A 57671-nucleotide genomic window follows, 5' to 3' on the forward strand; every position below is an offset into this window, starting at 1 on the left:
GGCAAAGAACTGAAGTTTTGTTTATGATAAAGAGAGAAAACGAAGGCCAGCAGCGCAATTGAAATGATTAATGGAAGTGGGAATATATCCGCCACATGACTACTCAGAAACATCATTTTCATAATGATGTCAGCCAGTGGCCTGCCATCTCCTCCCCAATTAGTATACCCGAGCGTCGCTCTCCCGTTATCATCAATATAATAAATATTAGCGATAAGCAATGGCAGACAATAAAGAAAAGCAGCAACAAGATAACTATTATAATACTTTTTCATTTCCCTTCTCGTTTATATTTTTGTCCCAACCTGTGAACGGGATGACTCACCACACCAGACCAATCGCTTGTCTATCTCCCCGGTCTGAACTGTAAAAAAGGGCCATGTACGACATGACCCTTTTTAATAACTGTTAACCCTTCAGGTTACTCATCCTTTGGCAGATCCTCGCGCTGCAACCAGTCACCGCTCGGGATACGAGTAAGTCCTTTGATTGAGCGCTGATAAACGTAAAGCCAGGCGCTGCCATAAGGCGTCTGGATCAATTGGCGTTTATATTCGCCATTCCTGGTGCGCAAAGCATCCAGCTCGCCCAGGGTGCTGGCGTCGATGCGATAGACTTCGCAATAGACGCTTCCCTCCCCTTCAACCACGCCCGGGTAGTGACCCAGATTGTAGAGTTCAAACCCTTCAATCTGATGGTCACCAAGCCATTGCGCATTCGTCATCCAGTGACTGTTTCCTTGTTTGCGCCGTAAACTGCCGTAGACAATTATTCGCATTGCTAAAACTCAAACTGATAGAGCAAATCCAGTGCCTGATCAACGCCAGACACGGCTTCCAAATAGAGTTTGGGCATCAGGCGATAACGCAAGGTTAAGGTCGCCAGTGAATCAAATATGCCAACACCGTATTTTACTTGCAGACCCGGCAACACATAACCACTTACCTGCACCTGCTGGCTGTCGCCAACACCGGTGGTATCAAGCGCAAGGTTACTGACGCCAAATGTCTCCCCGATTTTACCCATAACCTGCCCACTTTGTGCAACCCCCAGGCCAATTAACGCAGAAGTTAGTGCATTGCTGTCGCCGTTGGCATCGAGTCCCTGACCACGCAACAGATAAGAAAGCGCCTCCTGCTGCGACATCGCCGGGTCGGAGAAGATTTCAACTTTAGGTTCATCGGCTAACCCGGTTACGCGAATCCCGGCGGTGACATCATCCTCAGTCGATTCCGGGTTGCGGATAGCTTCGAGGTTCAGATAGGGCTGATCAGGCGGTCCGGCGAATTGCAACTCGCCTTTGCGTACAATCAGATCCTGACCGTAAGCACGAAAACGACCGTCCGGGATATTAATCTGGCCGTTCAGTCCAAGACCGGTTTTATCCTGCACCAGCTTCAGGTCGCCATTCAGCTTCGCTTTCAGGCCGAAGGCTGACAAACGCACATCGTTTCCGACGTGGATAACCAGATTGCTGTTGATCGGGATGGCGTTGGTTTTCGGCTGAATCGGTTTCAGATTCTGGTCCAGCATCACTTCGTCCGACGACACGCCAGTTGCACTTTCCGGCACTTCCTGCACGGTGATGCGCGCCCAGGGAATATCCACCCGGCCATCAAGATTGAAAGCCGCTGGCGTCGCTTCAAACACCAGGTCTGGCGACACATCCATACGCACCATTGGCGGTACGGTGACGCGTACCCGGCTGCCCTGCGCGGCAATACGCGCACGCCAGTTATCGAGCTGGCTCCAGTCAGCATTGCCGTTAAGGTTGATATTGCCTTGGGCGGTCTGGATCAAGCCATTGAGGGTCGAACTCATCCCGTTAAATACCATGTTGAGGTTAGCTTCGGTGAGGTCAACCGGCATAAAGCTGGCTTCAACGTCCACGCCACTCAACGCCAACTGGCCGAACACCTGCGGCTGTTGCAGATTGCCGCCGAGCCGAAGGGCGCTGTTGAGATTGCCCTTGATCTTCTCGCCCTGCATCAATGCCGGGTTGAACATTGCCAGCGAAATATTGCTGATGTTGACGTTACCCGATAGCTGACGACGTTTCTCGGGGTCAGCGATTTGCACATCGCCACTTAACTGCCCGTTATTCACAATGCGAATTAGCCAGTCGAGCCGGGCACGACCGTTGTGCATGGCGGCATTGAGGTTCAGGGTGTCGAAAGCAATCGGCAACGTATTACCCTGCACATCCTGTTCGACTTTCACGCCATTGCCCTTCAGTGCAACGGTGCCGGTCGGCAGTGCGCCGTCGGCCGTCCAGTTCACGCGTGCATCACCGCTGAATACGCCGGTCAGCTTAGTTTCATCGGTCAGGAAAGGTTTGATCATCGCTAAATCAAAACGACTCAGCACCACATGGGCGTGACCACTGGCACCCGCTTCAATCGGCTCCGGCACGCATACCTGCGCATTCGGGTTTTGCCAGCAGTGTGGCCCGATAGTCGCGGTTTGTTTGCTGTTGAGATAATCAATCGCCATCGCCCGCGTCAGACGCCACTCGCCTACCGGGGTGTCGAAGCGGGTATTGTTCAACGTCCCCTGCCAGTGCTGCGTTTTGCGGTCAAAGCTGCCGTTGAGCGCCAGCTGACCGGAAACCGGCTCACCCTGCACGTTCAGTTTCAACTGATGCTGCTTTTCGTTGCCGTCAGCATTGAGCGTGAGCAGATTGATCGCCAGCGTATCCTGCTTCAGTTGCTCAACGCGCAGTTGCAGTTTACCCGCCACCTGGTCGCTGGATTTCACGTCCCCCTGCAACGCAACACGCGCAATGCTCAGCGCCTGCCAGCGCAAGCCGGTAGCGGTAAGGTCAGCCAGCACCTGCGGTGCCTGTAGCGTTCCTCGTGCCTTGATGTTGCCTTTCACCACACCGCCCAACCCAGGCAGCGCATTGTCGAGGTGCGGCGCATCAATGACGGCGTCCAGATTCAGTGCATCACCCAGCTCGCCTTTGACATCAACATGGTTACGCCCCAGCACCAGATTGATTCCGGGGATTTTCCACTGGTTGTAGCTGTTGCCGGTGAGAGAACCATCGGCGCTGACCGCATTATTTTTCACATTCCCTTTCAGCTGTAGCTGCGGCACGCTCAGCTGCCAACTGCCGCCGTACAGGCTACCGCGTGTGGCGATTTTGCCATCCAGCTTCGCTGGCCACTCCGGGTATTGTTTGGCGGTGTTGATGCCGGATAGCGTCAGTTCACTGTGCCAGCTGATCGCTTTGCTCCAGTCCACCAGCGCGGTCAGGTCGATATTGCCCTGCAACGCCGCCACCCGCAGCTTGTCGAGGTTGAACTGCTGCACATTGCCTTTGCCGTCGAGTGAGATGTCAGCAGGTGGGACACCTTCTCCTTTCACCGCCGTACGCAATGACATCACGTAATCGGTGGCTTTGCCTTTAAACTGATAATCCAGCTTATCCGCCTGATACTGCACCGGGCCGGTCAGCGGCCAACGCAGTTGCGGGCTGGTAAGTTTCAGTGACAACGGCAGCCCCACCACCGCAGGCTGGGCGGCAGCATCTAACTGCGCCTGCACCGGGCCAGAGAGATTAAGCGCCAGCTTTAACTCATCACGCAGCGCGCCGCTCAGGTTCAGTTTGATCTTCTCCCCTTTAATCGGGTCAAGATTCACCGCACCGCTGAGCGCAAAATTGACCGGCCAGTTATCGGCCAGAGTGGCCTCACCGCTGGCGTTGACCTGCCCCTGGGTGGAATCCACATCGAAGGTTTCCAGTTGCAGATGGCGATCGTTCGTCTGGGCTTTCAGCAGCAGGCTGTTGATGGTGACATCGGTATCGCCGGTCAGTCGCAGTTGTTTACCGCTCAGCTCCTGCACGGTGATATCCAGCGGCAGTGTAAAGTCCGGTAACGCAGGCAGTAGCGGTTGAGCAAACATCGCCTGTAGCGTCTCGCCCAGCGGTTTCTCTTCCGGCTGCGGTTGCTGAACTTTCGGCTGCACCACCTGCTCATCGACGACTTTGGCTACTTTAGGCAGCGCAATCAGCAGGCTTTCAATATGGGTTGGTGTCAGTGTCAGCGCACGCTCCTGCCAGTGCAGGCCGGTAGTGAAATCCAGCAGCGAAATCGCCGTGTCATCCACTTTGACATTGATGTTATGCAGGCCGACTTTGCTGAGGGTGATCGGATAGGGGGTGCTGAGATTGGTCGTCCCGCTCTCCGGCTCCGGCGCAGGCGCACTAGCCGGTGCCATTTTCTTACTATCCACCACCACGCTGACATCCTGCAATCCGATGTCATCGACACACACCGAGGAGTGCAGCAGACAATTCAGGTTGAGCGCCAGATGGAAGCGTCCGGCATCCACGCTGACGCCCGGCATTTCATACTTCACGCCACTGAGCGTCAGATCGCGCCAGCCACCTTCGACTTTGTTGATGGATAATCCCGGCACCCAGCGATCGGCCCCTTTCAACAACAGATGCAAACCCGGTGTGGTGCCAATCAGAAACGCCACGCTGCCGAGAATCAGCAGCAGAAAAATACCAAAACCTATCAGGACCTTTTTCCACAGCTTCATAGTTCAGGCCCCAGTCCGATATAAAATTGCAATCCATGCTCCTCATCATCACCAATCGGACGAGCGATATCGAGTTTGATTGGCCCGACCGGAGAAGCCCAGCGCACGCCAAAGCCCGCGCCAGTTTTAAAGTTGCTTTGTTTGATGTCGTTCACCGCTTCGCCGGAGTCGATGAACACCGCTCCCCACCATTTTCCGGTCACGTTGTATTGATATTCGAGAGAACCGGTCGCCAGTTTCGAGGCGCCGGTCAGCTTACCGTTGTCATCGCGCGGTGAAATTCCCTGATATTTGTAACCGCGAATGCTGCGGTCACCCCCGGCGAAGAAGCGTAAGTCGGGCGGGACTTTTTCAAAATCGTTGGTCTCAATCCAGCCAAGATTGCCGCGTAGCACAAAGCGATTCTTCTCACCCAGCGTGCGGATCCAGACGTTTTGCGCCTGTAAGATCAGGAAGTCGACATCTGAACCCCAGGTGGTATCCGACACATCTGCTGAATAGCGCTGGGAATCGCCCCAGTTTGGCATCAAGCCACCACGCGAACGGGTACGGCTAAGGCTGACGCCGGGATACAGCAGCATGGTGGTGTTGGTGACGCTACCCTGGGTAAAGTGGTCGAGACTCCAGCGCAGGTTGACGGCTCTTTGCCAGCCGCTGCTGCTGTCCCAGTTACGTGACACGCCAAGCGTGGTGGTGTCAGCTTTGGTATCGTTCAGGTCGGTGCGTTTTACCCCACCGGAGAAGGTATAATATTGTTCCAGCGGGCTTTTCAGCAGCGGGACTTTATAGCTGAGATCGAGCTGCTGTTCCGGCGCGGAAATATAGGCGCTGGTGGTCAGGCTATGACCGCTGTCATTAATCCACGGCTTTTTCCAGGTGCCTTTCAGACGCGGCCCGACATCGGTGGAGTAACCGATACCGGTTTCGATGGTGTTTTCCGTGCGCGGAGAAACAACGGCATTGAGCGGCAACACTTTGGTTTGTCGCCCTTTATCAAATTCGGGTGCCACCACGACCGAGTTGAACCACCCCGTGGCGGAGAGACGGCGGTTTAGTTCTGCCAAATCGCGCGAGCTGTAGGGATCGCCCTCTTTAAACGGCACCAGATTGCGCAGATAGGCTTCATTAATCTGCGATCCCTGAAAAGTTACATCACCAAAGCGATAACGTGGGCCGCTGTCATAGTCGATGTTCCAAAACGCCTCACGACGCTCCACTGACACGCCAAGCTGGCTCTGCTTAAAGTCACCGTCGAAATAACCATTACGCAGCGCCAGGCTGGAGAACCCGCTTTTAAATTTGTCGTAATCACCATGATTGAGCTGAGTACCCACCTTCGGGGTGCCCTGCTTAACCCAAGCTTTGTAGTCGGGATCGTTTTTCGCGGCGCCTTCCACCACGATGGTACTGCCGCCAATCTTGACAGGCTCTCCGGCCGTGACGCGCGCGATTAATACCGGGCGTCCCCCCTGCGGCGGTGCCGGACGCGATTCGAAATCAATCTGAGGCTCATAGTAACCCAGGGCGCGTAGCCCCTCTTTAACCGCTACGGCAACACGCGCGCGGAAACGACCGTCGTTGGAAACCTCGTCGCTACCAATGGTGGAGAGGCGCGCCCTGACGTTTTTCTCTAAATCCCCGGATAAGCCTTCCAGCTGCAATCGCACCTTGGCCGCATGAAGGGCAGGTGCGACCAGCAACAGGCTGGCCATGCAATAAATATGAAATCGTGGCACGCTTACTCCTGTTAATAATGCCTGCCCCTATTCCGCAGGGGCATTTTTTTGTTTCGCGGGTAAAACCCGTGCAGGCATACCCATCAGCATAGCCGCTCTTTTCCCCGAACAGCTGCGTAAAAACGGCAATTAAGCCAAATCGTGTCTATTGTCGGCAAATGACCGGAGCGATACAACAACGAAGCGGCGCTTCTGCGGGTTCTTGACAAGCACTCAGACTAATCTTAAGCGCTGTTACGTCTCCGCTGGCGGCATGATGAGCGCTGCTGCTATAATCACCGTCCGGCAGGCATCGCCTGCTTTCATTTCTGCCCCGACGTTTACTGACTTGTCGAATTGGCGCAGACATTTTTGGCACGGATAGCCCTGTTTGACTGGTAAGTACCGGATGTACGCCCTTTCTGAGCTGCCCAGGCCAAAAATGACAAGTGATTAACCCAACGGACCATTTATGCTCGATAGCTTACTTGTCATTCTTTTACTGATTATTATCAGTGCCTTTTTTTCTCTGTCGGAAATCTCGCTGGCGGCTGCCCGCAAGATCAAGCTTAAACTGCTGGCTGATGAAGGAAATATTAATGCTCAGCGTGTCCTGAAGATGCAGGAGACGCCGGGTATGTTCTTTACCGTGGTGCAGATTGGCCTGAACGCGGTGGCGATCCTCGGTGGTATCGTCGGCGATGCGGCCTTCTCCCCCGCTTTTAACTCGCTGTTCACCCGTTTTGTCTCGCCAGAGCTGGCCGATCAACTGAGCTTTATTTGCTCCTTCACCATCGTCACCAGCATGTTCATTCTGTTTGCCGATTTAACCCCGAAACGGGTTGGCATGATCGCGCCGGAAGCCATTGCGCTGCGTATCATCAATCCGATGCGCTTTTGCCTGCTGGTGTTCCGCCCGTTGGTATGGCTGTTTAACGGACTCGCGAACGTCTTCTTCCGTATTTTTAACCTGCCGATGGTGCGTAAGGACGACATCACCTCCGATGACATCTACGCCGTGGTGGAAGCCGGTGCACTGGCCGGGGTGTTGCGTAAGCAGGAACATGAGCTGATTGAGAACGTGTTCGAGCTGGAGTCCCGCACCGTGCCTTCTTCCATGACGTCGCGTGAAAATATCGTCTGGTTTGATCTGCACGAAGACGAAAGCAGCCTGAAAGCGAAAATCGCCGAGCACCCGCACTCCAAATTCCTCGTCTGCGATGGCGATATTGACCATATTGTCGGTTATGTCGATTCCAAAGAGTTACTGCTGCGCGTACTGGGTAATCAAAGCATGACGCTAAACAGCGGCGTGCAAATTCGCTCTGCGTTGATTGTGCCGGATACGCTGACGTTATCCGAAGCACTGGAAAGTTTTAAAACCGCCGGTGAAGATTTTGCGGTGATTATGAACGAATACGCGCTGGTGGTCGGTATTATCACGCTCAATGATGTGATGACCACCCTGATGGGCGATCTGGTCGGTCAGGGGCTCGAAGAACAGATTGTGGCGCGTGATGAGAATTCGTGGCTGGTGGAAGGCGGTACGCCGATTGATGACGTGATGCGCGTGCTGCATATCGATGAGTTCCCACAGTCGGGCAACTATGAAACCATCGGCGGCTTTATGATGTATATGCTGCGCAAGATCCCGAAACGTACTGATTTTGTGAAGTTTGCGGGTTATAAGTTTGAAGTGGTGGATATCGACAGCTATCGCATCGACCAGTTGCTGGTAACGCGTATTGATGAACGCCCGCCGGTGCTGAATGTGGCGAAAAACGCCGCCGCTGATGCTGAAAATCCCTCATCGTAACCACGCGATAAAAAATTCAGGGCGCCATCGGCGCCCTTTCTTCTGCTTAATTGTACTCGGCTTGTAGCCGCAGCACCTGGCGATTGATTTCGGACATCACGCTTAAGTGCTGCACGTCTTTGACGCGCGGGATAAGCACCTTCCCTTTATCGAACTCGAATGCGCCAACGTCCTTGATGTACAACCTTCCTTTAAATAGCGTTTTTACGTATTTCGCAATTTGCAGCGGATTATAACGCTGGAAGATCTTCATGCTGTTCTTAACTCCTGTACAGATGTAAAACGCTTCGCCGTTGCCAAAATCGGTACGAGCCCATGAAGCGCAAATGAGGCCTAAACTATAGAACATCCTGCGTTGCGGATGTTCCGAAAAAATGATTTTTTTACTGAATTGACACATCATTACAGAACACTCTGTTATCACGGTCACACAATCCAGTATAAACCTTCGGACATTAAGGAATTGTGGCGTTGGTTACAAAGCTGTGAACTCGCCGCGACAGGGCGCATCATCCACGCTTATTATTGCAGGAACATGACCAACTGGTCTGATCACTCAGGAGCAACTTTCATGCGATTGCCACATCTGGTGTTTGCACTGGCGCTACTTTTACCTAATCTCGCTGCGGCACACCTGTTCAAACAGGGGGAGCGCGTACCTGCGGTCGGTATCAATGACAAAGGAGAATTGCTCTGGCAGCAGGATAAATTTAGTTATCGCCCGTGGAATAGCGCGCAGCTCATCGGCAAAGTGCGGGTCATCCAGCATATTGCCGGGCGATCGTCAGCTAAAGAACAAAATGCGGCATTGGTTGAAGCCATTAAAGCCGCCGGTCTGCCACATGACCGCTACCAGACCACCACCGTGGTCAATACTGACGATGCCATTCCAGGCACCGGTATGTTTGTACGTAGCAGCATCGAAAGTAATAAGCAGCAATATCCGTGGTCGCAATTTATCGTCGATAGCAACGGCAACGCGCGTAAAGCCTGGCAACTGGAAAGTGGCGGTTCAGCGGTGGTGGTGCTGGATAAGAGCGGGCATGTGCAGTTCGCCAAAGATGGTGCACTGACGCAACAAGAAGTACAGCAGGTGATGACGCTGTTACATCAACTGCTGAAGTAGCGGCGCGATTTATCGCGCCGTTACGTTACGGTTTGCGGATCAAAACAGCGACACGCGAAAGCCAGGATTGAGGAACGATTCACGCGGAGCATAGTCAAGGGTTTTGCCGGTCCAGTCATGCACATGCGCGCCTGCGGCGATCGCGACGGCGTGTCCGGCACCGGTATCCCAAATGTTAGTTGGTCCAAAGCGCGGGTAGAGTTGGGCCTTCCCCTCTGCTACCAGGCAGAATTTTAGTGATGAGCCGATGGCCGTCGTCTGATGTTCACCCAACTGCTGCAAATACTCTTTCAGTTCCTCATCCTTATCAAAATGGGAACGGCTGATCACCACCAGCGGCGGGCGTGCATCGCGCACATGCACCTGGGTTTTGTTGCCCCCTTCTTCTTTCCAGGCTTTGCCTTCCGCAGCGGAATAAAGCACGCCGATGGCGGGCGCATACACCACACCCAGCACGGGTTTTCCTTTTTCAATCAGGGCGATATTTACCGTGAACTCACCATTACGCTTGATAAACTCTTTGGTACCGTCCAGCGGATCGACCAGCCAGTAACGCTGCCAGTGCTGACGGATTTCCCAGCCTGGTGGATCTTCCTCTGACAACACCGGTACGTCAGGCGTCAGGCTATTCAGCCCGCTCACAATGACTTTATGCGCGGCGAGATCAGCTGCCGTGACCGGAGAGTCGTCAGCCTTGCGTTCGATATCCATCGGCTGTACGCCGTTGTAAACCTGCATAATCGCATCGCCCGCCTCACGAGCCAGCTGGCAAATTTGCTCTAACATACTTCACCTCTTTTTCTGCTGATTCTGCTTACTCGCTGCCAACGGTAAACCTGTATCCATTTTAGCAGGCGACCCGTGTTACCCGAGGCACACGCCGGGGCGAGCGCAATCTATTTTAATATCAATATCATAGTTCAACGCATGCCGTCATCTGTGACCTGATGCTCTGTGGCATCGGTACAGCCACATGGCAAAACCCTGAAGCACATCACGTTTTCATCTGACAATTTGTCACCTTTTTACATTATTTTGAGAGGCCAATTGGACAGCAACAAGGAGGCAACATGTTCAAAGTGAGCATGGCGTTACTGACATTCGGCCTTTCAGCCGCTCTGGCACAGGCCGCAACGGTGGATTTGCGCATTCTGGAAACCACCGATCTGCACAGCAATATGATGGACTTTGACTATTACAAAGACACCCCAACAGAAAAGTTTGGCCTGGTACGTACCGCCACGCTGATTCATCAGGCGCGTTCGCAAGTCAAAAATAGCGTGCTGGTGGACAATGGCGACATCATTCAGGGCAGCCCGCTCGGTGATTACATGGCAGCGAAAGGGTTGAAACCCGGCGAAGTCCATCCGGTGTACAAAGCGCTTAATACGCTGGATTACAGCGTTGGTAATCTCGGCAACCACGAATTTAATTATGGCCTGCCTTATTTGAAAAAAGCGCTGGCGGGCGCGCGTTTTCCTTATGTGAACGCCAACATTATTGACCTGAAAAGCGGAAAACCGCTGTTTACCCCTTATCTTATTAAAGAAACGACCGTCACTGACCGCGACGGGAAGCCACAAAAGTTAAAAATCGGTTACATCGGCTTCGTTCCGCCGCAGATTATGATCTGGGATCGCAACAATCTACAGGGAAAAGTTCGCGTTGATGACATCACGGAAACAGCGAAGCGTTATGTGCCGGAAATGCGTACAAAAGGTGCTGAAATAATCATCGCTATCCCACATTCCGGTTTAAGCAGTGAGCCGTATCACGCCCTGGCGGAAAACTCGGTTTACTACCTCAGCCAGGTTCCAGGCATTGATGCCATCATGTTTGGGCATGCGCATGCGGTGTTCCCGAGTAAAGATTTTGCCGCTATTAAAGGCGCAGACATTGCACAGGGGACGCTGAATGGCGTGCCCGCCGTGATGCCTGGCATGTGGGGCGATCACCTCGGTGTAGTCGATCTGGTGTTGGATAACGCCGGCGGTCACTGGCAGGTGAAGCAGGGCAAAGCCGAGGCGCGTCCGATTTATGATAGTGTGACCAAAAAATCACTGGCTGCTGAAGACGTCGGGTTGGTGAAAGTACTGGCACAGGATCATCGTGCTACGCGCGCCTTTGTCGCCAAACCGATCGGCAAATCCGCTGATGTGATGTACAGCTATCTCTCGCTGGTACAGGACGATCCTACAGTGCAGATCGTCAATAACGCCCAGCGTGCCTATGTTGAACATTTTGTTCAGGGCGATCCCGATCTCAGCCGCTTGCCGGTACTGAGTGCGGCGGCCCCATTCAAAGCGGGTGGTCGCAAAAACGATCCGACCAGCTACGTGGAAGTGGAGAAAGGCAATCTAACCTTTCGCAATGCCGCAGACCTCTATCTCTATCCCAACACCCTGGTGGTAATGAAGGTCAGCGGGGAGCAGGTGAAGGAGTGGCTGGAGTGTTCTGCCGGGCAGTTTAACCAGATCGATCCACACAGCACTCAACCACAATCGTTGATCAACTGGGACTTCCGCACCTATAACTTTGATGTCATTGACGGCGTGCAGTATCAGATTGATGTCACCCAACCGGCGCGCTACGACAACGAATGTCAGCTGATCAATAAAGATGCCTCACGTATTAAGGATCTCACCTGGCAGGGCAAACCCATTGATCCCGGCATGACATTCCTGGTGGCAACCAATAACTATCGCGCTTACGGCGGCAAATTTGCGGGGACAGGAGATAAGTTTGTGGCGTTTGCTTCGCCCGATGAGAACCGCTCGGTGGTAGCGGCTTATATCAGCAGCGAAACCAAAGTGCATGGCGAGGTTAAACCGCAGGCGGATCATAACTGGCGTCTGGCAGCGATTCATACCTCTACGCCGTTAGATATCCGTTTCGAAACCGCACCTGGCGCGAAAGCTACTGGCTTTATCAAGCAACACGCGGATTATCCGATGAAAGCGGTAGGAAGTGACGAGATTGGTTTTGCGATTTGGCAGGTAAATTTACAACAGCAGTGAGGGATGGCGGGCGGCAAATCGCCGCCCTGCCTGAGCCTTACAGGATTTCCAGCAGCTCTACTTCAAAGATCAGGGTGCTGAACGGCGGGATGGAGGCACCCGCGCCACGCTCACCGTAGGCAATGTTATGAGGGATAACCAGTTCCCATTTGGAACCAACCGGCATCAGGGTCAGAGCCTCAATCCAGCCGGCAATCACGCCGCTTACCGGGAATTCTGCCGGTTCGCCACGCGCCACAGAGCTATCAAACACGGTGCCGTCAATCAGTTTACCGGTGTAGTGCACACGCACGCGGTCCTGACGAGACGGGATAGCCCCATCACCCTGTTTGATCACGCTGAATTGCAGACCTGATTCGGTGCTGCTTACGCCTTCACGCTGTGCGTTCTGCTCAAGGAACTTCTGACCTTCTGCCGCCATCGCCTGTACGCGCTCACGACGCACGCCTTCAGCACGCTCGTGTACTTCGCGCAGGGCGCGGTGAACCACATCAACCGGAACTGCCGGTGAATTCCCTTCCAGCGCGTCGCGCAGGCCCGCGAGCAGCGCTTCCGGCTGCAAACCTTGCAGTCCGGACTCCAGCAGCTGCTGGCCTACCTGTAAACCGATACCGTAACTTGCTTGTGCTTCGACGCTGTCGAATGAAGGGGTTGTCATCTTGTTTCCTTAATCCCGGAGAAAAATAGAAACGGCAGCATAACAGCGCAGGCCGCTGGCGTAAAATCTCGCGCATCACAGATGACATTTCTCAGGGAAAGAGAAACAATACAGACGTCAAATTTTTCAATGCTGGCAGGCACTTCGTGCCCACATTGCCCATACTACACTAGAGGAGAGGATGAGCCTTTCCTCCGTCGAGATAAGAGAGAATACATGGGCCAGATCGCCCCACGACGTCGCAGGACGCGCGCATCGCGTACTTTTTTACCCTGGTTGCAACGTTGGCTGCCGCAAGGTAAACGCCAGGCCGCCAGTGAGGAGGTTTCACGAATGGCTTCAGCTACCCCTTCCCGCTTTGTTGGCGGTCTGCACCGCGTCTGGCATCTGCTGGACAATGTTCGCTGGATGGATCCCCTGCCCGCGCTGCACCGGCGCGGTATCGTGATTGCGCTGCTGGTTATCCTGTTAGCCTTTCTGTGGCCCAGCAGCACGCCGCAGTATCCGGTGGAACGCCCGGTCAGCGAAAGCGCACCCAAAGAGGTACCGATGCAGGCGGAGATTTATGACAACAAGAGCACACCAGCCGCTGATTCACAGGGTGAGTGGCACACCTATACCGTTGCCTCTGGCCAGACGCTGGCGCAGCTGTTTCGCGATAACAATTTACCGGTGAATGATGTGTTTGCGATGGCACGAGTGGAAGGCAACGATCAACCGCTAAGTGCGTTGCAAAGTGGTCAGCAGGTGAAAATTCGTCAGAATGCCCAGGGTGTGGTGACAGGATTAACCGTGGACAGCGGCAACGGACCGGTGCTGTTTACCCGTCAGCCAGACGGCAGCTTTATCCGCGCGCAATAACAAAAAAGCCGGCACAAGGCCGGCTTTTCCGCATTACCGAGTAAAATTACTCAGCAACTACATTCACAACCAGTTTCGCGAACACATCGCCGTGAACCTGGAAGTCAACTTCGTGCTCACCAACGGTGCGCAGAACGCCGTTCGGCAGACGAACTTCGCTCTTAGACACTTCAACGCCAGCTGCAGTTACAGCGTCAGCGATGTCGCGAGTACCGATGGAACCGAACAGTTTACCTTCGTCGCCTGCTTTAGACGCAACGGTAACGCTGCCCAGAGCATTGATTTTCTCAGCGCGCGCGTTAGCAGCTGCCAGAACTTCAGCCAGTTTGGCTTCCAGTTCAGCGCGACGAGCTTCGAATTGCTCCAGATTTTTCTTGGTAGCTGGTACCGCTTTCTGCTGCGGGAACAGGAAGTTACGTGCGTAACCCGCTGCAACGTTTACCAGGTCACCCAGGTTACCCAGGTTTACTACTTTATCAAGCAGAATAACTTGCATTACCTTATCCTCTTAAAGTCGTGGTTGACGGCGGCCGATTACTGATGACGATCAGTGTACGGCAGCAGGGACAGGTAACGCGCGCGCTTGATAGCACGAGCCAGCTGACGCTGGTATTTAGCGCGAGTACCGGTGATACGGCTCGGTACGATCTTACCGCTTTCGGTGATGTAGTTTTTCAGCGTAGCGATATCTTTGTAATCGATCTCTTGAACGCCTTCCGCAGTAAAGCGGCAGAATTTGCGACGACGGAAATAACGTGCCATTTGGCTAGTCTCCAGAATCTATCAATTCAATCTGCTCGGCATGTAACACAATTCTACTCTGGCCGTTGCGTGCCTGATGGCAGCTAATAAAACCTTCGAGAATGAGTTGCGTGCCGACCGTTATATGTTGAGTAATCGCCTGATGGGCGCTGCCGCTGATAATCACCGGCATCTGACACCAGGCTTGCCGGTGAAACCCGGCTTCCTCCTGCATGGAACGGTGCTCAAGCACGAACTGGCAGTGAGGAATTCCTGACGGACTGACTTTTCGAACCGGCATCTTGCACACAGTGCCAGAGAGGCGCAGTCGATTGGTCGTCACGTTGGATTACTCTTCAGAATCCCCAGCATCTGAGTCATCTGCCGCTTCGTTAGCGAAATCTTCACGGCGTTCACGACGCTCGTCTTTCGCTTTAACCATCGGAGATGCTTCAGTTACCGCGTGCTTAACGCGCATAACCATGCTGCGGATAACGGCGTCGTTGAAGCGGAAGTTAGTTTCCAGCTCGTCAATCACTTCCTGCGGCGCTTCTACGTTCAGCAGAACGTAGTGTGCTTTGTGCAGTTTGTTGATCGGGTAAGCCAGCTGACGGCGGCCCCAGTCTTCCAGACGGTGGATCGTGCCCTGAGCACCAGTGATAGCACCAGTGTAACGCTCGATCATGCCCGGAACCTGTTCGCTCTGGTCAGGATGGACCATAAATACGATTTCGTAATGACGCATCGAAATTGCTCCTTACGGATTATTCAGCCTCCTGTCAGGGTCAGCTGCGGCCCACGGAAGCAAGGAACGTTATAGGTTGTGATTCATCCGATAAATGAAACACACCTCTGAATGCAGCTGAAAAATTGACGCGTAATCATACTGACGTTGCCCGCTAAACTCAAGCGCACAATTCATCAAATGGCGTGCTACGTGCCAGGTAAGGCGTCATTTTGTGCTAACGATGACAATTCAGTGGGTTAAGCGGTGTGACGACAAAAAGGCTGAACAACAGGTTCAACAGGCCTGGCTGGCAGCAATTTGGTGAAGAACTAAACTATTTATGGGCGCAACGGTTCGGCTTGTCGTCGGCGTCTGAGAGTGAATTCCCTGTAGTGAGGAGTCGATTATGAAAACTTTCGTTATCGCTGCTTTACTGGGTCTCTTCCTGTCTACTCCCGCGGTTGCCAGCACTACTGATTATGCGCAGCAGATGCGAAGCAACAGCAGCCAAGCGGCATCAGGCCCTGTCTACGTCAACCGGCTGGGCGCACCCAGTGATAACCACACCGGCGCCAATAGCAGCGCGGCTGAACGGTTATCGTCTCAATTGTAGTCCGGTGTGTCGTAACGGGCTGGCGGTGGATTGCCAGCCCGAATTCATTTCACAGATGATGTTTGAAAAAACTCACCAGCGCGCACAACGCTGAAGGGGTGATTTTGTGCCCAATCTGCTTCTCCGACAGAAAGGTTAACTTGCCGTCGAGTTGCGCTTCACGTAATGCCTTCTCCAGCCGCACCGTTTCGGCAAACGGCACTACTTCATCAGCTTCGCCATGCCATAACAACAGAGGTCGGTTCGCCAGTTTTTCGAGGTGCTGGCTGGGATCATAAGGGGCCAGCGGTGCCAGACGTGCGGCAAAAGTTTCTTTTTGCTCCGGCGTGCGCGCCACCAGCGGTGGAAACAGCATATGGCTCAGTTGCATAAAGTAGCCCGACCCCATCATACAGGCGACGCTGTGGATCTGCGGATAACGTGCCATTGCCCCCAGCGCCGTCATCCCGCCCATCGACGCCCCCGCCACAGCAAAGCGTTCTTCCGCAATCCAGTCTTTTTCCCGCAGTGCCGCTTCCAATAGCGGCACTTCGTCGATGTTTTGTCTGAGAATCTCCCAAAAATGCGTCATGCGGGTTTCGGTATCGCCGTTATAACGCGCACCATGCATATCCGCATCCGGCATCACCACACGAAACCCCGCCTGTGCCAGGGCAACCGCAAAGTAGCTGTACACCTCTTTCGACGAGGTGAAGCCATGATAAAACAGCACGGTCGGTAAACGCGCCTGCCGCTGTCCCGCGGGTGCCGCATGGATACACTGGATTCCTGCCAGTGTTTCCGTCGCCAGTTCAATCATGTCGCCTCCGTTGAGAATGATTATCACCTGCTCAAGTGTAAACCCTGCACTTCAAAACGCGAGTCACTTCACATTTTTGTGCGAATAATTTCCACCCTAAACCTTTTGCCCAATTTGCCGTTGATCTTGTATCCCTTCATCCACATCAACATAGGTAATTTATGAAGCGTCTCTCTCTCAGCGCAATGGGTCTCGGCATCAAGCTGTCTGTACTGACGTCTTTAAGCGTAGCCGTGGTACTGCTGACCCTCACCCTGACCCTGAGCCACAACGCCGCTCGCCAGCTGGAGCAACTGGCGACTGACGATATGCAAAATCAGGTGCAGGGCATCAGCGAGATGGCCACCATGTTTAATACCACCCTCTCTGCCGAGGTGGCGAATTACACCCGATTGTTTCAGAGTTTTCTGCCGAAGCGCTTTAGTCGCGATGAAAGCGCCCGCATCCAGGTGGGTGACATCAACACGCCGACCCTGCGTGCCGGGCTGAAAACCCTCAACCTTGACCAGATTGCGGTGGATGATTTCCTCGATCGTACCGGTGCCGTGTCGACTGTTTTCGTGCGTGACGGTGATGATTATGTCCGTATCGCAACGTCGCTGAAGAAGGAAGACGGCAACCGTGCGATCGGTACCCGACTGGACCGCAGCAGCGCCGCCTGGCGTAACGTCAATCAGGGCAACGTTTATCGTGGCCTGGCTACCTTATTTGGTCACCGTTACATCACGCAATATCAGCCCGTCACCGATGACAGCGGTGCGGTGATCGGCATCCTGTTCGTCGGGGTACAAATCGATAAACAGTACGCGCTGATGCGCGAAAAAGTGCTGGCCCGCCATCTCGGCGACAGCGGGCGCTTCTTTGTGCTGAACGGTGCAGCCGGTGCCACTCAGGGACAATATCTGTTTGATAGCCAGCGCGAAGGCAAATTGCCGCTGTGGAGTGCGGCGACACAGCAACAATTGCTGAACGAGCCAAAAGGTCTGGTCGCCATTCCGCTGGACGGTGAAACCAAACTTCTGGCCTGGCAGCAGTTGCCGGGCTGGAACTGGATTATTGCCGGGGAAGTCAGCCAGGCCAGCCTGCTGGCTCCGATTACCCAAAGCCGTAACCTGTTTATCGCTATAGGTCTGGCGTTGGTGATTGCCTTTGCCATCGGCTTTATGTGGTACAGCCGCCGGGCCATCACCCGCCCGCTTCATCAGGTGATCCATTTAGCCGAGGAGTATGCGGCAGGGAATCTCCAGGCGCATCTCGACTCGACTCGCCATGATGAAATTGGCCAGTTAGTGGCGGCGATTAACGGCATTGGTGATGGCCTGGAGCAGATCGTCGGTCAGGTGCGCCAGACTGCACAGCAGATCAGCCAGGGCACCGACAATATTGCCGCCAGCAGCCAGAACATCAGCGAACAGATTGGTCGCCAGGCCAGCAGCGTGGAACAAACCTCCGCCAGCATGGAACAGTTTGGCGCAACCGTAGCGCAAACTGCGGCCAACGTGCGCCAGGCGCTGGTATTGGTGGGTGAGACTGACCAGACCGTGTCCCTGGGTGGCAAAACCGTATCACGTTCGGTCAGCACCATGACCGAAATACGCGTCGCCTCGCAAAGCATCGCCGATATCACCCATGTGATTGAATCTATCGCGTTCCAGACCAATATCCTGGCACTGAATGCGGCGGTAGAAGCGGCACGAGCCGGTGAGCATGGTAAAGGCTTTGCCGTGGTGGCGGCGGAAGTTCGCGCACTGGCGCAGCGCAGCGCCCAGGCAGCCAAAGAGATTGACGGACTGATCACCCGCTCCATCAGTAAGGTAGCGGAAGGTCATGCCCTGTCTGAGCAGACGCGTGATGCCATGCAACACATTGTGGAACATATCACGCAGGTAAAAGCCCTGATGGGTGAGATCAATGTTGCCGCACAGGAACAGGCCGCAGGCATTGGTCAGGTGAATCTGGCGATGAACCACATCAGCCAGGCTACCCATCAGAACAGCGATCTGGTGACTGAATCTGAGGCCACCGCCCAAAGCCTGAGTCAGCAGGGCCATCATCTGACCCAGCTGGTGAGTATTTTTCATCTCAAGTCATAATGCGGCAGGGGAAGATGGCATACACTTGAGCCATCTTCCCTGAACCGGAGCTACCATGCGCGTTTCGTTATTTCTGGCCTTCAGCCTGCTGTTGAGCGGCTGCTCGGCACTGACGCCAACTCCCAAAGCGCCACCGCCACCCACCACACATGCTCAGGAAATTAATCGAGCGCAGAGCTACGGCCTGCCCAAACTCGGTACCATCAGCGCTCAGGTGCGCGGCTCGCCGGATGATGCCCAGCGCGCTATCGCCGCCAGAGCGAATCAGTTGGGTGCGACGTATTATCAGGTTTTGATGCTGGATGAGACGGTTTTGCCCGGTTTCTGGTACGCCACCGCCATCCTTTATGGCCCCTCAACCGGAACAGGCTCGCAGCAGTAACCGCGAGTTAAGATCGTGGCTTAATGGCCGCTGCCCGCGCGTATCGAGAAACTGCTGACACCAGCCATCGGCCAGTGGCGGTTCAGCCACTTTGAGCAGGATGGCCGCCGTGGCCAGTTGCAACAGTTCCGTCGTGACCGCGCGCGCTTGCCCCTCCTGCACATTGCCGAGACGCAAACGCAGTTGCCGCCAGCGACGGTCGAAATGACGGTTGCAGCCTTTGACTGTCTCCAGTTCATCACTGATCATCGCCAGCATATCGGATTGCCGGTTCAGAACCCGTAGCACATCCAGGCACATCACATTGCCGGAGCCTTCCCAGATGCTGTTGACCGGCATCTCACGATACAGGCGTGGCAGTTCGCTTTCTTCGCAATAACCAATGCCGCCGAGCACCTCCATAGCTTCGGCCACAAAGGGTATCCCGGCCTGGCAAATAACATACTTGGCTGCGGGAGTGAACAGCCGCGCATAGAGGCGCTCATGCTCGCTGACCGGGGTTGACCAGGCACGAGCCAGACGCAGCAGCAGGGCTGTTTGTCCCTCTAGCTGGAGCGCCTGCTGTGCCAGCACCGTGCGCATCAGGGGCTGATCGCTGAGATTTTTGCCCATCACCTGGCGTTGTTGCGCATGATGCAGGGCGATGGAGAAGGCGCGACGCATCAGCCCGTGACTGCCAAGCGCGCAATCGAAACGCGTCATTCCTCCCATCTTCAGAATCAGACGGATGCCTTCGCCCTCTTCGCCCATTAACCAGCCGATGGCGTCCTGGAATTCCACTTCGCAGCTGGCATTGGAACGGTTGCCGAGTTTGTCTTTCAGACGTTCAAGCCGAATGGCGTTACGCTCGCCATCCGGTAACAGGCGCGGCAGGAAAAAGCAGCTCAGGCCACCCGCGGTCTGTGCCAGGATCAGGTGCGCATCGCTTTGCGGCACCGAGAAAAACCATTTATGCCCGACGATACGATAAGTCTCACCTGGCCCACGCCCTCCCAGCGGTTCCGCGCGTGTGCTGTTGCTGAGCACATCAGTGCCGCCTTGCTTCTCGGTCATCCCCATGCCAATCAGCAAACCGCGCTTTTTATTACCGGGTTGATGATGTGCATCATAACGGTCGCTCAGTAACGCATCGCGCCAGTCGGCGTAGGGCTCAGGTAGATGGTTTTGCAGCAGCGGGATGGCGGCATGGGTCATGGTCACCGGACAAAGAGAGCCCGCTTCTACCTGCGCGTGCAAAATAAAACGCGCGGCGCGCGCGACCATCGCATTGGGTTGTACATCGGGTTGCCAGCTCAGATTATGCAGGCGGCTGGCGCATAATCCCTGCATCAACAGATGCCAGGCGGGATGAAAACGCACCTCATCCAGTCGTTCGCCGCGCGCGTCATAGCGCACCAATTCCGGTGGCTGAGCATTGGCCAGTCGCCCCAGTTCCAGTGATTCGGCACTGCCGAGTTGCAGGCCCACAGAGGCCAGCCACTCTCGATCCCAGCTGGCACCTTCACGCGCGACAGCTTCGCATAACGGCAGATCGCGGGTGAACAGGTTGCTGTTGCTCAGTGGCTGAGGTTGATTGAAAACGTTGTGAGTGGTCCAGGTCATAACGGCTCCTCGCGCTTACCCGTCACACTAAGTATGAGGACGACGCGCAGTTATGCCTGGCACAGAAACTAATTTGCGGTGGGGATCACGCCTGACGTTGGCGTACGGCCTCAAACAGGCAAATGCCGGTGGCTACCGAGACGTTGAGGGAGGAGACGCTGCCCGCCATCGGAATGCTGATCAGTTCATCGCAATGTTCACGGGTCAGACGGCGCATGCCCTCACCTTCCGCCCCCATCACCAGCGCCAGGGACGCCGGCAGCTTGCTCTGATACAACGTATGATCGGCTTCACCGGCGGTACCGACGATCCAGACCTGATATTCCTGGAGCAGACGCATGGTGCGCGCCAGGTTGGTGACACGAATCAACGGGACGTTTTCTGCGGCGCCACAAGCCACTTTCTTCGCCGTCGCATTCAGTTGCGCCGAGCGATCTTTTGGCACGATCACCGCGTGCACACCAGCCGCATCGGCACTGCGCAGGCAGGCACCGAGGTTATGCGGATCGGTAACACCATCAAGGATCAACAGGAACGGATTCTCGATGGATTCCAGCAGATCCGGGAGATCCCCTTCCTGATAATTTTTACCCGGCTTCACGCGCGCCACGATACCCTGATGTACCCCGCCTTCTGCCTGACTATCGAGCCACTGGCGGTTCGCGACTTGCACGGCAATTCCCTGAGCTTCCAATGCAGCGATCAGCGGTTGCAGGCGACGATCGTCACGGCCTTTGAGGATAAAGACTTCCTGAAAACGCTGGGGGTCACGCTCCAGCAACGCCTGCACGGCATGGATACCAAAAATTATTTCACTCATTACTTAGCTCAAGGTTGGATGTCGAACAGTAGCGGCGCAATTCATTGCGCGCTTTGTAAAATCTGCGCGCTAAATCGCACCGCTACGAAATGTGCCGGAACTTTATGGCATCAGGCTTCGCTGGTTTTCTTCTTCGCCGCACGCTTCGCTTTTGTGGCGGCGGCGATTTTACGGGTTTTTTCGGAGACTTTTTTGCTTTTTTTCTCGCTTTTCGCTTTGGCCGGTTTTTTCTTGCCACTGCGGAAAGCCTCATCCGGCTCGAAATTCACGCTTTTACCGGCGTCACGGCGACGCTTCGCCGGAGGCTTGCCGCCACGCTTCTCGCGCTCACGGACGGTTTTGCCCTCACCACGCGGCACACGCTTGCTGGAAATCAGCGCGAAGTCGATTTTGCGTTCATCCATATGCACCGCTTCAACCCGTACTTCTACCGCGTCACCGAGACGATAAGTACGTCCGCCGGACTCGCCGATCAGGCGTTGGCCCACCGGATCGAAACGATAGTAATCATTATCCAGCGATGACACATGCACCAGACCATCGATAAACAAATCGTTGAGACGCACGAAGAAACCGAAACCGGTCACGCTGGAGATCACACCGTTAAAGACGTTACCCACCTGATCCTGCATAAAGTCGCATTTCAGCCAGTCGGCGACGTCACGGGTGGCTTCGTCAGCACGGCGCTCAGTCATCGAGCAGTGCTGACCGAGTTGCAGCATCTGCTGCATGTCGTAGTGATAACCGCCGGTAGCCGTGGTGTTACCCTTCTCTTCACCCTGCTCTTTCGCCAGCAGATACTTGATAGCGCGATGCAGCAGCAGATCCGGGTAGCGGCGAATCGGCGAAGTAAAGTGTGCATACGACGCCAGCGCGAGGCCAAAGTGGCCGCGGTTTTCCGGGTCGTACACCGCTTGTTTCATCGAACGCAGCAGCATGGTTTGCAGCATTTCCGCGTCCGGTCGATCGGCTATTTGCGTCAGCAACTCGGCATAATCGATCGGCTGCGGTTTGCTGCCACCCGGCAGGCTCAGACCCAGTTCGTTGAGCACGGTACGGAAACTGGTGATGCTGTCATCACTGGGACGATCGTGATCGCGGAACAACGCGGGTTCTTCGTTCTTCTCAACAAAGCGCGCTGAAGCGATGTTAGCGAGGATCATGCACTCTTCAATCAGCTTGTGCGCATCGTTACGGACCGTGCGCTCGACACGTTCAATGCGGCGATCGGCGTTGAAGATAAATTTGGCTTCTTCGGTTTCAAACGAGATGCCGCCACGCTGTTCACGCGCCTTTTCCAGCACATGGTACATCCGATGCAACTCTTCAAGATGCTTCACCAGCGGAGCATATTGCTCACGCAGCTCCGGGTTACCTTGCAGAATGTTCCACACTTTGGTGTAGGTCAGACGTGCGTGTGAATTCATCACCGCTTCATAGTGTTTGTAACCGGTGAGTTTACCGCTGGCGGAGATGGTCATTTCACACACCATACACAGGCGATCGACCTGCGGATTCAGTGAGCACAGACCATTCGACAGCACTTCCGGCAGCATCGGGACAACCTGGGACGGGAAATAGACCGACGTGCCGCGCTGGTGCGCTTCGTTGTCCAGCGCTGTGCCCGGACGCACGTAATAGCTGACATCGGCAATCGCTACCCATAAGCGCCAGCCGCCACCGCGTTTTTTCTCGCAGTAGACCGCATCGTCGAAATCGCGTGCATCTTCACCATCAATGGTGACTAACGGCAGTTGGCGCAAATCGACACGGCCTTTCTTCGCCGCTTCTGGTACTTCTTCTTTCAGTTGAGCGATCTGCTTTTCTACCGCTTCCGGCCAAACATGGGGGATTTCATGGGTGCGCAGCGCCATATCAACGGCCAGACCGGTTCCCATGTTGTCACCAAGCACTTCGGTGACTTTACCCAATGCCTTGGTACGACGTGTTGGGCGCTGGGTGATCTCCACCACCACCACGGATCCCATACGCGCATTCAGCGTCTGGTCCTGCGGGATCAGGATATCAAAGCTCAGACGGCTGTCGTCCGGCACCACAAACCCCGTGCCGGCATCGGTAAAGTAACGACCAACAATCTGGCTGTTGCGCGGTTCCAGTACCCGCACCACGCGTGCCTCGCGGCGGCCTTTACGATCCGCACCGCCAGGTTGTGCCAGAATCACGTCGCCGTGCAGACACAATTTCAACTGCTCTGCGGAGAGATAGAAATCATCTTTCTGTCCTTCCACACGCAGGAAACCATAGCCATCACGGTGGCCAATGACTTTACCGCGTAGCAGATCGAGACGTTCTGGCAGGGCGTAACATTGACGACGGGTAAATACCAGTTGACCATCGCGTTCCATCGCACGCAGACGACGACGCAACGCTTCCAGCTGCTCCTCGCTGGTGATGTTAAGTTCCTGCGCGATGTCCTCGCGGTTGGCAGGTTTTTCACGCTTTTCTAGTAGCGCGAGGATAAATTCCCGACTTGGAATCGGGTTTTCATATTTTTCAGCTTCTCTGTCCTGAAAAGGGTCTTTTGACATTACGGTTCCTCCGATGTCATTTTTGATGGATTGCCACCGGCGGTTCGGACAATAAAATTTGGTACAAAGGGTCGTTACCTTTGACGAGATCGGCCAGGGTGTAGTTATCCAGTTCTTTCAGAAATAACTGGACCGCATCGTTCAAGGCTTTACGCAAGCGACAGGCTGGCGTAATCGAACATTCACTACAATTAACCAATTGTAATGGCTCCATTTTTCTTACAACGTCGCCAATGACAATTTTTTCCGGGTCCATGCCTAAACGAATTCCGCCGTTTTTACCGCGCGTTGCGGCCACAAACCCGGCCCGACTGAGTTGGTTGATGATTTTGACCATGTGATTACGCGACACCCCGTAGGTATCGGTCACTTCGGTAATGTTGGTCTGTCTGCCTTCCGGCAACGTCGCCATGTAAATCAGAGCGCGCAGACCATAATCAGTAAAACTTGTAAGCTGCACATTTACCTCAGTAAATCATCGGATGTTATTGTTATGCGCCAGCGGGCGTGGTGTTTAATTATGATGATAAACCAGTGTGTGAAGGCCGGTGCGTTTTTTTCAGGCAACTATCGATATTTGCAAGAAAAAATGGTGTGAGCGGAGTCAAAGAGCAGATAAGCAGAGGCCGGACAGAGTCCGGCCTGAGGGGATTATGCGTCGAATGGATGGCGCAAAATCATCGTTTCTTCACGGTCAGGGCCAGTAGAAATAATATCTATCGGCACACCGGTTACCTCTTCCACACGTTTAATGTAATCACGCGCGGCTTGCGGCAGACCTTCCAGCGTTTTCACGCCAAAGGTGTTTTCACTCCAGCCCGGCATTGATTCGTAAATCGGCTCAATACCTTCCCAGCCTTCAGCAGCCAGCGGCGTAGTGGTGACTTCGCGACCATCTGGCATGCGATAAGCCACACAAATTTTCACTTCTTTCAGGCCATCCAGCACGTCCAGTTTGGTCATGCAGAAACCTGACAATGAGTTGATCTGTACAGCACGACGTACAGCAACCGCATCGAGCCAGCCGGTACGACGACGGCGACCGGTAGTGGCACCGTACTCGTGACCTTTCTGGCACAGGAATTCACCCGTTTCCTCAAACAGCTCAGTCGGGAACGGACCTGCACCCACACGCGTTGAGTAAGCTTTCACGATACCCAGCACATAATCCACATAACGCGGACCAATACCTGAGCCGGTTGCCACGCCACCTGCGGTGGTGTTCGATGAAGTCACGTAGGGATAAGTACCGTGGTCGATGTCCAGCAGCGTGCCCTGGGCACCTTCGAACATGATCAGATCGCCACGCTGGCGCGCAGTATCCAGCAGTTCAGACACGTCAACCACCATGCTGGTCAGGATGTCGGCAACTGCCATCACATCATTCAGCACTTTGTCGTAATCAACGGCTTCTTCTTTGTAGTAGTGCACCAACTGGAAGTTATAGTAATCAACCACTTCTTTCAGCTTGGCGGCGAAGGTTTCTTTGTTGAAAAGGTCGCCAACGCGCAGACCACGGCGTGCAACTTTATCTTCATACGCCGGGCCGATACCACGACCGGTAGTACCGATAGCTTTGGCACCGCGCGCAGTTTCACGCGCTTTATCCATTGCAACATGGTATTGCAGAATTAACGGGCAAGCTTCAGACAGCAGCAGACGTTCACGTACCGGTACACCGCGCTCCTCAAGGCCTTTCATCTCTTTCATCAGCGCTTCAGGCGACAGAACAACGCCGTTACCAATGATGCTGGTTACGTTATCACGCAGAATGCCAGATGGAATTAAGTGGAGGACGGTTTTTTCACCGTTGATGACAAGCGTGTGGCCCGCATTGTGACCACCTTGATAGCGCACGACGTATTTCGCGCGCTCTGTGAGAAGGTCTACGATCTTACCTTTACCTTCGTCACCCCATTGGGTGCCCAGTACGACGACGTTCTTACCCATTTTTTCAAAATCACCGATTGCTTAAAAATGGATTCTACCACCTGATTTTCTCACTTTCAGCTCTTTTAGCATACGATTGCGTGGTTTTTTGCCTGAGTTTTGATCGATACAACATCTTGGGGGAAAATTGACTGCGAGACACAATGCCGCTCAGTCAGAACGCGCATTTTTAGCTCGCATGGACGCTAACCATGTAATAAATCACCACACCAGCAACCACCAGGCCGCCACCAAACCGATGTAACAAACGATCCGGCATCTGTGCCATTGCCAGAATCATACGCCGCCAGATACGCGGTAAAAACATCGGTCCCAGCCCTTCCAGAACCAGCACCAAAGCCAGTGCCATCCAGATGGTTGTGTTCATCATTCTTTCCCCAAAAAAAAGGCCGACATCATTGTCGGCCTTAAATTTATATCAGTTATTAACGCGTGGCGTTAGAGGGGGCCTTCATATAACGGAAGAAATCGCTATCCGGGCTTAAAACCAGAATATCCTGATTATCCGCAAAGCTGTTCTCGTAAGCACGCAGACTGCGGATAAAGGCGTAGAAATCCGGATCCTGACTGAATGCATCAGCAAACAGTTTCGCCGCTTCAGCATCCCCTTCACCGCGGGTGATCAACGCCTGACGCTGCGCTTCAGCCAGCGTACGGGTTACCTGATAATCCGCCTGAGCACGCAATTTTTCCGCCTCTTCCTGGCCTTGTGAACGCTGACTACGCGCAACCGCTTCACGCTCAGCGCGCATACGGTTGTAAATAGCGTCAGACACTTCTGTCGGCAGGTTGATCTGCTTAATGCGTACGTCGACCACCTCAATACCCAGCGCCGCCATACTGTTCGGGTTCGGTGCCGGTTCATTGCTGTTGGTTTCACGCTCCACGCGTGCTGCCGCGTTGGCAATCGCGTCGTCGGCCGCTGGCGTCTGAACTTCGTCATCGTTGCCCGCGCTACCGGTGTTCAGCGCATCGCGAACATCAGTGGTCAAACGACCACGGGAGTCAGTCACGATGTCTTTCACGTCCAGACGTCCCATTTCAGAACGCAGACGGTCGCTGAATTTACGTTTCAGCAGCACTTCAGCCTGCGAAACGTCACCACCACCCGTTGCCAGGTAGTAACGGCTGAAATCGCTGATACGCCATTTGATGTAGGAATCAACAATCAGATCTTTTTTCTCTTTGGTGACAAAACGATCTGCCTGGTTGTCCATCGTCTGAATACGTGCGTCCAGCGATTTCACAGTTTCAATAAACGGGATCTTGAAATGCAGACCCGGCGCGTACACCAGCGGTTTGTTTTCGCTGTCACGCAGAACCTTGCCGAAACGCAACACGATACCGCGCTGGCCTTCCTGTACCACGAACAGTGACGCGTAAAGCACCACCAGCACTACGATAATTACGGCGATAATTGGCTTACGCATCGATTATTCCCTCCCCATACGCTGGGTATCGTTACGCAGCGCATTAGCGCGACGCTGATCCATGATGCTGCTCGGACTGTACGATGAAGTGTCGCTATTGCTGGCGCTGCTATCTGAAACCGGCGGCAGCTTCATCAAATCGGTATTTTTCTGGCCAGGCTGGCCTGGGGCTGCCTGAGCGCCACGCATCAGCTGATCCAGCGGCAGGACCATCAGGTTGTTGCCTCGATCGTTAACCAGCACTTTGCGGGTATGGCTGAGCACGCGTTCCATGCTTTCGATGTAGAGACGCTCTCTGGTGATTTGCGGAGCGGCTTTATATTCCGGCAACATGCGAGCAAAACGCGCCACTTCACCCTGCGCTTCCAGCACGGTACGCTCTTTGTAAGCGCGCGCCTCTTCAAGGATACGCTGTGCCTGACCATTCGCGCGCGGCTGTACTTCGTTAGCATAAGCTTCTGCTTCACGTACGTACTGCTCGCGGTTTTCACGCGCGGCAATCGCATCATCAAATGAGGCTTTCACCTCTTCCGGTGGACGTGCCGCCTGGAAGTTCACATCGAGCAGCGTGATACCCATATTGTATGGACGGATGGTTTCGTCTATTTCACGCTGGGTATCGCTACGCACCACGGTACGGCCTTCCGTCAGGATACGATCCATAGTGGAACGACCAATCACGCCACGCAGCGCGCTGTCAGTTGCCTGGCGCAGGCTATCGTCAGCACTGGTCACGGCAAACAGATAACGCTCCGGATCGGTCACGCGATACTGCACGTTCATTTCCACGCGCACCACGTTTTCATCCGACGTCAGCATCACGCCAGAAGCGGCGAGTTCACGCACCGCCTCCACGTTGACGGCTTGGACATGGTCGATAAAAGTAGGTTTCCAGTTGAGACCAGGCTCAACCAGATGGCTGAATTTGCCGAAACGGGTGACGACGCCGCGCTCCGCTTCTTTAATGGTGTAGAACCCGCTGGCCGCCCAGATGATCACTGCCGCAGCGGCAACGATGCCAACCAATTTGCCACCGCTACCACCGCTGCGCTGGCCGTTGTTGTCACTCTGTTTGCCACCGCCCAGTCCACCGAGTTTTTTACTCAGTTTACGGAAGATATCATCCAGATCAGGTGGTCCCTGATCGCGACCTCCTTTGTTTCCCCCAGAGTTGCCGCCTTGATTATTGCTGCTTCCCCACGGGTCGCGGTCCTGTCCGTTATTACCGGGCTGATTCCACGCCATGTCTCTACTCCATTTATTGTATTTACGTTTTACCTTACAGCCGATGTACAGGCTGTTCCGGTAAATGAGTTGGGCAACGGTCAAACAATATAACTGGCTAGCGACGGCTCTTGTTTACATAAACGACGCCAGTCCACAATCGGCATTCGTACGTGTAAACCTACACTGCCATCATCTTCATTCCACTCTTTCTCAATCGCCTGTAACTGGTAAAAACGACTGCGCAGACGTCCGGCTTCCGGTGGTAAACGCAGATCATACTGCGCAATTTCACCCGCCAGACGTTCTGATAGTGCCTGCCATAATAATGGCAGACCGACACCGGTCTGCGCGGAAAGCCAGACGCGAATCGGTTTATTCTCTTCATCACGGTCGATACGCGGTTCGAAACCATCCAGCATATCGATTTTGTTCATGATCAGCAGGGAAGGAATTTCGTCGGCCTCAATCTCTGCCAACACTTCATTAACTGCCTCGATGTTGTCATTGACGCGTAAATCAGCCGCATCAATCACATGCATCAGTAAGGTGGCCTGACGCGTTTCCTGCAATGTTGCCTTAAACGCCGCCACCAAATCGTGAGGCAGGTGACGAATAAAACCTACCGTATCTGCCAGCACCACTTCCCCCACATCCGCCACATTCAGACGGCGTAAGGTCGGGTCCAGCGTCGCAAACAGCTGATCCGCAGCATAAACATCCGCTGACGTGATGGCGTTGAACAGGGTGGATTTACCGGCGTTGGTGTATCCCACCAACGAAACGGTTGGCACATCGGCTTTAGCGCGCGCCTGTCGTCCCTGTTCACGCTGTTTTTCCACGCGCTCAAGACGGGAAAGGATCAGACTGATACGGTTGCGCAGCAAACGACGGTCCGTTTCCAGCTGGGTTTCACCCGGACCACGCAAACCGATACCGCCCTTCTGGCGCTCAAGGTGCGTCCAGCCACGAACCAGACGCGTTGCCAGATGGCGTAGCTGTGCCAGCTCGACCTGCAATTTACCCTCATGGGTACGGGCGCGCTGAGCAAAAATATCGAGAATTAAGCCGGTGCGATCGACAACGCGACATTCGCACAGCCGCTCAAGATTTCGTTCCTGAGCAGGGGATAAGGCATGATCGAATAAAACGACCGATGCTCCACTCGCTTTCACCGCATCGGCAATTTCAACTGCCTTTCCTTCACCGACAAAATATTTGGGATGTGGCGCTTTACGGCTGCCAGTAATAACCTGCAGCGCTTCGACGCCCGCAGAAGAGACAAGAGTTTCAAACTCCTGCAAATCTTCCAGCTCTTTGTCTTGGGAGAACCAGATGTGTACCAGTACGGCCTGCTCACCGGCATCATAACGGTCAAACAAGCTATAACCTCGCTAAAATAAATAACCAGGACGGGAAAACGTTCGCGCTCTCCAGCCCTGGCTTCACGGCAACACAAAAATTATTCTGCGTTATCGCCGTCTTGTTGTGGCTGCGACTGAGCGGCCTGGTTGCTTCCGCCGTGGTGGTAGTTACTGCTTCCGCCGCCCGCATTGTTGCTATGGTGCGATACCGGACGAGAAGGAACCACTGTAGAGATGGCGTGCTTATACACCATCTGGCTAACTGTGTTTTTCAACAAAATAACGAACTGATCGAAGGATTCAATCTGCCCTTGCAGCTTAATACCATTCACCAAATAGATCGAAACCGGTACACGTTCACGACGCAGTGCGTTCAAAAACGGGTCTTGTAATGATTGCCCCTTAGCCATTCTATCTTTTCCTTATATGCTTGTTGTTTGTTACTTTTTGAACCGTGGTTCAGAAAAACTGCGTAAAAAATTTGCGCACGATAACGGATCAATTGTACACAATCATCCCTGCTTCGCACTAACAACCTGAAGCACCGCATTACGCGCTAAATCTGGCTCGTCACTGTCTAACCAGTGCACGTCAGGCCAGCCACGTAACCAGGTCATCTGGCGTTTCGCGAGCTGCCGGGTTGCGCAAATTCCCCGATAAACCATTTCGTTGTAATCGATTTCGCCAGTGAGATAAGACCACATTTGACGATAACCAACACAGCGAATGGAAGGCATATCCGTATGCAAATCACCTCGTGCAAACAGAGCGCGAGCCTCCGCTTCAAACCCTGACGCCAGCATCTGGTTGTAACGCAACGCAATGCGTTGATGTAGCAATTCGCGATTCGCCGGAGCGATTGCGAACTGATACACGTCGTAGGGTAACGCTTCACCGGATGTTTTTGTCAGTTCCGTTAAAGTTTTACCCGAAATAAAAAAAACTTCCAGTGCTCGCGAAAGTCTCTGCGGATCATTCGGATGAATACGACCACCGGCGACCGGATCGATTTCACACAGCTGACGGTGCAAGGCATCCCAACCTTTCTCCGCCGCCATTTGCTCTATCCGCTGACGCACGTCCGGATCGGCCGAGGGCAGCGGCGACAATCCTTCAAGCAACGCCTTGAAGTAGAGCATGGTTCCACCAACAAGCAACGGAATCTTACCCCTTTGGGTGATTTCCGCCATTTCTGCCAACGCATCACGACGAAATTCGGCAGCGGAATACGCCTCCGCCGGGTCGCGAATGTCCAGCAAGCGATGGGGTGCTTGCGCTAACTCCTCTTCGGACGGCTTCGCCGTGCCAATATCCATCCCGCGATAGATTAAGGCAGAGTCAACGCTAATAAGTTCCACCGGAAGATGCTGACGCAACGAAATTGCCAGCGCCGTCTTACCGGAGGCAGTCGGGCCCATCAAAAAAATTGCCTTAGGCCGGCTAGCCTGGTTCAGTTCACTCATGCTTCAACGCGTTAATCGCGCTCTCAATCTCAACGGCCTGTAACAGGCCAGAAGGCGGCGACTTTAACAGTTGCGGGCATAGCCGTTCCAGCTCCGCCAGCAACGTAATCGCCTGCGAGTGATTCCAGTGCGGGGCTTCTGCATTGTCACGACGGGCCAGCCACTGGGCCAGTGCGAACGCAGAAACCTCTTGCTGCCGGGCGAGATAGCCTAACAGTTCTGGAATCAAGATTTGTAAATTTTGTGTGCGTAACGGTAAAGGCACCGCGCGGAGCGTCACATGCTGCCCTTCCCGTTGTAAATCAATGCCCATCGCCGTTAACAATGCCGCTTGTCGGCCAATTACCGCCATCTCCTCTGCCGCGACTTTCAGCCTGACAGGGATCAGTAACGGCTGTGGTTTCAGCCCTTCTTCTCCAGGTTGCAACTGGGCCTGTTTTAGCCAACGTGCGGCCACCGGTAAAGAGAGTAATTGCAGCGTATCGCCACGCTCCAGCAAGGCATAACATTGACGAACCACGCTCAGTACCCGCCCAAAGCTTTGCACATGAGCCGCAAGCGGTGTTTCGCTTGCGGGTTTAGGCACGGGGGCCGGGACGGATGGCGCTTTTGCCGGCGTCGGCACGCTGACCGGCGTTTGTATCAGTTTCTGATAGGCCGCCCCTTCACGCGTGTTATAGCCTGGCTCTTGCGACTGCCAGCCACCGCCCGCAGCGCCTGAGCGACGTGGCGTTGCCGCTGGCTGGGAAAAATGATTTCCGCCCGCCGCCTGCCGGTTCTCCGGCTGCCACTGTGGCGCAGGTTCTTCTGCGTGTGCAATCGGCAATTCAGCAGCACGGCTGGCCTGTAAGGCGCTCATCACCCCTTGCCAGATAAAATCATGGACCAGACGTGACTGGTGAAAACGGACTTCGTGCTTGGCCGGATGAACGTTAACATCCACCTGGTGCGGATCAATTTCCAGATAAAGCACGTAAGCCGGTTGCTGCTCATCACCTAACTGGGTTTGATAGGCCTGGCGAATGGCGTGATTGATCAGTTTATCGCGCATCATACGGCCATTGACGTAGCAATATTGCAGGTCCGTCACCTGACGTGAACCGGCCGGATCAGCCACCCAGCCGCGCAGGGCCAAATCATCATGCTGCCAGTCAATCCTCAGCGCATGCTGCATAAAGGTGGTGCCGCAAATCGCCCCAAGTCGACGCTCACGCTGTGCATCCTGAGTCACGCCACGATACTGGCGCATCAACTTACCGTTATGGCTGAGCGAGATCGCCACATCGAAACGCGCCAGCGCAATGCGACGAATCACTTCATCAATGTGGGTAAACTCGGTTTTCTCCGTACGCATGAATTTACGGCGGGCCGGGGTGTTGTAAAACAGGTCGAGGACTTCCAGCGTGGTGCCAACCGGATGTGCCGCTGGTTTAACCGTGACCGCCATATCCCGCCCTTCGGCGTAGGCCTGCCAGGCTTCGGTTTGATCTTCGGTACGTGAAGTGAGCGTCAGGCGGGACACCGAACTGATACTGGCGAGCGCTTCGCCACGGAAGCCCAGGCTGACAATGGCTTCGAGATCGTCCAGCGAGGCAATTTTGCTGGTTGCATGTCGCGCCAGTGCCATCGCCAGTTCATCTTTAGCTATCCCACAACCGTTATCACGAATGCGGATTAACTTTGCGCCGCCCTTTTCGATGTCCACATCGATACGCGTGGCCCCGGCATCGAGGCTGTTTTCCACCAGCTCTTTCACCACCGATGCCGGACGCTCCACCACTTCGCCTGCGGCGATCTGGTTTGCCAGCTGTGGCGGTAAAATCTGTATAGGCATGGTGGTGATCCTTGTAGCTGGCTGGCCCACCAGGGGCCAGCAATCAGGATTGCGGGATTTTCAGAGTTTGCCCCAACATCACGTTAGAGGACTTCATATTATTGGCCTGCATGATGGCATTGGGGCTGACGCCATAATGGGCGGCAATTGCGGTTAATGAGTCACCGCGCACTACCTTATGGCGAACCGGACCACGCGAGGTACTTGCGATGACGGTCGATTTCGCCGGCACCTTCAGGCGTTGCCCAACCCAAACCACATCACGTTTCAGGCTGTTCATCTCGCGCAGCGTTGCCATACTGACACCGTATTTTGCGGCGATACCTGACAAGGTTTCACCACGCGTCACGGTATGGCGTTGTGTCGCACCCGTATATTGCACCGTGCCTGTCGCCGGATTACTGGCGACGCTTACCACTGGTGCGTTATCCAGCGGGCGGTTTTCTTCCCTTGGGACCGATTGCAACGGGTGCGCCAGGAAGTAATTACGTAACCCTTTATAAATCGACTGTGCAATCTTCTGCTGATAAGCGCTGCTGCCCAGCAGCCGCTCCTCAGTCAAATTACTGATAAAGCCGGTTTCGACCAATAAAGAGGGGATATCCGGTGAACGTAATACACCGAGGCTGGCATGCTCAGGCAGACGTTTATGCAACGGCGTAATGCCACGCAACTGCTGCAACACCTTCACCGCCACATCATAGCCAACACGCTGCGAATGGCCGAATTGCAGGTCCAATACCGCCTGGCTCAGATAGGGATCGGCCTGGGTATTCGCCAGCAGATCACCTGCGCCGCCCAGCAGTTCTGATTGTTTCTCTTTCTGTTCCAGCCAGTTTGCCATTTCGCTGTTCGCGCGACGGTTGGATAGCACCCACACCGAGGCGCCGGTTGCTGAGTGGCTGGGTGCCGCATCGGCGTGAATGGATACCAGCAGGTTGGCGTTTTCTTTGCGCGCAACGTCAGAGCGGCCCATCACCGAGATAAAGTAGTCTCCGGTACGCGTCAGGACCGGTTTAAACATCGGGTCCTGATCCATCAATGCTTTCAATTTACGTGCGATGGCGATGGTGACATTTTTCTCATGCAAACCACGCTGCCCGGTCGCACCGGGGTCCTGGCCGCCGTGACCGGCATCAATCGCGACAATCACCGGTTCGTTACGACTCACCGCGCCACCGGGACGGATGGTGGTATTACTGCTGCTGACCGTGGTTACCGGGTTAGCGTTAAACGGATTTCCCTGATTGCTGCTCGTGGTTTCGCGCACCGAGCTGACCGGTGCCGCATTGCGCTTCGCCGTTTGCGTACCGCGAATGGTGAACACCACGCGATACTGATTGCCATCACGCTGAGTCGTTGCGCGGGTACGCGCAGCCTGGGTTAATTCAAATACCAGACGAATACTCTGCTTATCTTGTGGCTTACTGTTGCGGATACGCTTAACGATATTTTCGCCGCTGAACGTCAACGGCAATCCCTGAATATTGCCGCTCTGGCGGATATCCAGTACCACGCGATCGGGGTTGTGCAACGGAAAAAAACCGTACACAGGCTGACCGTTAAAGCTCAGGGTGACCGTCGCCTGACTGTCACCATTATCGACTTTGATATCTGCTAATGTGGCGGCCAGCACCGAGGTGGAGAACAGGCAGAGCAGCGCCAGCAACGCCATTTTCATCCGTGACATCATGCCTGATCCCTGCACTGCTGGAACTGTTGTAGCAGGGTTTCGCCCTGCGCTGAAACCGCCTGGAGTTCTGCTTCACGCGCATTGTCAACGTAACGCAATGTCAGCGCCAGGTCCGGTTCAGGTAAGACACCCGCACCCTGCTGTGGCCATTCAACCAGGCAAATGGCATCGCCGCTGAAATAGTCGCGAATTCCCATAAACTCCAGTTCTTCCGGATCGGCTAAACGATACAGGTCGAAGTGGTATAACGTACGGCTATCCAGCGTATAGGGTTCGACCAGCGTATAAGTCGGGCTTTTAACATTGCCCTGATGGCCCAGCGCCTGCAAAAAACCACGACTGAATGTCGTTTTACCCGCGCCCAAATCGCCATATAAATAAATCACCAGCGCGCTGTTGCATACGCGAGCCAGCTGCGCGCCAAGTTCAAGAGTTGCCGCTTCATCGGGCAAAGAAATAACACAGGTCTTCATTCTTTATTGTTGGATCATCTCTGGATTAACAAACTGCCACAGCAGCTCGAACAAATCAGTGGCCAGCATACCGCGTGTACCGCGCTGGCGGGCAACGGCGTCCGCTGCTGCACCATGCGCCACGCAGCCTGCACAGGCCGCATCAAACAGGGCCAGTTTTTGGCCCATCAGCGCGGCAATAATGCCGCTTAATATATCGCCCATACCGCCAGAGGCCATACCGGCATTGCCAACATCGCTGATGACCAGGTTTCCCTGGTCATCAGCGATCACCGTACCCGCCCCTTTCAACACCACGACGCCACCGTAGCGTTTGACCAATGTCTGGGCGGCATGGATGCGGTCGCTCTCAATTTCGCTGGTCTTGACGCCCAGCAGACGCGCCGCTTCGCCGGGATGTGGCGTAATGATGCGATTCTGACGGTAATCCGCATTGATTGCCAGCAGGTTGAGCGCATCCGCATCCCAAAGCATCGGCTTTTCGCAGGCTACAACCGTTTTCAGCGCCTGTTTACCCCAATCGCGCTGGCCCAAGCCTGGGCCAATGGCAATCACATCCGCCCATTCCAACGCCTGCTGTAGCCGTTCTTCGACCAGCGCATCCACCATCAGTTCCGGTCGGGCGGTCAGGATTGGCGCGATATTATCTTCATGCGTCAGCACGCGCACAAGCCCTGCCCCGGCACGCAATGCTGCTTCTGCCGTCATGCGAATCGCGCCCGCCGTTCCCCGATCCCCGCCAACCACCAGTAAACGACCATGATCGCCCTTATGCGAGGTGGCTTTACGCGGCTTCAGCCAACGAGAGAGGTCCTGAGCATCAACACGCTGCATCGGTGCCGGGTTACCCGCAAGAAAGACCGACAGCCCCAGCTCATCGACATGCAATTGCCCGATATAATCACGCGCTTTGCCGGTAAGTTGTCCGGGTTTCAACACAATCATGCTTAAGGTATGCGCGGCCAGCATAGTCGCCCCCGGCGCCGTACCGTTGGCTGCCGCCAGCCCTGAAGGCATGTCGATTGCCAGCACCGGTGCCGCATGAGCATTGGCGAGCGTAATCAGATGGTCATAAGGTGCAGCAGGCGCACGGTTCAGCCCGGTGCCGAGCAGAGCATCAATGATCACCTCAACCTGTTCCGGCCAGCAGGCATCGGCTGCATGAATCACTCCGCCTGCCGCCAGCCATGCTTCACGCGCTTGCTGCGCTTCTTCCGGTAGCGGTTTGCTGCCTTCACACGCCAGCAGCGTGACCGTGATGCCTGCCGCTTGCGCCAGTCGCGCCACCACATATCCATCGCCGCCGTTGTTGCCGTGCCCGCAGAGAACCAACCAGTGACTGGCTTCAGGCCATAAGCGACGTGCCAGTTCATAGCTGGCCTGCCCGGCGCGCTGCATCAGTTCATACAGGGTCAGTCCCAGGCTGTCGGCGGCATCGCGCTCCAGTTTTCCTATCGCCTGCGCAGGCCAGACAGAGTGTGATAAACTGCGCGTGTTAGCGTTCAATTCCTGGTTTCTCATGTCATACCCTCTCGATCTTCAACAGCTTGCTCAACAGATTAAACTCTGGGGGCGCGAACTCGGCTTCCAGCAAGTCGGTATTTGCGATACCGATCTCAGCCTTGAAGAACCCAGGTTGCAGGCGTGGCTGGATAAACAATACCACGGTGAGATGGAGTGGATGGCGCGTCATGGCATGATGCGCGCGCGTCCCCATGAGTTACTACCCGGCACATTGCGGGTGATCAGCGTTCGTATGAATTACCTGCCGGCCAAAGCGGCCTTCGCCAGCACGCTGAAAAATCCGCAACTGGGTTATGTCAGCCGCTATGCGCTGGGCCGCGATTATCACAAAGTATTACGCAATCGACTGAAAAAGCTCGGGGAAAAGATTCAGGAGCAGTGTGGCGAACTGAATTTCCGCCCATTTGTTGATTCCGCCCCGCTGCTGGAACGTCCACTGGCAGCCAAAGCAGGCCTGGGCTGGACCGGCAAACATTCACTGATTCTCAACCGTGAAGCGGGTTCGTGGTTTTTCCTCGGCGAGTTGCTGATCGACTTGCCGTTGCCAGTAGATACCCCGCAGGAAGAACAGTGTGGCCGTTGTGTCGCCTGTATGACCATCTGCCCGACATCAGCGATTGTCGAGCCGTACACCGTAGATGCGCGACGTTGTATCTCTTACCTGACCATTGAACTGGAAGGTGCCATCCCGGAAGAGTTTCGCCCGCTGATTGGCAACCGTATCTATGGTTGCGACGATTGCCAGTTGATTTGTCCGTGGAACCGCTATGGGCAACTCACCGACGAAGACGATTTTTCACCGCGTGCCGTGCTGCATGCACCACCGCTCACCACGCTGTTTATGTGGGATGAAGCAAAATTTTTGCGCGTGACTGAAGGGTCGGCCATTCGCCGTATTGGACATCTGCGTTGGTTGCGTAACGTAGCGGTGGCATTGGGCAATGCGCCCTGGTCAGAAGAAAATATCGCCGTGTTGCAACAGCGTTCAGGAGAGCATCCCTTGCTGGATGAACATATCGATTGGGCGCTGGCTCAACAGCGTGAGAAGCGTGCCGCTCTTAAAGTTGAGGTCCAGCCTGCACAGAAATTGCGTCTGGTACGAGCGATTGAAAAAGGTCTGGCGCGTGATGCGTGATTGAACAAATTTGCAGGATAAAATCCTTTTCCACATGCTGTGAATAAAATTATCAAGCCGATTAGCGGGATGCCCCGTTATATCGTCCAGTAAGTTTAACAACAGTCTGAAACATGAAAAAATAGATTAAAATCAATAAATTATAAATTTATCGTAAACATTTATACATACATTAGGATATAAGCAATCGTCCAGAGCCTGTGGATAACTCTGTTCAAAACGGTTTTGCATATAGGGTAAAACGCCGTCTGAATGCACCGGGCAGATTGTGGATAACCTGCTGGCCTATCAAGGCAGCGACTGTCGTCAGTTCATCAATTTTTGACTTTGCAGCATTGCGCAAACTTTCCAGAAAACGGTTTGACTGCCACAGTTTTAGTTTTGCTCGTGACCGAAGACAAATAACTTAAATGAATATTCAAAACTGGAGCGGGAAACGAGACTCGAACTCGCGACCCCGACCTTGGCAAGGTCGTGCTCTACCAACTGAGCTATTCCCGCATAGGAGGTACTGCTATACAAATTTTGGAGCGGGAAACGAGACTCGAACTCGCGACCCCGACCTTGGCAAGGTCGTGCTCTACCAACTGAGCTATTCCCGCATAGGAGGTACTGCTGAACCAAATTTTGGAGCGGGAAACGAGACTCGAACTCGCGACCCCGACCTTGGCAAGGTCGTGCTCTACCAACTGAGCTATTCCCGCATCATCTTGGTTCTGGCCGCACCGAAATTCTTCATCGGTACGGGGTGCGCATTATACGAGAAATCCTTTCCATCGCAAGAGCCTGAAAGCAAAATTTTGCGCTTTCTGCGCGTTTGCCGATTAATTCAGCAACCTGCTGTTTTCCTGCGCACCCGAAGGCGATTAAAGCTGCAAAAAATGCTCGCGGTAATACGCCAGTTCCGCCACGGACTCGCGGATATCATCCAATGCCTGATGGCTGCCGCTTTTTTTGAAGCCTGGCAGGATGTCTGGCTTCCAGCGACGCGCCAACTCTTTCAGGGTACTGACATCGAGATAACGGTAGTGGAAATAAGCCTCCAGCTCCGGCATATATTTGAACAGGAAGCGACGATCCTGACCGATGCTGTTGCCACAAATCGGCGAGGTATTAGCAGGCACCCACTGTTGCAAAAATTCGATAGTCGCCAGTTCTGCGGCACGATCGTCAAACTGGCTGGCCTTCACGCGATCCACCAGACCGCTGTTGGTATGGGTACGCACATTCCAGTCATCCATCAGCGCCAACTGCGCATCGGACTGATGTACCGCCATCACCGGCCCTTCCGCCAGAATATTCAGATTGGCATCCGTTACCAGCGTAGCGATCTCAATGATGCGATCGCGTTCTGGATCCAGCCCGGTCATTTCGAGGTCGATCCAAATCAGATTATTTTCATTTCCAGCTGTCATGCATTTTCCGCCCGTTGCCAAAGTCGTCATTACACTAAATTAAGGTGTATCATAGACGTTTTGCCCAGCGGGGCGAAGCCTGGCGAAAGCGTGAGAGGATGCGTGAGCAAAAATAAACTGTCGAAGGGTCAACAACGTCGCGTAAGCGCGAACCATGAGCGTCGTCTGAAGCAACGGAGCGAAAAGCCGGAACCGGATGATAGCCTGTTTGGGGAGCCAACCGATGGCGTAGTGATCAGCCGCTTCGGCATGCACGCAGACGTTGAAGACAGCGCAGGCGAGGTGCATCGCTGCAATATTCGTCGCACCATTCGATCGCTGGTTACCGGCGATCGCGTGGTCTGGCGTGCGGCCAATGAGAACGGCGGCAAAGGGATCGTCGAAGCGGTATACGATCGTACCAGCGTATTGACGCGCCCCGACTTCTACGACGGTGTCAAACCGATCGCCGCCAATATCGATCAGATCATTATCGTGTCGGCGATCCTGCCTGAGTTGTCACTTAACATCATCGATCGTTATCTGGTCGCCAGTGAAACCCTGGGGATCGAGCCACTGCTGGTATTGAACAAAACCGATCTGCTGGACGATGAAGCGCGTGCTTTTGTTGATGAACAGATGGCGATTTACCGCCACATTGGTTATCGCGTCCTGATGGTGTCCAGCCGCGCCAAAAACGGCCTCGATGAGCTGGAAGCTGCGTTAACCGGACGTATCAGCATCTTTGCCGGGCAGTCCGGTGTCGGCAAATCCAGCCTGCTGAATGCGCTGCTGGGCCTCGATGTCGCGGGTGATGAGATCCTGACTAACGACGTGTCGGATGTTTCAGGTCTTGGCCAGCACACCACCACTGCCGCACGCTTGTACCATTTCCCGCACGGCGGCGATGTGATTGATTCGCCGGGTGTACGCGAATTTGGTTTATGGCACCTGGAGCCGGAACAAATCACCCGTGGATTTGTCGAATTCCGTGAGTTTCTTGGCAGTTGCAAGTTTCGCGACTGCAAGCACGGCAATGATCCCGGCTGTGCTATTCGTGAAGCGGTAGAGAACGGCATCATCGATGCTTCTCGCTTCGATAACTACCACCGAATTCTGGAAAGCATGGCGCAAGTAAAAACGCGTAAAAACTTTTCCGCCAGCGAAGATTAACGGTTATACCCAAAATCATTCGAACGGCAGGAAGGCGGCAAACGAGTGAATCCCAGGCGCTTACTCAGGTAAGTGACTGGGGTCAGCGAGCCCAGCCAACGCACCTGCCGTTTGAAGGATGGAGGGTATACAACGGCACATTCGCCAACTGACCGGGGCGCTGCTACAATCCGCCCCCTTTTGTATAAACGATGTGTAATAAAGCCAGGAGGCTAAGGTGTTTGATCGTTTTAAGCTCGGCCTGAATCATATTCTGCCTAAGAAAGGACTGACCGAACTTGCCGGTTGGGGTGCCAGTCGTCGTGGTGGCTGGCTGACCAAAGCGGTCATCGATATTTTTGTTTGGTACTACAAAGTGGATATGGCGGAAGCCAGCAAACCAGACACCGCCAGCTATCGCACCTTTAATGATTTCTTCGTGCGCCCGTTAAAAGAGGGGGCTCGCCCGATCGATCCCGATGCCACGCTGCTGGCTCTGCCTGCCGATGGTGCCATCAGTCAGTTAGGTCGCATCGAAGGGGATCAGATTTTCCAGGCCAAAGGCCATTACTACTCGTTGCAGGCACTGCTGGCGGGTAATGATACACTGGCGGAACAGTTCCAGGACGGTGAGTTTGTCACCACTTACCTCGCCCCGCGTGATTATCACCGGGTACATATGCCGTGTAACGGTATCCTGCGCGAAATGATTTACGTGCCAGGCGACCTTTACTCCGTCAACCCTCTGACCGCGCGTAACATTCCAAACCTGTTTGCACGTAACGAGCGCGTGATTTGTGTGTTCGATACCGATCATGGTCCGATGGTACAGATTCTGGTTGGTGCAACCATCGTGGGAAGTATCGAAACCGTTTGGGCCGGTACCATCACGCCGCCACGCGAAGGGGTGATCAAACGCTGGCACTACCCGGCAGCCGATCATGATGGCGCGGTAGTGCTGCTGAAGGGCCAGGAAATGGGACGCTTCAAGCTGGGTTCCACCGTCATCAACCTGTTTGCCCCGAAGCGCGTCAAACTGGCAGAGAGCCTGGAAGCGGAGAGCAAAACCCGTCTTGGTCAGCCGCTGGCTATCGCGCTGCCGCAGCAGGGTGAAACCACCCCGCTCGCCGACTAACAGGACAACTCCCTGTGCGTGCCTTTCTTATCCTGCTGCTGAGTTTGTGGCTCAGCAGCCCTGTTTTTGCGGCCAGCGTGCCGCAAGCCAGTGACCTGAAACAGGAACTGGATGCCGTCAAATCCGCTAAAAGCTCCCCTGCCCAAACCGAACAAATTCAGACGCTGGAAACGGCACTCAATTTCCTTGCTGAACGCGATGATTCGCTGGAGCGGGCAAAGCAATATCAGCAGGTAATTGACGACTTCCCCCGTCTGGCGCGAGAACTACGCCAGCAACTCGCCAGCATGACCAGTGAGAGCAGCAAAACGGTGCGCAATAATATGAGCAGCACCGAACTGGATCAGGAGATTTTGCAGGTCAGCAGTCAGTTACTGGAAGAGGGACGTCAGGCACAGCAGGAGCAGGATCGCGCACGCGAAATCAGCGATTCGCTGTCGCAGTTGCCGCAGCAGCAGACCGAGGCGCGCCGGGCCATGACGGAGAGCGACCGTCGCGTGCAGGGCGCGTCAACCGCCACCACCCCGCAGGAACAAGCCCAGATCTATGCACGTCAGGCGGAGAACGCCGCCAACAAAGCGCGTGTGGATGAACTGGAACTGGCGCAACTCTCCGCCAATAACCGTCAGGAATTGGCGCGCATGCGTGCCGAAGTGCATCAACGTCAGGCCTCACAACTGGATAATTACCTGCAAGCGCTGCGCAATCAGTTGAACAATCAGCGCCAGCGTGAGGCTGAACAGGCACTGGAACGTACCGAGCAATTGGCGGAAAACAGCGGCGATCTGCCCAGCGCCATTAGCGAACAATTCCGGGTAAACCGTGAGCTGTCTGCTGACCTTAATCAGCAGGCACAACGCATGGATTTGGTCGCCTCGCAGCAACGCCTGGCGACCAATCAGACGTTGCAAGTTCGTCAGGCACTGAGCACCCTGCGTGAGCAATCGCAATGGCTGGGCGCATCGAACCTGTTGGGCGAGGCCTTGCGCGCGCAGGTGGCGCGTCTGCCGGATATGCCCAAATCACAGCAGATCGACAACGAAATGGGCCAGTTGCGCGTACAACGGCTCCGTTATGAGGATTTGCTGGAGCGCCAGCAGGCATTACGCAAAGAGAAGCAGGATGATGGCACGCCTTTCACCAGTGAACAGAGCCGCATTCTGGAAGCCCAGCTGAAAACTCAGCGCGAGTTGCTTAACTCCTTAATTTCCGGCTGCGATACGCTGATTCTGGAAATCACCAAACTCAAAGTTTCCAATACCCAGCTACAGGATGCACTGACGGAAGTGCGCGATGCCACCCATCGTTATCTGTTCTGGACCGCTGATGTCAGTGCGGTTGACCTGAGCTTTCCGGTGGATACCGCACAAGCCCTGGCACGGCTGTTATCGCTTGATACGCTGGGCCAGTTAGGCAAAGCACTGGCGATGATGTTTACCAGCAAGGAAACGGTGCTACCGATTCTGGGAGCCGTGCTGCTGGTTGGGTTCAGCATCAGTTCACGCCGCCACTATCATGCTTTTCTGGCACGAGCCGCCAGCAAAGTGGGCAAGGTGACACAGGATCACTTCGGCCTGACAATGCGCACGGTGTTCTGGTCGATTCTGGTCGCCGTGCCGATTCCGGTGTTATGGGCGGCCCTCGGTTATGGTTTGCAGGAAGCCTGGCCCTACCCGATAGCGGTGGCAATTGGCGATGGCATCACCGCCACGCTGCCTCTGCTGTGGGCGTTTATGATCAGCGCCTCTTTTGCCCGCCCCAATGGCCTGTTTGTCGTGCATTTCCGCTGGCCTCAGGCGCGTGTGGCACGCGCAATGCGTTATTACTCGCTTACCGTTGGCCTGATTGTGCCGTTGATCATGCTGTTGATCGCTTTTGCCAACCTGGAAGATCGTGAGTTCTCCTCGACGCTTGGCAGGCTGTGCTTCATCCTGATTTGCGGTGCATTAAGCATCGTGACCGTCAGCCTGAAGCGCGCCGGCATCCCGCTGTACCTGGATAAAGAAGGCAACGGCGATAACTTTATCAACCGCATTTTGTGGAACCTGATGATCGCCATTCCACTGGTTGCGGCCCTCGCCTCCTGCATTGGCTATCTGGCGACTGCGCAGGCACTGCTGGCACGCCTGGAAACTTCCGTCGGCATCTGGTTCTTCCTGCTGGTGATTTACCATATTGTTCGCCGCTGGATGTTAATCCAACGCCGCCGTATCGCCTTTGACCGCGCCCGCCAGCGTCGTGCAGAAATGCTGGCCAACCGTGCGCGCAGTGAAGAGGATAAAGAGCAGCCTGCCACCAGCATTGAGGGCGTGGGAGTGGAAGCGGATGAACCCATCATCGATCTGGATGCTATCAGCGCCCAGTCGCTGCGCCTGGTTCGTTCGATTCTGACCCTGATTGCCCTGGTGTCGGTGATTGTGTTGTGGTCGGAGATTCACTCGGCGTTCGGTTTCCTCGAAAATATCCGCCTGTGGGATGTCAGCACCACGGTGCAGGGGGTGGAAAGCATCCAGCCAATTACCCTCGGTTCGATTCTGATCGCCATTCTGGTGCTGATTATTACCACCCAGTTGGTGCGCAATATGCCTGCGCTGCTGGAGCTGGCGCTGTTGCAGCACCTGAGCCTGACGCCTGGCACCGGCTACGCCATCACCACGGTGACCAAATATATCCTGATGCTGATTGGCGGACTGATTGGCTTCTCGATGATTGGCATTGAATGGGCGAAGCTGCAATGGCTGGTCGCCGCGCTGGGTGTTGGTCTGGGCTTCGGTTTACAGGAGATTTTCGCCAATTTTATTTCTGGCCTGATTATCCTGTTCGAGAAGCCGATTCGTATCGGCGATACCGTCACCATCCGCGATCTCACCGGGAGTATCACCCGCATCAATACCCGTGCGACCACCATCACCGACTGGGATCGCAAAGAGATTATCGTGCCGAATAAGGCGTTTATTACCGAGCAGTTCGTTAACTGGTCGCTTTCCGATTCGGTGACGCGTGTGGTGCTGACTATCCCGGCACCGGCTGGGGTGAATAGCGACGAAGTGACCTTGATCCTGAAACAAGCGGCCGAACGCTGTACCTACGTACTGGATACGCCGCCCCCGGACGTGTTCCTTGTCGATCTGCAACAAGGTATCCAGTTGTTTGAACTGCGAGTCTACGCCGCCGAAATGGGCCACCGCATGCCGCTACGCCATGAACTGCATCAGCTGATTTTGCATGGTTTTGCCGAGCACGGTATCGAAATGCCCTTCCCGCCTTTCCAGGTTCGTATGGAAACCCTGGGCAAGAAAAGCCCGGCCAGCAATGGCACACCTGCGGCACGGAATTATAAGTCGGGTGGGTTGTAAAAATGAGGTGCGCAGTGGATGCGCACCTGGTCAGTTTATTTCACAAACTCTTCGCCCTGAGCGATATCTTTCTTCAGCGTATCCAGCATGCCGGTTAACGCCTGTTGCTCAAAGGCGCTGAGCGGTCCGAGTGGACGGCGCTCCACGATACCGGTTTTGCCCAACAACAGTGGCTGCGAGAAGAAACGCGCGTATTCGCCATCCCCTTCCACATAAGCACATTCGACCACGTTCGCTTCCCCTTGCATGGCGCGTACCAGCGACAGACCGAAACGTGCCGCAGCCTGACCCATTGACAGGGTCGCTGAGCCGCCACCGGCTTTGGCTTCCACCACTTCCGTACCGGCGTTTTGGATACGTTTGGTGAGCTCCAACACTTCCTGCTCACTAAAGCTAACGCCTTTGACCTGCGACAGCAGCGGCAGAATAGTGACGCCAGAATGCCCCCCGACCACGGGTACGTCGATCTCGCCGGGTTGCTTGCCTTTTAACGCCGCAACAAAGGTGTTGCCGCGGATAATATCCAGTGTAGTTACGCCAAACAGCCGGTTTTTATCATACACACCCGCTTTCTTAAGCACCTCTGCCGCAATCGCCACCGTGGTGTTAACCGGGTTAGTGATCACGCCAATCAAGGCCTTAGGTGCGGTGCTCGCCACCTGCTCAATCAGGTTACGAACAATGCCTGCGTTAACGTTAAAGAGGTCGGCGCGGTCCATGCCGGGTTTACGTGCCACTCCGGCGGAAATCAGCACCACATCGGCTCCCTTCAGTGCGGGTGTGGCATCTTCACCACTAAAACCCTCAACTTTCACTGCGGTAGGAATATGGCTGAGATCCACAGCCACACCCGGCGTAACCGGGGCGATGTCATAAAGCGAAAGGGCTGAACCTGCGGGTAATTGGGTCTTAAGCAACAGTGCTAGCGCCTGGCCAATACCACCAGCGGCACCGAGAACGGCAACTTTCATCCTGGACTCCTTATTAAGGTGGGGCAGAGATCTGCCGGGTTTCCATCGGGTTACGAGTTTAATCAACTTCTCAGGCGATAGCGACAATACCCGTCGCGCTATTAACACTGACGCCGCAATACGGCTCCCGAGACATCCACACTTCAGAAGTCGCCTGAATGATCATAGGTCGCAGCCAGAAGACAGGGGTCGGCAATGATCAGTCATTTTGTTGTTACCACTTCAATAATATAACAACATTGCAACCTTCGCTTTTGCGCGCCACGCCGCGATTTTGGCGTAGCGGTAAATCTCTGTTATGATCGCCGCCCTCGCAGGTTATCCCGGCGAACCCCTCACCTGTTTATTGCATAAAAATTCATTTAAATGCATAATCATTTATCTGCATGGGCTTGTTGCCCAACGCATCCCTCTTTTTATTGGTAACCTATGCGAAACCCATCTAAACAAGACGACCTGGTTAAGGCGTTCAAAGCCCTCTTGAAAGAAGAGAAATTCAGCTCTCAGGGTGAAATTGTGCAGGCGTTACAGGAAGACGGCTTCGAGAACATCAATCAGTCAAAAGTTTCTCGTATGCTTACTAAGTTTGGCGCGGTGCGCACGCGCAACGCAAAAATGGAGATGGTTTACTGCCTGCCAGCCGAACTGGGTGTGCCGACCACGACCAGCCCGCTGAAAAATTTAGTGCTGGATATCGACTACAACGATGCTCTGGTGGTGATTCACACCAGCCCCGGCGCCGCACAGCTCATCGCCCGTTTGCTGGATTCGCTGGGTAAAGCCGAAGGCATTCTCGGCACCATCGCCGGTGATGACACTATCTTTATTACCCCCGCGCGTGCTTTTACCGTGAAGCAGCTCCATGACGCTGTGCTGATGTTATTCGAACAAGAGCTATAAAACCCTGCCCGCTACCGGCAGATTACCTGCCGGTAACAACTCGGCCATTCCCTTTACCCGCCGTCACGCTTGAAGAAAAATCATCAAGAAACAATACATTAAGTATATTCTCGTCCGTTCTCACGCCCGATAATAATTGGTAGGACCTTTTATCCTGCTTAACCTTTAGCGCTATTTTACACTGCTTTACACAACAACATCAGCTATATACCCCACTCGCAGCGTATCAGCCAGCTGGATCAACCGTATTATTTCGCACAGAAAGATAAAATGACATAGGTCATTGTTTTTACATGTAATTAACAGGTGTTGTGCAGAAAGCAGGCGGTTTTTATAACACTCAGTTATTAAAAGTTGTCATAAGGACAAAGAATAACAACCAAACATTATTAGCAGAATATTAATTTCATGAGTGATTAGATCTATACTTCTTTTCGTGATGCAAATCACACCAAACAAAAAGAGAAAAAACAGAAGACGAGGAAATAATCATGAAAGTTAAAACTACTATCGCAACCATGAGCATTCTATCTGCCCTGTCATTTGGCGCTTTCGCCGCAGATTCTATTAATGCTGATCAGGCAATGAATCTGCAACCGGCCGGCACCATCAGTGTCAGCGGCACGGCTGGTTCGCCGATGGATATCCATCAGCAACTGAGCGAAAAAGCAGACCAGCAAGGTGCTAAAGCTTATCGCGTGATCGAAGCGCGTAATGACAACACCTACCACGCGACTGCTGAACTTTATAAATAAGTTCGCCGAAACAAGACGCAATGTGAAAGGCAACCCATTTGAGACGCGATTGCGCTCAGGTTGCTGACCCAAATTCAGGAGAGTGAATCATGAAAACTAAATTATCTATCGCAGTGCTGAGCCTGGCTTCCGTTCTTTCTTTCGGTGCCAGCGCAGCAAGCCTGATTACCAATGAGCAGGCAGACACCATGAATCTTCAACCGCTGAACCAAACCATCAGCGTGAGTGGCCGTGATGGCGACCAGAACAACATCCGTCAGGAACTTTCTGCCAAAGCCGATGCTCAGGGTGCCAGCCACTATCGCATCATTGAAAACAATCAGAATGACACCTACCACGTCACTGCTGAACTGTACAAATAATCGATAAATGATTATCCGGCGCCCAAACGGCGCCTGGATATGAATCGACGACCCGCTACCCACTTACCACCGCAGGTTGTTGATTGTAATGAGGAGACGAACAATGAAAATCAAAGCAACCATCGCAACCGCTAGCCTGCTCTCACTGTTGACCTTCGGTGCCTCTGCGGCACAACTGGTCACGGCGGAACAGGCTCAGAATATGCAGCCTGCGGGGACAGTGACCATCAGTGGTACTGCCGGTGCACCAATGGATTATCGTGCTCAGCTGTCGCAAAAAGCCGATGAACAGGGTGCCAGCGCCTATAAAGTGATTGAAGCCCGCACCGGCGACAACTATCACATCACTGCTGAACTGTATAAGTAATTCCTCGTCAACTGCTTGACGAACCCTTTGGCCCCGCTCGCCGGGGCCCTTTTTGCGTTACTTCACATTAAAGCGGAGCTGGCCATCCAGCTCCTCTTCTGCTTCATCAAACAGCAAAATCAACGCCCCATAGCGACGCTTCTGTCCTGATCCTAAGTGAATAAACTCAATCTCCAGCGGTAACGGCAGTTGCTCGCCTGTCACCACTTCCCAGAGATCGTCCAAATCAGTAATCGCCAGATCCGCCAGCGCAAAACGGTCACTGAACTGGCGGAAGAAGTGCGCCTGATCGACGATTTCATCGAAATCAAAACGTTCGATTCTCATCATGACGACTCTCTTTTCTGTACCACTGCCCATTAAACCGGGTAGCCTGCGTTGATATGTTTGTGTTGCTGCGGGGTGTGGATGCCCTCCTTCCCCCTGACAGTTTGCATCCCGTCAGGAAAGTATAGATGGCATTACCGGTGGGTTTTATGAGAGTGAGCCACCGCATCACGCGGTGGCTGGTTTCAGATTTGAATCAATGTGTTCTGATACTTACTCAGCATGCTGGCTAAACGTTTTACCGGCTCCGTTACGCTGCTCGGTGCCGCGTAGTGCTGGAGTTTCTCCTGATAGACATCCAGCTCGCGTAACAACTGCTCAAAATAGACACGTCGTTTATCATCGCTACGCGTCGAGATCACCTGGTCAGCAGTGGATCGCAGCTGACGGTGATAGGCGGAGAGATCTGCATTGATCGGCACCTCGGCATTGCGTAAGCGTTGATGGCCGATAATCAGCGTCAGCGCGATACGGTATTTATTGATATCGCCGGGGAACAGATTGAGCAGCAGAAACAGTTGCTGATACAGCGCCGGTAAGTGATTCTCGCGACGACGCGCCTGATTGGTGGTCATCGCCGCCACCGCCGCATACATAAAGCGATTCAGCAACTTACGTCCGGTACGCGCCTTAGATTTGTCACGAATCAGCAGAATCACCATCATCGCCACAAAACATCCAATCACCTGGCCCAACACGTTGTCGAGAAACACGTTGAACTCGAACTTCATCGGGTTATCCAGTACCAGCACGTTGATGGTACCAATCAGGGCACCTAACGTTCCCAGTTGGCGACGCTGGACAAAGATGCCGCCAATAAAGCCCAGCAGGCCAATCGCGATGCAAAGCAGCAGCATACTTTGCTGGGTTGCAGGCAGAACGTATATAAAGTAGAGCGCACCCAGCGGCACTGCGACCGTCATACCGTAGAGGAAGTCTTTTGCCATCATCAATGGATTAGGGGTGCGCATCGCCAGTGCGGTGATTACCGCCAGCATCACCATACAGCCACTGCCAGAGGTCCAACCGGTGTACAACCAGAAAAGTGAGCCAATCGCCGTCGCCGCAAATGTACGTACGCCGTTAATCATCGCATGGTGGGTTTCGGCAGAACGCGCCTGAATCACCACTTCACGTTGCAGAATACCGTCTTCCAGCGTAGTGATGCGGCTGTTGCTCCTGACGCCATTAATCAGCAACAAGTATTCGGTAGCCGCCCCCACCCAGCTGGCTAAGGTCAGTGGAGTGGACTTGCTGCTGACGCCAATTACCCGGCGCATGATTTTCATGCGCTTGTGCACGTCATCAACGCTTTTCACCTCTTTCTCGATCAGCAATCGATACTGCGGCGGAATGTAGTCCGGGCGGGAATTCTGGATCAGGAAGGTTTCTGCGGCCTGCGTAATCAAGGTCAGGGATAAAGTATTCAGCATTTGCAGACGACGGCTGCTGTTTTTCCAACGCGAGGATTCCATCATCAACTGGCTGCGCATGGTGTTCAGCGCCGTGGTGCGGCGCACCAGCGCGCTCCAGGCTTTGTCGACTTCTTCTTTATCGCCGTGCGCGACACAAAGTTGCAGCAGTTTGTAGTGCGCCACCAGCAGCGAATCCACTTCCTGGTCGATCACTTTTTTAATCGAACGGGGCGAGAAGATCATATCCGCCAGAATGGCACACAAAATACCCAGCACGATTTCGCTACAACGCTCAACCGCAAACTGCGGAGCCAGCGTCAGCCCACCACTGGCATCGGCGGTGACAACGATAATCAGCGCGGTGTAGCCTGCCAGACCCAGGGCGTAGGAGTTTTCGACTTTAATCAGCGAGGAGAGCCAGACGCAGAAGCCGGCCCACAGGCAACATAACAGTAGCATCACTACCGGGGCACGCACCGTGGCGATCATGATGGTCAGAGCCGCCGCGCTACCAATAAAGGTCCCGATAATACGCAGGATGCCGCGATAGCGCAGCGCGCCGGAGTAGGGATCACCTCCGGCGACAAAGGCGGTGCCACCCGCCACTATCCCGGCGGTCATCACCGCCCAGCGCGGCGTTTCCAGATTGAAGTGAAAGCCGATAATCAGCGCCGCTACCAGCGCAAATGTCAGCTTCACCGGGAAACGCAGGAACTCAATCATATCGCCCTCTTAACCAAACTCACGCAGGCGATTAAACAATTTGCTCATCGGTGAGGCTTGCGTCTTACGATCCTTCTCACCAGTAATCACCACGGTAGCGGTGGTGCCAGCCGGGAAGCGATTGCCAGGCTGATCGTCGAGATGAATACGCACCGGTACACGCTGCGCCAGACGCACCCACTCCAGATTGGAATCAACAGTGGCCATGCCTTTGCTGTCATTGGTGCTGCTACTGTCGGTAACACCGGCTGCGATGCTGTCGACGGTGCCACGCAGCACGGTATTGCTACCCAGCGGGGTGATTTCCGCACGGAAGCCCGGGCGTACGCCATCCAGCTTGGTTTCTTCCATATAGGCCAGCACGTAGAACGTATGCTGCTGCACCAGAGCCACCGCCACTGAACCACGGGTAATAAACTCGCCTTCATAGACGTTAAGGTTGGTCACCCAACCGTCAGACGGTGCCTTGATGGTGGTACGATCCAGGTCGATGGCCGCCAGATCGCGCGTCGCAATAGCTTTCGCCAGCTGATGCTCGGTGGTGGTCAGATCGTTGTTGGCCTGGTCAATGGCTTCACGCGACATCGCGCTGGTGCCGAGTTGGTTACGGCGCGCCGCTTCACGACGTTTTTCGTTGGCGACAGCCTGGTAATACTCGACATCGGCCTGTGCTTCATCCAGCGCCTTCTGGTAACGGGGGCGGTCAACCACAAACAGGGTATCGCCCTTCTTCACCAGTTGGTTATCACGGACCGGCACCTCGGTGATCAAACCGGTCACATCCGGAGAGATCGCCACGACATCGGCAGAGAATTTAGCATCACGCGTCCACGGGGATTCGGTGTAGAACACCCAGGCGCGGAAGATGATCACGATAGCGACGACAACCAGCAGGAGAGTAATCGCGTAGCGCGCGATTTTTCTTATTAGCGCTTTCACTTAAAACCTCAGACGAATAAACGGGATACAAGGTAAAACACACAGCAATAAAGCGCTGTGTTAAAAAGTGCCGGATGCCAAACCAGATCGTACAATCCGCTGGGCGTCAGCACGCGTTTCACCAGCCAGAACAGCGCCAGCGAAACTATGAGTTCAATGAAGATGGGCGGGAAAGACAGCCCAAATACGACAAATACCGGAAGCACACTCATTTCGGTTCCTTAGTTCGACCTTGCCGGATTGCACCGATACCTGCCCGCATGCCACATGGCACAAGGGGTTGATGATAATGGGATGACGGGTAGACTGATGGCAACATTCAGGCCGTTTGAGCTAATCATAGCGTATCATCTGACAAACACAGGCAGATTCACTGCCGTGTTAAGGTGCGGTGAAATGACCCAGCGTGCGTATAGTAACGCGCTTGACTATACGTTATCTACATATTGTGAGCTAAATCACTTTTTAGCCAGAGTAAACAATGGAACGACTTAAAGGCATGTCCATCTTCGCCAAAGTGGTTGAATTAGGATCCTTCACCGCCGCGGCACGTCAGCTTCATCTTAGCGTTTCGTCGATTAGCCAGATAGTCGCGAAACTGGAAGATGAGCTCCAGGTCAAGCTGCTGAATCGCAGCACCCGAAGCATTGGCCTGACCGAAGCGGGCAGAATTTATTATCAGGGCTGCCGCCGCATGCTGGCAGAGGCGATGCAGGTCCACGAACAACTGTATGCCTTCAACAACACGCCCATTGGTATTTTACGTATCGGCAGCTCATCGACAATGGCGCAAAATGTCCTCGCTGATATGACCAGCGATATGTTACGCGAATATCCGGGTTTGAGCGTCAATTTAGTCACCGGCATTCCGGCACCGGATTTGATTGCTAACGGGCTGGATCTGGTGATCCGCGTCGGTGAGTTGCAGGATTCCAATCTGTTCTCGCGTCGCCTGGGCGCGATGCCGATGGTGGTATGCGCGGCCAAAAGCTATCTGGTACAGCACGGCACGCCGGAAAAGCCTGGCGAGATCGATAATTTTTCGTGGCTGGAATATAGCGTGCGCCCGGACAACACCTTTGAGTTGATTGCACCGGAAGGGCTGGTCACGCGTCTGACGCCGCAGGGACGTTTCGTGACCAATGATTCGCTAACGCTGATCCGTTGGCTGAAAGCCGGGTGCGGTATCGCCTATGTCCCACTGATGTGGGTGATAAACGAGATCAACACCGGTGAGATCGATATCCTGTTTTCACAGTATCAGTCGGCCCCCAGACCGGTTTATGCGCTGTACACCGAAAAAGATAAGCTGCCGCTGAAAGTGCAGGTGTGTATCGACTATCTGACCGAGTATTTCAAACGGGTAGCGCGCCAGTATCAGCAGCACCGTAAAAACTGAGCATAAGTACTGTCGCGGCGCGATTTATCGCCCAATGCGTATCCGTACTCATTCGTAGCGGCGCGATTTATCGCGCGTTTTTTTGCCATCGTAAAGGTCAAAAGAGCGCGATTTATCGCGCCGCTACGGTTCAGTGCTTAAATCAGGCGGTTCCGCCGACCGTGAGTTTATCCAGCTTCAGTGTCGGCTGCCCCACACCCACTGGCACGCTCTGGCCTTCTTTACCACAGACGCCAACGCCTTTATCCAATGCCAGGTCATTACCCACCATGGAAATCTGCTGCATAGCTTCGATACCGGAGCCAATCAGCGTGGCACCTTTTACCGGTTTGGTCACTTTACCGTTCTCAATCAGATAGGCTTCCGATGTTGAGAACACAAACTTACCGGAGGTGATATCCACCTGGCCGCCACCAAAGTTCGGCGCGTACAGGCCATATTCTACGCTTGCGATAATGTCCTGCGGCGTGGATTTCCCCGCCAGCATATAGGTGTTGGTCATACGCGGCATCGGCAGGTGCGCATAAGATTCACGACGGCCATTGCCGGTAGGGTTGACGCCCATCAGACGCGCATTGAGCTTGTCCTGCATGTAACCCTTCAGCACACCGTTTTCAATCAACACGTTGTACTGTCCCGGTACGCCTTCATCGTCCACCGCCAGCGAACCACGCAGACCCTCGATGGTGCCATCATCGACCACGGTACAAAGTTCAGACGCCACCAACTGGCCCATTTTGCCGCTGAACACCGAGGTGGCACGACGGTTAAAGTCGCCTTCAAGACCGTGTCCAACCGCTTCGTGCAGCAGCACGCCCGGCCAGCCAGCGCCAAGTACCACCGGCAGCGTCCCTGCCGGAGCAGCAACCGCCGAGAGGTTCACCAGCGCCATCCGCACCGCCTCACGCGCCCAGGCATCTGCACGCACATCACCGCTTTCATCGGCGAGGAAGAATTCATAACCGGTACGCGCGCCGCCGCCGCTGGAGCCGCGTTCACGTTTACCCTGATCTTCCACCTGAACGCTGATCGACAGACGAACCAACGGACGCACATCAGCGGCCAGCGTGCCATCGGTCGCGGCCACCAGCACCTGCTCATAAACCCCGGTCAGGCTGGCATTCACTTCCTGGACACGAGGATCAGCGGCGCGCGCCACTTTATCCACCCGATGCAACAGGGCGATTTTGTCTTCACGCGTCAGGCTATCCAGCGGATTGACCGGTGCGTACAGCGAGCGGTTGATCACAGCCGAAAGGGTATGGGCTTTGCCATTGCCCTGTTCGCGTACGATGCTGCGTGCGGCTTCAGCCGACTGGCGCAAAGCATTCAGGGTGATCTGGTCAGCATAGGCGAAACCGGTTTTCTCACCGCTGACCGCGCGAACACCGACGCCCTGATCGATATGATACGAGCCGTCTTTAATGATTTTGTCTTCCAGCACCCAGGATTCGTGGAAACTGGACTGAAAATAGAGATCGGCATAGTCCAGACGACGTTCTGAAAGCTGCCCTAACAGGGAAAAAAGGTCCTGCTGATTAATGCTGTTCGCAGTTAGCAACTGCTCACTTACCAGATTCAGAGTCATCGTTTCTCACTCATTTTACGCTCAGATATTTCATAGCCTGCGGCAATTCCCCGACGGCGTCAAATTCACTTCTTGTCGTTTTCGCGCGGTTTGCGTAGCACTTCATTGATTTCCGGCTTATCCAGAGGGCCGCTGATGTGGTAACGCAATAGCGAAATTTTACTCCACAGTGGTCCCAGCACTTTACTGGCGGCAAATACCGCCGCGCCGACCACCGGGTTGATCACAAACGCGGTTGCGACGCCCACGGAGGCAGAGATCTCGGGTGCCACCACCGCTTCCATATCAATCTCGCGTTTCACCAGGTCCACTTTACCCTGCATGGCGATATCCGCTTCAAGACCATCCACCAGCAAGTTATCGGTATGCATCACGCCATTTTCAATCCATGCGGTGCCGTTGATCGAGTCAAAAAAGAAGCCCTGACTGAAGGTGTCGCTGAAATCAAAACGCAACTTACGCAGTAACGCATCAAAACTCATCAAACGCAGCAACTGTCCGGCACGGCCGGTATTCACATCGGCGATTTGGCCTTTACCAAAATGGGATTTCAGCGTGCCACTCAGCGTCGGCTCTGAAGGTTGCCACGGCGCAGAACGCCAGTGCAAATCGTAGTCGACTTTAAAAGGCGCATCACGCAGCGGGGTGTTCACGCCAAACCAGTTGGTGGCATCGTTAATGTTTTTGCCACTCAGCGTCCCTTTCAGAGAAGTACGCTGCTCACCCGGTTTATTCACCCACTCACCATTGATACTCAGCTTCGAGCTACCGGTGTCCACCGAACCGTTAGTAAGTGCTAACGTATCGCCACGCGGTTGCAGCAGCGCCTGCATATGGCCAAATTTCTGCCCGCGCAGCCAGCACTCCTGGCAGCGCAATTGCAGAGCTGGCCAGCCGGAGAAGTTAATCGTGGTGTTGTCACTGAAAGGTGATGATGTTTCACCCTCTTTTCCTGCCCATTCCGGATTGTAATAGAGGTAACTCAGCGCCAGCTGCCACGGAGCATTTTGCGCAGTCACCAGACTACCGCGTGCTTCGCGGCTATCCAACTGTACCTGAGTGTTACCGGTCGGCACCTGAGTCACCGTCGCATTGACATCATGCCACTGCTGGCCCGCCAGGGTCAGCGCCGGTGTATGCAACGTGACATCACCCGGCAGCAACGCACCACCGACACTGGTTTCCCCCTGCGCATTGCGCGAACCACCCGTGCCTGCCAGCAATCCCATCCAGGCTTCACCGTTAATTTCCGGCAAATTCAGCACCATGCCGCGATTTTCCGGCAGCTTCGGCGTGGTTTTTGTATCGTTGAGCCAGATACCACGATCGACCCGCAATTGAGGTTCCAGCAGCCAGCGGCTGTTAAAGCGATGATTTCCCAGCACGCTACCACTCAGTTCGAATCCGTTGAGATTACCATTGGCGGAGATTGTCATCGGCATCGCCGCTCCCGCTTTCTTATCCAGCGGAGCAGGTAAGTGACTGCTTACATCTTTGCCATCACCACTCAGATCAACCTTGTAGCTGGCCCCACCTTTATGCGGCAGAGTGATGTCGACATTCCCCTGCCACGCCAGGTTGCCGCTTAATTGGCTGGTGACTGTCGCGGGCAGCATCTTCAGCTTCGCCAACTGCCAGTCGCCCAGCAGCTTAACGTTGACGCCAAAGTTGTCCGGGTTCTCCTGGGTACTGAAGCTGACGCCCACCGGCTGCCCGAACCAGTTCGCCTGCATCTCCTCGCTTTCCAGGTTGCCATTGTTATAACGGAAGCGCCCGGTCAGGTTGTTCAGCGTGGTATTCAACGGTTTGATGTGCAAGCTGTTATTGTTCATCACCACATTACCGCTGGCATGAACCAGCTCGCCATCCAGCGGGATGTCGAGATTGAGATGGCCGCGGGTGTTGCCTTTAATCTGCAATTGTTGCAGGGCGGCCCCCAGCGTGGGTTTGAGCGGCGTTTGCTCGAAATAATCGGCAATCTGCTTGCCCTCACCACTCAGATCGCCGTCAATAATCAGCTTCTCTTTCAGGTAATCCGGGATGATCGCGCTGATATTGCGGGCGTCCACCTCTCCCAGTTTCGCCTGTTCGGCCTTCATCCACAGGCCGTCATTGACGAAGTCGAGGTCAATGTCGAGATTATTGATTGCCGGCCAGCCGGGCTGGAATTGATAGGTAGCCTGACGTAACGGCACCCACACTTCAAACATGCCGTCGTTATGCTTAAACGGGAAGAGTGTCGGATCGCCGGCAAACAGCAAGGTGGCGTTATCCACCTGACCGCCTTTGATGGCATCGCTGAGATAGTGAGTCAGGCCGTGGCCCATCAGCGGTTCCGGGAAATAACGCCAGGCATCACCGGCATCGGTAACACGAATACCCGCCAGGATATCGAGACGCGGGGCTTTGCCGAGATTTTGCTGATAAAGAAAATCCCCGCGCGCCCATAGCGAACGCGCCTTCACGTCCAGTTGATGACCATCCAGTGTCAGGCCATTGTCATCATGTCGCCAGTTAAGCTTGCCGGTAACCTGCTGAATTTGTAGTGGAGCCTGGAACATGTCGCCGTAGGGCACTTCTGCCTGCCCCATCGCTACATCCAGCATGCCATTACTCAGGCTACCGCTGGCGCTGCCGCTCAGATTGCTGATGCCCGGTAACAGTTCCCAGTGCTGCCAGCTTAAATCTCGCCATTTGGCCTGAAGGCGGGTTTGCTCCGGCTGCTGCA

General features: G+C 54.4%; 51 protein-coding genes and 3 tRNA genes (2 of these 54 only partly in view). 16 read left to right on the plus strand and 38 right to left on the minus strand.

The genetic code is table 11. The features are described 5' to 3' along the window. The 4 genes from AC6I8T_RS18395 to tamA all read right to left on the minus strand — a co-directional run. On the minus strand, nt 1-275 hold the 5' portion of the coding sequence (locus AC6I8T_RS18395; protein WP_497834224.1) for a glucosyltransferase domain-containing protein. The gene continues 1207 nt to the left of window position 1, outside the view; only the first 275 of its 1482 coding nucleotides appear in the window; it begins with the start codon at nt 273-275; its stop codon lies off the left edge, out of view. Between the two features lie 146 nt (nt 276-421). Then, nucleotides 422-778, minus strand: a complete 357-nt coding sequence (locus AC6I8T_RS18400; RefSeq protein WP_036625570.1) for a gamma-glutamylcyclotransferase family protein — start codon at nt 776-778, stop codon at nt 422-424. Between the two features lie 2 nt (nt 779-780). Further along, nucleotides 781-4551, minus strand: a complete 3771-nt coding sequence (gene tamB / locus AC6I8T_RS18405; protein ID WP_497834225.1) for an autotransporter assembly complex protein TamB — start codon at nt 4549-4551, stop codon at nt 781-783. Next, nucleotides 4548-6287: an autotransporter assembly complex protein TamA gene (gene tamA / locus AC6I8T_RS18410; protein ID WP_437180261.1), complete on the minus strand. Its 1740-nt coding sequence runs from the start codon at nt 6285-6287 to the stop codon at nt 4548-4550. Before tamA ends, tamB begins: the two co-directional genes overlap by 4 nt. A 451-nt stretch (nt 6288-6738) precedes the next feature. On the opposite strand from tamA, the gene paeA reads away from it, so the two are divergent. Then, entirely contained in the window at nt 6739-8082 is a 1344-nt protein-coding gene (paeA, locus tag AC6I8T_RS18415; RefSeq protein WP_021183553.1) for a polyamine export protein PaeA, read from the plus strand. Nucleotides 8083-8128: 46 nt separating this feature from the next. Here paeA and AC6I8T_RS18420 read toward each other — a convergent pair whose 3' ends face one another. Further along, nucleotides 8129-8335 (minus strand): DUF1107 domain-containing protein, encoded by a 207-nt coding sequence (locus tag AC6I8T_RS18420; protein ID WP_208724257.1) that lies wholly within the window; start codon nt 8333-8335, stop codon nt 8129-8131. A 318-nt stretch (nt 8336-8653) separates the two neighbouring features. On the opposite strand from AC6I8T_RS18420, the gene AC6I8T_RS18425 reads away from it, so the two are divergent. Beyond that, the gene (locus AC6I8T_RS18425) at nt 8654-9208 is read left to right on the plus strand and encodes a YtfJ family protein (protein WP_021183555.1); all 555 of its coding nucleotides are present in this window, start codon (nt 8654-8656) and stop codon (nt 9206-9208) included. Nucleotides 9209-9247: 39 nt separating this feature from the next. Here the strand turns inward: AC6I8T_RS18425 and cysQ are convergent, their stop codons facing one another. Continuing rightward, nucleotides 9248-9994, minus strand: a complete 747-nt coding sequence (gene cysQ / locus AC6I8T_RS18430) for a 3'(2'),5'-bisphosphate nucleotidase CysQ (protein ID WP_021183556.1) — start codon at nt 9992-9994, stop codon at nt 9248-9250. 284 nt (nt 9995-10278) lie between these two features. On the opposite strand from cysQ, the gene AC6I8T_RS18435 reads away from it, so the two are divergent. Next, nucleotides 10279-12225, plus strand: a complete 1947-nt coding sequence (locus AC6I8T_RS18435; protein ID WP_497834226.1) for a bifunctional 2',3'-cyclic-nucleotide 2'-phosphodiesterase/3'-nucleotidase — start codon at nt 10279-10281, stop codon at nt 12223-12225. Between the two features lie 37 nt (nt 12226-12262). Here the strand turns inward: AC6I8T_RS18435 and bamJ are convergent, their stop codons facing one another. After that, nucleotides 12263-12883: a BamJ family beta-barrel-assembly machinery protein gene (gene bamJ / locus AC6I8T_RS18440; RefSeq protein WP_021183558.1), complete on the minus strand. Its 621-nt coding sequence runs from the start codon at nt 12881-12883 to the stop codon at nt 12263-12265. 216 nt (nt 12884-13099) lie between these two features. Here bamJ and AC6I8T_RS18445 point away from each other — a divergent pair, with 216 nt between their 5' ends. After that, entirely contained in the window at nt 13100-13744 is a 645-nt protein-coding gene (locus tag AC6I8T_RS18445) for an OapA family protein (protein ID WP_302474898.1), read from the plus strand. A 46-nt stretch (nt 13745-13790) separates the two neighbouring features. Here the strand turns inward: AC6I8T_RS18445 and rplI are convergent, their stop codons facing one another. The 4 genes from rplI to rpsF are packed head-to-tail and all read right to left on the minus strand — an operon-like array spanning nt 13791 to nt 15230. Next, the gene (rplI, locus tag AC6I8T_RS18450) at nt 13791-14240 is read right to left on the minus strand and encodes a 50S ribosomal protein L9 (protein ID WP_021183561.1); all 450 of its coding nucleotides are present in this window, start codon (nt 14238-14240) and stop codon (nt 13791-13793) included. A gap of 38 nt (nt 14241-14278) precedes the next feature. Next, on the minus strand, nt 14279-14506 hold the full coding sequence (gene rpsR, locus AC6I8T_RS18455; protein WP_000135199.1) for a 30S ribosomal protein S18: 228 nt from the start codon (nt 14504-14506) through the stop codon (nt 14279-14281). Between the two features lie 4 nt (nt 14507-14510). Continuing rightward, on the minus strand, nt 14511-14828 hold the full coding sequence (priB, locus tag AC6I8T_RS18460; protein WP_036625579.1) for a primosomal replication protein N: 318 nt from the start codon (nt 14826-14828) through the stop codon (nt 14511-14513). A 6-nt stretch (nt 14829-14834) separates the two neighbouring features. Further along, nucleotides 14835-15230 carry a 30S ribosomal protein S6 gene (gene rpsF, locus AC6I8T_RS18465; protein WP_013510684.1) on the minus strand — a complete coding sequence of 132 codons (396 nt, stop codon included), beginning with the start codon at nt 15228-15230 and terminating at the stop codon, nt 14835-14837. Between the two features lie 388 nt (nt 15231-15618). On the opposite strand from rpsF, the gene AC6I8T_RS18470 reads away from it, so the two are divergent. Continuing rightward, a complete protein-coding gene (locus tag AC6I8T_RS18470; RefSeq protein WP_021183563.1) occupies nt 15619-15825 on the plus strand; it encodes a hypothetical protein in 207 nt (68 codons plus the stop codon). Nucleotides 15826-15874: 49 nt separating this feature from the next. Here AC6I8T_RS18470 and yjfP read toward each other — a convergent pair whose 3' ends face one another. Then, nucleotides 15875-16624 (minus strand): esterase, encoded by a 750-nt coding sequence (yjfP, locus tag AC6I8T_RS18475; protein WP_497834227.1) that lies wholly within the window; start codon nt 16622-16624, stop codon nt 15875-15877. Between the two features lie 161 nt (nt 16625-16785). On the opposite strand from yjfP, the gene AC6I8T_RS18480 reads away from it, so the two are divergent. Together AC6I8T_RS18480 and bsmA are read left to right on the plus strand one after the other, a co-directional pair. Then, the gene (locus AC6I8T_RS18480; RefSeq protein WP_208724259.1) at nt 16786-18717 is read left to right on the plus strand and encodes a methyl-accepting chemotaxis protein; all 1932 of its coding nucleotides are present in this window, start codon (nt 16786-16788) and stop codon (nt 18715-18717) included. Nucleotides 18718-18772: 55 nt separating this feature from the next. Continuing rightward, entirely contained in the window at nt 18773-19099 is a 327-nt protein-coding gene (gene bsmA / locus AC6I8T_RS18485) for a biofilm peroxide resistance protein BsmA (RefSeq protein WP_021183566.1), read from the plus strand. Here bsmA and AC6I8T_RS18490 read toward each other — a convergent pair. From AC6I8T_RS18490 to nnr, 15 genes are all read right to left on the minus strand, one after another. Further along, nucleotides 19073-20701 carry an isovaleryl-CoA dehydrogenase gene (locus tag AC6I8T_RS18490; protein ID WP_208724260.1) on the minus strand — a complete coding sequence of 543 codons (1629 nt, stop codon included), beginning with the start codon at nt 20699-20701 and terminating at the stop codon, nt 19073-19075. The two genes, bsmA and AC6I8T_RS18490, sit on opposite strands and share 27 nt — an antisense overlap. Nucleotides 20702-20786: 85 nt before the next feature. After that, nucleotides 20787-21521 carry a 23S rRNA (guanosine(2251)-2'-O)-methyltransferase RlmB gene (gene rlmB / locus AC6I8T_RS18495; protein ID WP_208724261.1) on the minus strand — a complete coding sequence of 245 codons (735 nt, stop codon included), beginning with the start codon at nt 21519-21521 and terminating at the stop codon, nt 20787-20789. A gap of 110 nt (nt 21522-21631) precedes the next feature. Then, nucleotides 21632-24070 (minus strand): ribonuclease R, encoded by a 2439-nt coding sequence (gene rnr / locus AC6I8T_RS18500; protein WP_497834228.1) that lies wholly within the window; start codon nt 24068-24070, stop codon nt 21632-21634. A gap of 16 nt (nt 24071-24086) precedes the next feature. Beyond that, nucleotides 24087-24530, minus strand: coding sequence for a nitric oxide-sensing transcriptional repressor NsrR (gene nsrR, locus AC6I8T_RS18505; RefSeq protein WP_021183570.1), 444 nt, complete (start codon nt 24528-24530; stop codon nt 24087-24089). A 191-nt stretch (nt 24531-24721) separates the two neighbouring features. After that, complete coding sequence (locus tag AC6I8T_RS18510) at nt 24722-26020, minus strand: adenylosuccinate synthase (protein WP_208724262.1); 1299 nt, start codon at nt 26018-26020, stop codon at nt 24722-24724. Nucleotides 26021-26189: 169 nt separating this feature from the next. After that, nucleotides 26190-26387, minus strand: a complete 198-nt coding sequence (locus AC6I8T_RS18515; protein WP_013510694.1) for a DUF2065 domain-containing protein — start codon at nt 26385-26387, stop codon at nt 26190-26192. 58 nt (nt 26388-26445) lie between these two features. Next, entirely contained in the window at nt 26446-27450 is a 1005-nt protein-coding gene (gene hflC, locus AC6I8T_RS18520) for a protease modulator HflC (RefSeq protein ID WP_021183573.1), read from the minus strand. A gap of 3 nt (nt 27451-27453) precedes the next feature. Then, nucleotides 27454-28695: an FtsH protease activity modulator HflK gene (gene hflK, locus AC6I8T_RS18525; RefSeq protein ID WP_021183574.1), complete on the minus strand. Its 1242-nt coding sequence runs from the start codon at nt 28693-28695 to the stop codon at nt 27454-27456. A gap of 80 nt (nt 28696-28775) precedes the next feature. Next, nucleotides 28776-30056, minus strand: a complete 1281-nt coding sequence (hflX, locus tag AC6I8T_RS18530) for a ribosome rescue GTPase HflX (RefSeq protein ID WP_021183575.1) — start codon at nt 30054-30056, stop codon at nt 28776-28778. A gap of 80 nt (nt 30057-30136) precedes the next feature. Next, nucleotides 30137-30448 carry an RNA chaperone Hfq gene (hfq, locus tag AC6I8T_RS18535; protein WP_021183576.1) on the minus strand — a complete coding sequence of 104 codons (312 nt, stop codon included), beginning with the start codon at nt 30446-30448 and terminating at the stop codon, nt 30137-30139. Between the two features lie 102 nt (nt 30449-30550). Further along, entirely contained in the window at nt 30551-31501 is a 951-nt protein-coding gene (miaA, locus tag AC6I8T_RS18540; protein ID WP_208724263.1) for a tRNA (adenosine(37)-N6)-dimethylallyltransferase MiaA, read from the minus strand. Next, the gene (gene mutL, locus AC6I8T_RS18545) at nt 31494-33335 is read right to left on the minus strand and encodes a DNA mismatch repair endonuclease MutL (protein ID WP_497834229.1); all 1842 of its coding nucleotides are present in this window, start codon (nt 33333-33335) and stop codon (nt 31494-31496) included. Before mutL ends, miaA begins: the two co-directional genes overlap by 8 nt. A gap of 43 nt (nt 33336-33378) precedes the next feature. Beyond that, nucleotides 33379-35028 carry an N-acetylmuramoyl-L-alanine amidase AmiB gene (amiB, locus tag AC6I8T_RS18550; protein ID WP_497834230.1) on the minus strand — a complete coding sequence of 550 codons (1650 nt, stop codon included), beginning with the start codon at nt 35026-35028 and terminating at the stop codon, nt 33379-33381. Beyond that, the gene (gene tsaE, locus AC6I8T_RS18555) at nt 35025-35501 is read right to left on the minus strand and encodes a tRNA (adenosine(37)-N6)-threonylcarbamoyltransferase complex ATPase subunit type 1 TsaE (RefSeq protein WP_021183578.1); all 477 of its coding nucleotides are present in this window, start codon (nt 35499-35501) and stop codon (nt 35025-35027) included. Before tsaE ends, amiB begins: the two co-directional genes overlap by 4 nt. 3 nt (nt 35502-35504) lie before the next feature. After that, nucleotides 35505-37022 (minus strand): bifunctional ADP-dependent NAD(P)H-hydrate dehydratase/NAD(P)H-hydrate epimerase, encoded by a 1518-nt coding sequence (gene nnr / locus AC6I8T_RS18560; protein WP_208724267.1) that lies wholly within the window; start codon nt 37020-37022, stop codon nt 35505-35507. Here nnr and queG point away from each other — a divergent pair. Then, the gene (gene queG, locus AC6I8T_RS18565) at nt 37021-38160 is read left to right on the plus strand and encodes a tRNA epoxyqueuosine(34) reductase QueG (RefSeq protein WP_208724268.1); all 1140 of its coding nucleotides are present in this window, start codon (nt 37021-37023) and stop codon (nt 38158-38160) included. The genes nnr and queG overlap by 2 nt on opposite strands. Before the next feature lie 425 nt (nt 38161-38585). On the opposite strand, the gene AC6I8T_RS18570 is transcribed toward queG, so the two are convergent. From AC6I8T_RS18570 to orn, 4 genes are all read right to left on the minus strand, one after another. Then, a tRNA-Gly gene (locus AC6I8T_RS18570) sits at nt 38586-38661 on the minus strand. A gap of 25 nt (nt 38662-38686) precedes the next feature. Beyond that, nucleotides 38687-38762 (minus strand) — tRNA-Gly (locus AC6I8T_RS18575). Between the two features lie 26 nt (nt 38763-38788). Continuing rightward, a tRNA-Gly gene (locus AC6I8T_RS18580) sits at nt 38789-38864 on the minus strand. A 162-nt stretch (nt 38865-39026) separates the two neighbouring features. Then, nucleotides 39027-39575 carry an oligoribonuclease gene (gene orn, locus AC6I8T_RS18585; protein WP_021183582.1) on the minus strand — a complete coding sequence of 183 codons (549 nt, stop codon included), beginning with the start codon at nt 39573-39575 and terminating at the stop codon, nt 39027-39029. Between the two features lie 102 nt (nt 39576-39677). Here orn and rsgA point away from each other — a divergent pair, with 102 nt between their 5' ends. The 3 genes from rsgA (at nt 39678) to mscM (ending at nt 45197) form a co-directional block, all read left to right on the plus strand. Further along, nucleotides 39678-40727 (plus strand): small ribosomal subunit biogenesis GTPase RsgA, encoded by a 1050-nt coding sequence (gene rsgA, locus AC6I8T_RS18590; protein WP_021183583.1) that lies wholly within the window; start codon nt 39678-39680, stop codon nt 40725-40727. A 217-nt stretch (nt 40728-40944) separates the two neighbouring features. Beyond that, nucleotides 40945-41841 (plus strand): archaetidylserine decarboxylase, encoded by an 897-nt coding sequence (gene asd / locus AC6I8T_RS18595; RefSeq protein WP_208724269.1) that lies wholly within the window; start codon nt 40945-40947, stop codon nt 41839-41841. A gap of 14 nt (nt 41842-41855) precedes the next feature. Beyond that, a complete protein-coding gene (mscM, locus tag AC6I8T_RS18600; RefSeq protein WP_208724270.1) occupies nt 41856-45197 on the plus strand; it encodes a miniconductance mechanosensitive channel MscM in 3342 nt (1113 codons plus the stop codon). Between the two features lie 35 nt (nt 45198-45232). On the opposite strand, the gene mdh is transcribed toward mscM, so the two are convergent. After that, a complete protein-coding gene (mdh, locus tag AC6I8T_RS18605) occupies nt 45233-46168 on the minus strand; it encodes a malate dehydrogenase (RefSeq protein WP_497834231.1) in 936 nt (311 codons plus the stop codon). A gap of 429 nt (nt 46169-46597) precedes the next feature. Between mdh and argR the strand changes: the two genes are divergently transcribed. From argR to yhcN (AC6I8T_RS18625), 4 genes are all read left to right on the plus strand, one after another. Next, nucleotides 46598-47068: a transcriptional regulator ArgR gene (argR, locus tag AC6I8T_RS18610; protein ID WP_013510710.1), complete on the plus strand. Its 471-nt coding sequence runs from the start codon at nt 46598-46600 to the stop codon at nt 47066-47068. A 491-nt stretch (nt 47069-47559) separates the two neighbouring features. Further along, nucleotides 47560-47823: a peroxide/acid stress response protein YhcN gene (yhcN, locus tag AC6I8T_RS18615; RefSeq protein WP_021183588.1), complete on the plus strand. Its 264-nt coding sequence runs from the start codon at nt 47560-47562 to the stop codon at nt 47821-47823. An 89-nt stretch (nt 47824-47912) separates the two neighbouring features. Further along, the gene (locus AC6I8T_RS18620; protein ID WP_013510712.1) at nt 47913-48185 is read left to right on the plus strand and encodes a YdgH/BhsA/McbA-like domain containing protein; all 273 of its coding nucleotides are present in this window, start codon (nt 47913-47915) and stop codon (nt 48183-48185) included. A 103-nt stretch (nt 48186-48288) separates the two neighbouring features. Further along, the gene (gene yhcN, locus AC6I8T_RS18625; protein ID WP_013510713.1) at nt 48289-48552 is read left to right on the plus strand and encodes a peroxide/acid stress response protein YhcN; all 264 of its coding nucleotides are present in this window, start codon (nt 48289-48291) and stop codon (nt 48550-48552) included. A 57-nt stretch (nt 48553-48609) separates the two neighbouring features. Here yhcN (AC6I8T_RS18625) and AC6I8T_RS18630 read toward each other — a convergent pair whose 3' ends face one another. The 4 genes from AC6I8T_RS18630 to aaeX all read right to left on the minus strand — a co-directional run bounded on the left by AC6I8T_RS18630 (nt 48610) and on the right by aaeX (nt 52168). Continuing rightward, complete coding sequence (locus AC6I8T_RS18630; RefSeq protein WP_208725591.1) at nt 48610-48879, minus strand: barstar family protein; 270 nt, start codon at nt 48877-48879, stop codon at nt 48610-48612. Nucleotides 48880-49064: 185 nt separating this feature from the next. After that, nucleotides 49065-51017, minus strand: coding sequence for a p-hydroxybenzoic acid efflux pump subunit AaeB (gene aaeB / locus AC6I8T_RS18635; protein WP_021183590.1), 1953 nt, complete (start codon nt 51015-51017; stop codon nt 49065-49067). A 9-nt stretch (nt 51018-51026) separates the two neighbouring features. Beyond that, entirely contained in the window at nt 51027-51956 is a 930-nt protein-coding gene (gene aaeA, locus AC6I8T_RS18640) for a p-hydroxybenzoic acid efflux pump subunit AaeA (protein ID WP_021183591.1), read from the minus strand. Between the two features lie 8 nt (nt 51957-51964). Beyond that, nucleotides 51965-52168, minus strand: coding sequence for a p-hydroxybenzoic acid efflux pump operon protein AaeX (gene aaeX / locus AC6I8T_RS18645; protein WP_013510717.1), 204 nt, complete (start codon nt 52166-52168; stop codon nt 51965-51967). A 269-nt stretch (nt 52169-52437) separates the two neighbouring features. Between aaeX and aaeR the strand changes: the two genes are divergently transcribed. Beyond that, nucleotides 52438-53355 (plus strand): HTH-type transcriptional activator AaeR, encoded by a 918-nt coding sequence (gene aaeR, locus AC6I8T_RS18650; protein WP_208724271.1) that lies wholly within the window; start codon nt 52438-52440, stop codon nt 53353-53355. 142 nt (nt 53356-53497) lie between these two features. Here the strand turns inward: aaeR and tldD are convergent, their stop codons facing one another. Both tldD and yhdP read right to left on the minus strand, forming a co-directional pair. Then, nucleotides 53498-54943 (minus strand): metalloprotease TldD, encoded by a 1446-nt coding sequence (gene tldD / locus AC6I8T_RS18655; protein WP_208724272.1) that lies wholly within the window; start codon nt 54941-54943, stop codon nt 53498-53500. Nucleotides 54944-55008: 65 nt separating this feature from the next. Beyond that, nucleotides 55009-57671 carry the 3' portion of an AsmA2 domain-containing protein YhdP gene (yhdP, locus tag AC6I8T_RS18660; RefSeq protein ID WP_497834232.1) on the minus strand. 1153 nt of this gene lie beyond the right edge of the window, so only the last 2663 of its 3816 coding nucleotides appear in the window; its start codon lies off the right edge, out of view; the stop codon is at nt 55009-55011.

This window comes from Pantoea sp. X-Soil-OKNW-556 (assembly GCF_059730695.1).

Coding starts and splice junctions, on each gene's coding strand:
- rpsR (WP_000135199.1), bottom strand. CDS start 14,506: ATGGCACGTTATTTCCGTCGTCGCAAATTCTGCCGCTTTACTGCGGAA.
- bamJ (WP_021183558.1), bottom strand. CDS start 12,883: ATGACAACCCCTTCATTCGACAGCGTCGAAGCACAAGCAAGTTACGGT.
- AC6I8T_RS18480 (WP_208724259.1), top strand. CDS start 16,786: ATGAAGCGTCTCTCTCTCAGCGCAATGGGTCTCGGCATCAAGCTGTCT.
- AC6I8T_RS18425 (WP_021183555.1), top strand. CDS start 8,654: ATGCGATTGCCACATCTGGTGTTTGCACTGGCGCTACTTTTACCTAAT.
- mutL (WP_497834229.1), bottom strand. CDS start 33,335: ATGCCTATACAGATTTTACCGCCACAGCTGGCAAACCAGATCGCCGCA.
- AC6I8T_RS18435 (WP_497834226.1), top strand. CDS start 10,279: ATGTTCAAAGTGAGCATGGCGTTACTGACATTCGGCCTTTCAGCCGCT.
- rnr (WP_497834228.1), bottom strand. CDS start 24,070: ATGTCAAAAGACCCTTTTCAGGACAGAGAAGCTGAAAAATATGAAAAC.
- AC6I8T_RS18470 (WP_021183563.1), top strand. CDS start 15,619: ATGAAAACTTTCGTTATCGCTGCTTTACTGGGTCTCTTCCTGTCTACT.
- nnr (WP_208724267.1), bottom strand. CDS start 37,022: ATGAGAAACCAGGAATTGAACGCTAACACGCGCAGTTTATCACACTCT.
- aaeB (WP_021183590.1), bottom strand. CDS start 51,017: ATGATTGAGTTCCTGCGTTTCCCGGTGAAGCTGACATTTGCGCTGGTA.
- rplI (WP_021183561.1), bottom strand. CDS start 14,240: ATGCAAGTTATTCTGCTTGATAAAGTAGTAAACCTGGGTAACCTGGGT.
- miaA (WP_208724263.1), bottom strand. CDS start 31,501: ATGAGTGAACTGAACCAGGCTAGCCGGCCTAAGGCAATTTTTTTGATG.
- AC6I8T_RS18510 (WP_208724262.1), bottom strand. CDS start 26,020: ATGGGTAAGAACGTCGTCGTACTGGGCACCCAATGGGGTGACGAAGGT.
- yjfP (WP_497834227.1), bottom strand. CDS start 16,624: ATGATTGAACTGGCGACGGAAACACTGGCAGGAATCCAGTGTATCCAT.
- hflC (WP_021183573.1), bottom strand. CDS start 27,450: ATGCGTAAGCCAATTATCGCCGTAATTATCGTAGTGCTGGTGGTGCTT.
- AC6I8T_RS18400 (WP_036625570.1), bottom strand. CDS start 778: ATGCGAATAATTGTCTACGGCAGTTTACGGCGCAAACAAGGAAACAGT.
- AC6I8T_RS18515 (WP_013510694.1), bottom strand. CDS start 26,387: ATGAACACAACCATCTGGATGGCACTGGCTTTGGTGCTGGTTCTGGAA.
- rlmB (WP_208724261.1), bottom strand. CDS start 21,521: ATGAGTGAAATAATTTTTGGTATCCATGCCGTGCAGGCGTTGCTGGAG.
- AC6I8T_RS18420 (WP_208724257.1), bottom strand. CDS start 8,335: ATGAAGATCTTCCAGCGTTATAATCCGCTGCAAATTGCGAAATACGTA.
- AC6I8T_RS18490 (WP_208724260.1), bottom strand. CDS start 20,701: ATGACCTGGACCACTCACAACGTTTTCAATCAACCTCAGCCACTGAGC.
- AC6I8T_RS18630 (WP_208725591.1), bottom strand. CDS start 48,879: ATGAGAATCGAACGTTTTGATTTCGATGAAATCGTCGATCAGGCGCAC.
- amiB (WP_497834230.1), bottom strand. CDS start 35,028: ATGATGTCACGGATGAAAATGGCGTTGCTGGCGCTGCTCTGCCTGTTC.
- mdh (WP_497834231.1), bottom strand. CDS start 46,168: ATGAAAGTTGCCGTTCTCGGTGCCGCTGGTGGTATTGGCCAGGCGCTA.
- hfq (WP_021183576.1), bottom strand. CDS start 30,448: ATGGCTAAGGGGCAATCATTACAAGACCCGTTTTTGAACGCACTGCGT.
- cysQ (WP_021183556.1), bottom strand. CDS start 9,994: ATGTTAGAGCAAATTTGCCAGCTGGCTCGTGAGGCGGGCGATGCGATT.
- argR (WP_013510710.1), top strand. CDS start 46,598: ATGCGAAACCCATCTAAACAAGACGACCTGGTTAAGGCGTTCAAAGCC.
- bsmA (WP_021183566.1), top strand. CDS start 18,773: ATGCGCGTTTCGTTATTTCTGGCCTTCAGCCTGCTGTTGAGCGGCTGC.
- AC6I8T_RS18620 (WP_013510712.1), top strand. CDS start 47,913: ATGAAAACTAAATTATCTATCGCAGTGCTGAGCCTGGCTTCCGTTCTT.
- aaeX (WP_013510717.1), bottom strand. CDS start 52,168: ATGAGTGTGCTTCCGGTATTTGTCGTATTTGGGCTGTCTTTCCCGCCC.
- yhcN (WP_021183588.1), top strand. CDS start 47,560: ATGAAAGTTAAAACTACTATCGCAACCATGAGCATTCTATCTGCCCTG.
- yhcN (WP_013510713.1), top strand. CDS start 48,289: ATGAAAATCAAAGCAACCATCGCAACCGCTAGCCTGCTCTCACTGTTG.
- hflK (WP_021183574.1), bottom strand. CDS start 28,695: ATGGCGTGGAATCAGCCCGGTAATAACGGACAGGACCGCGACCCGTGG.
- queG (WP_208724268.1), top strand. CDS start 37,021: ATGTCATACCCTCTCGATCTTCAACAGCTTGCTCAACAGATTAAACTC.
- paeA (WP_021183553.1), top strand. CDS start 6,739: ATGCTCGATAGCTTACTTGTCATTCTTTTACTGATTATTATCAGTGCC.
- aaeR (WP_208724271.1), top strand. CDS start 52,438: ATGGAACGACTTAAAGGCATGTCCATCTTCGCCAAAGTGGTTGAATTA.
- tsaE (WP_021183578.1), bottom strand. CDS start 35,501: ATGAAGACCTGTGTTATTTCTTTGCCCGATGAAGCGGCAACTCTTGAA.
- tamB (WP_497834225.1), bottom strand. CDS start 4,551: ATGAAGCTGTGGAAAAAGGTCCTGATAGGTTTTGGTATTTTTCTGCTG.
- tldD (WP_208724272.1), bottom strand. CDS start 54,943: ATGACTCTGAATCTGGTAAGTGAGCAGTTGCTAACTGCGAACAGCATT.
- orn (WP_021183582.1), bottom strand. CDS start 39,575: ATGACAGCTGGAAATGAAAATAATCTGATTTGGATCGACCTCGAAATG.
- AC6I8T_RS18445 (WP_302474898.1), top strand. CDS start 13,100: ATGGGCCAGATCGCCCCACGACGTCGCAGGACGCGCGCATCGCGTACT.
- rpsF (WP_013510684.1), bottom strand. CDS start 15,230: ATGCGTCATTACGAAATCGTATTTATGGTCCATCCTGACCAGAGCGAA.